This is a genomic window from Micromonospora kangleipakensis (assembly GCF_004217615.1).
GTDB classification, from domain to species: domain Bacteria; phylum Actinomycetota; class Actinomycetes; order Mycobacteriales; family Micromonosporaceae; genus Micromonospora; species Micromonospora kangleipakensis.
Genome location: NZ_SHLD01000001.1, coordinates 3,334,576 through 3,391,441, shown reverse-complemented (window position 1 = coordinate 3,391,441; position 56,866 = coordinate 3,334,576). Strand labels below are relative to the sequence as shown.

At 73.4% G+C, this 56,866-nt stretch carries 53 protein-coding genes and 1 pseudogene (2 of these 54 running past the window's edge); 10 read left to right on the top strand and 44 right to left on the bottom strand.

The genetic code is table 11. The features are described from left to right. Positions 1-194, top strand: a pseudogene (locus tag EV384_RS35990) (CTP synthase); its annotated part reaches 82 nt to the left of the window's first position; the annotation flags it as partial. 190 nt (positions 195-384) lie between these two features. Further along, positions 385-645: a CTP synthase gene (locus tag EV384_RS35985; protein WP_242624084.1), complete on the top strand. Its 261-nt coding sequence runs from the start codon at positions 385-387 to the stop codon at positions 643-645. 9 nt (positions 646-654) lie between these two features. Here the strand turns inward: EV384_RS35985 and EV384_RS16230 are convergent, their stop codons facing one another. From EV384_RS16230 to pyrR, 15 genes are all read right to left on the bottom strand, one after another. Then, entirely contained in the window at positions 655-1,638 is a 984-nt protein-coding gene (locus EV384_RS16230; protein WP_130334342.1) for an AAA family ATPase, read from the bottom strand. Between the two features lie 256 nt (positions 1,639-1,894). Next, positions 1,895-3,910, bottom strand: coding sequence for a primosomal protein N' (locus EV384_RS16225; RefSeq protein WP_130334340.1), 2,016 nt, complete (start codon positions 3,908-3,910; stop codon positions 1,895-1,897). Positions 3,911-3,969: 59 nt separating this feature from the next. Beyond that, the gene (gene metK / locus EV384_RS16220; protein ID WP_130334338.1) at positions 3,970-5,160 is read right to left on the bottom strand and encodes a methionine adenosyltransferase; all 1,191 of its coding nucleotides are present in this window, start codon (positions 5,158-5,160) and stop codon (positions 3,970-3,972) included. A 99-nt stretch (positions 5,161-5,259) separates the two neighbouring features. Further along, positions 5,260-6,468: a bifunctional phosphopantothenoylcysteine decarboxylase/phosphopantothenate--cysteine ligase CoaBC gene (coaBC, locus tag EV384_RS16215; protein WP_130334336.1), complete on the bottom strand. Its 1,209-nt coding sequence runs from the start codon at positions 6,466-6,468 to the stop codon at positions 5,260-5,262. Between the two features lie 14 nt (positions 6,469-6,482). Continuing rightward, a complete protein-coding gene (rpoZ, locus tag EV384_RS16210; protein WP_130334334.1) occupies positions 6,483-6,746 on the bottom strand; it encodes a DNA-directed RNA polymerase subunit omega in 264 nt (87 codons plus the stop codon). Positions 6,747-6,790: 44 nt separating this feature from the next. Continuing rightward, the gene (locus EV384_RS16205; protein ID WP_130334332.1) at positions 6,791-7,324 is read right to left on the bottom strand and encodes a nucleoside/nucleotide kinase family protein; all 534 of its coding nucleotides are present in this window, start codon (positions 7,322-7,324) and stop codon (positions 6,791-6,793) included. Between the two features lie 25 nt (positions 7,325-7,349). Further along, positions 7,350-7,667: an integration host factor, actinobacterial type gene (gene mihF, locus EV384_RS16200; RefSeq protein WP_130334330.1), complete on the bottom strand. Its 318-nt coding sequence runs from the start codon at positions 7,665-7,667 to the stop codon at positions 7,350-7,352. Between the two features lie 179 nt (positions 7,668-7,846). Continuing rightward, positions 7,847-8,683 (bottom strand): orotidine-5'-phosphate decarboxylase, encoded by an 837-nt coding sequence (gene pyrF, locus EV384_RS16195; protein WP_130334328.1) that lies wholly within the window; start codon positions 8,681-8,683, stop codon positions 7,847-7,849. 121 nt (positions 8,684-8,804) lie between these two features. Then, positions 8,805-10,079 carry an adenosylmethionine--8-amino-7-oxononanoate transaminase gene (locus EV384_RS16190; RefSeq protein WP_130334326.1) on the bottom strand — a complete coding sequence of 425 codons (1,275 nt, stop codon included), beginning with the start codon at positions 10,077-10,079 and terminating at the stop codon, positions 8,805-8,807. A 216-nt stretch (positions 10,080-10,295) separates the two neighbouring features. Beyond that, positions 10,296-11,336 (bottom strand): quinone-dependent dihydroorotate dehydrogenase, encoded by a 1,041-nt coding sequence (locus tag EV384_RS16185; protein WP_130334324.1) that lies wholly within the window; start codon positions 11,334-11,336, stop codon positions 10,296-10,298. Between the two features lie 97 nt (positions 11,337-11,433). Then, on the bottom strand, positions 11,434-14,811 hold the full coding sequence (carB, locus tag EV384_RS16180; protein WP_130334322.1) for a carbamoyl-phosphate synthase large subunit: 3,378 nt from the start codon (positions 14,809-14,811) through the stop codon (positions 11,434-11,436). Continuing rightward, positions 14,804-16,009: a glutamine-hydrolyzing carbamoyl-phosphate synthase small subunit gene (gene carA / locus EV384_RS16175; protein WP_130334320.1), complete on the bottom strand. Its 1,206-nt coding sequence runs from the start codon at positions 16,007-16,009 to the stop codon at positions 14,804-14,806. Before carA ends, carB begins: the two co-directional genes overlap by 8 nt. Then, positions 16,006-17,283 (bottom strand): dihydroorotase, encoded by a 1,278-nt coding sequence (locus tag EV384_RS16170; protein ID WP_130334318.1) that lies wholly within the window; start codon positions 17,281-17,283, stop codon positions 16,006-16,008. Before EV384_RS16170 ends, carA begins: the two co-directional genes overlap by 4 nt. Then, on the bottom strand, positions 17,280-18,206 hold the full coding sequence (locus tag EV384_RS16165) for an aspartate carbamoyltransferase catalytic subunit (protein WP_130334316.1): 927 nt from the start codon (positions 18,204-18,206) through the stop codon (positions 17,280-17,282). The genes EV384_RS16170 and EV384_RS16165 overlap by 4 nt, the downstream gene beginning before the upstream one ends. Further along, positions 18,203-18,787 (bottom strand): bifunctional pyr operon transcriptional regulator/uracil phosphoribosyltransferase PyrR, encoded by a 585-nt coding sequence (gene pyrR / locus EV384_RS16160; RefSeq protein ID WP_130334314.1) that lies wholly within the window; start codon positions 18,785-18,787, stop codon positions 18,203-18,205. Before pyrR ends, EV384_RS16165 begins: the two co-directional genes overlap by 4 nt. 285 nt (positions 18,788-19,072) lie before the next feature. On the opposite strand from pyrR, the gene bldD reads away from it, so the two are divergent. After that, the gene (gene bldD / locus EV384_RS16155) at positions 19,073-19,561 is read left to right on the top strand and encodes a transcriptional regulator BldD (RefSeq protein ID WP_013285505.1); all 489 of its coding nucleotides are present in this window, start codon (positions 19,073-19,075) and stop codon (positions 19,559-19,561) included. An 88-nt stretch (positions 19,562-19,649) separates the two neighbouring features. Here the strand turns inward: bldD and nusB are convergent, their stop codons facing one another. The 4 genes from nusB to aroB all read right to left on the bottom strand — a co-directional run bounded on the left by nusB (position 19,650) and on the right by aroB (position 22,363). Beyond that, positions 19,650-20,060 carry a transcription antitermination factor NusB gene (nusB, locus tag EV384_RS16150; RefSeq protein ID WP_207232603.1) on the bottom strand — a complete coding sequence of 137 codons (411 nt, stop codon included), beginning with the start codon at positions 20,058-20,060 and terminating at the stop codon, positions 19,650-19,652. A gap of 23 nt (positions 20,061-20,083) precedes the next feature. Next, positions 20,084-20,641: an elongation factor P gene (gene efp / locus EV384_RS16145; RefSeq protein ID WP_130334310.1), complete on the bottom strand. Its 558-nt coding sequence runs from the start codon at positions 20,639-20,641 to the stop codon at positions 20,084-20,086. Between the two features lie 208 nt (positions 20,642-20,849). Further along, entirely contained in the window at positions 20,850-21,290 is a 441-nt protein-coding gene (gene aroQ / locus EV384_RS16140) for a type II 3-dehydroquinate dehydratase (RefSeq protein WP_130334308.1), read from the bottom strand. Next, positions 21,287-22,363 (bottom strand): 3-dehydroquinate synthase, encoded by a 1,077-nt coding sequence (aroB, locus tag EV384_RS16135; RefSeq protein WP_130334306.1) that lies wholly within the window; start codon positions 22,361-22,363, stop codon positions 21,287-21,289. The genes aroQ and aroB overlap by 4 nt, the downstream gene beginning before the upstream one ends. A gap of 138 nt (positions 22,364-22,501) precedes the next feature. On the opposite strand from aroB, the gene EV384_RS16130 reads away from it, so the two are divergent. After that, positions 22,502-23,026 (top strand): DUF2243 domain-containing protein, encoded by a 525-nt coding sequence (locus EV384_RS16130; RefSeq protein WP_130334304.1) that lies wholly within the window; start codon positions 22,502-22,504, stop codon positions 23,024-23,026. Beyond that, a complete protein-coding gene (locus EV384_RS16125; RefSeq protein WP_130334302.1) occupies positions 23,023-23,796 on the top strand; it encodes a cytochrome c oxidase assembly protein in 774 nt (257 codons plus the stop codon). Before EV384_RS16130 ends, EV384_RS16125 begins: the two co-directional genes overlap by 4 nt. On the opposite strand, the gene EV384_RS16120 is transcribed toward EV384_RS16125, so the two are convergent. The 12 genes from EV384_RS16120 to EV384_RS16065 all read right to left on the bottom strand — a co-directional run bounded on the left by EV384_RS16120 (position 23,786) and on the right by EV384_RS16065 (position 37,457). Further along, positions 23,786-24,292, bottom strand: a complete 507-nt coding sequence (locus EV384_RS16120; RefSeq protein ID WP_130334300.1) for a shikimate kinase — start codon at positions 24,290-24,292, stop codon at positions 23,786-23,788. The genes EV384_RS16125 and EV384_RS16120 overlap by 11 nt on opposite strands. 78 nt (positions 24,293-24,370) lie before the next feature. Further along, entirely contained in the window at positions 24,371-25,549 is a 1,179-nt protein-coding gene (gene aroC / locus EV384_RS16115) for a chorismate synthase (protein ID WP_130334298.1), read from the bottom strand. A 195-nt stretch (positions 25,550-25,744) separates the two neighbouring features. Then, on the bottom strand, positions 25,745-26,557 hold the full coding sequence (locus EV384_RS16110; protein WP_130334296.1) for a shikimate dehydrogenase: 813 nt from the start codon (positions 26,555-26,557) through the stop codon (positions 25,745-25,747). Beyond that, complete coding sequence (mltG, locus tag EV384_RS16105; protein ID WP_130334294.1) at positions 26,554-27,774, bottom strand: endolytic transglycosylase MltG; 1,221 nt, start codon at positions 27,772-27,774, stop codon at positions 26,554-26,556. Before mltG ends, EV384_RS16110 begins: the two co-directional genes overlap by 4 nt. Then, positions 27,771-28,232, bottom strand: coding sequence for a Holliday junction resolvase RuvX (ruvX, locus tag EV384_RS16100; RefSeq protein WP_130334292.1), 462 nt, complete (start codon positions 28,230-28,232; stop codon positions 27,771-27,773). Before ruvX ends, mltG begins: the two co-directional genes overlap by 4 nt. 70 nt (positions 28,233-28,302) lie before the next feature. Then, positions 28,303-30,981, bottom strand: a complete 2,679-nt coding sequence (gene alaS, locus EV384_RS16095) for an alanine--tRNA ligase (protein WP_130334290.1) — start codon at positions 30,979-30,981, stop codon at positions 28,303-28,305. After that, the gene (locus EV384_RS16090; RefSeq protein WP_130334288.1) at positions 30,978-31,283 is read right to left on the bottom strand and encodes a hypothetical protein; all 306 of its coding nucleotides are present in this window, start codon (positions 31,281-31,283) and stop codon (positions 30,978-30,980) included. Before EV384_RS16090 ends, alaS begins: the two co-directional genes overlap by 4 nt. 30 nt (positions 31,284-31,313) lie before the next feature. After that, positions 31,314-31,775: a DUF948 domain-containing protein gene (locus EV384_RS16085; protein WP_130334286.1), complete on the bottom strand. Its 462-nt coding sequence runs from the start codon at positions 31,773-31,775 to the stop codon at positions 31,314-31,316. 153 nt (positions 31,776-31,928) lie between these two features. Next, a complete protein-coding gene (locus EV384_RS37065; RefSeq protein ID WP_130340613.1) occupies positions 31,929-32,546 on the bottom strand; it encodes a hypothetical protein in 618 nt (205 codons plus the stop codon). 2,471 nt (positions 32,547-35,017) lie between these two features. Next, positions 35,018-36,520 (bottom strand): replication-associated recombination protein A, encoded by a 1,503-nt coding sequence (locus EV384_RS16075; protein ID WP_130334284.1) that lies wholly within the window; start codon positions 36,518-36,520, stop codon positions 35,018-35,020. 75 nt (positions 36,521-36,595) lie between these two features. Further along, positions 36,596-36,808, bottom strand: a complete 213-nt coding sequence (locus tag EV384_RS16070; RefSeq protein ID WP_130334282.1) for a hypothetical protein — start codon at positions 36,806-36,808, stop codon at positions 36,596-36,598. A gap of 94 nt (positions 36,809-36,902) precedes the next feature. Next, the gene (locus EV384_RS16065) at positions 36,903-37,457 is read right to left on the bottom strand and encodes a GNAT family N-acetyltransferase (protein WP_130334280.1); all 555 of its coding nucleotides are present in this window, start codon (positions 37,455-37,457) and stop codon (positions 36,903-36,905) included. Positions 37,458-37,483: 26 nt separating this feature from the next. Between EV384_RS16065 and EV384_RS16060 the strand changes: the two genes are divergently transcribed. Then, a complete protein-coding gene (locus EV384_RS16060) occupies positions 37,484-38,224 on the top strand; it encodes a GNAT family N-acetyltransferase (protein ID WP_130334278.1) in 741 nt (246 codons plus the stop codon). 47 nt (positions 38,225-38,271) lie between these two features. Here the strand turns inward: EV384_RS16060 and EV384_RS16055 are convergent, their stop codons facing one another. The 5 genes from EV384_RS16055 to EV384_RS16035 all read right to left on the bottom strand — a co-directional run bounded on the left by EV384_RS16055 (position 38,272) and on the right by EV384_RS16035 (position 44,344). Then, the gene (locus EV384_RS16055; protein ID WP_130334276.1) at positions 38,272-39,642 is read right to left on the bottom strand and encodes an MFS transporter; all 1,371 of its coding nucleotides are present in this window, start codon (positions 39,640-39,642) and stop codon (positions 38,272-38,274) included. Next, complete coding sequence (locus tag EV384_RS16050; RefSeq protein WP_130334274.1) at positions 39,639-40,238, bottom strand: ArsR/SmtB family transcription factor; 600 nt, start codon at positions 40,236-40,238, stop codon at positions 39,639-39,641. Before EV384_RS16050 ends, EV384_RS16055 begins: the two co-directional genes overlap by 4 nt. Before the next feature lie 86 nt (positions 40,239-40,324). Beyond that, positions 40,325-41,137, bottom strand: coding sequence for an SDR family oxidoreductase (locus EV384_RS16045; protein ID WP_130340611.1), 813 nt, complete (start codon positions 41,135-41,137; stop codon positions 40,325-40,327). Between the two features lie 76 nt (positions 41,138-41,213). Then, on the bottom strand, positions 41,214-43,019 hold the full coding sequence (aspS, locus tag EV384_RS16040) for an aspartate--tRNA ligase (protein ID WP_130334272.1): 1,806 nt from the start codon (positions 43,017-43,019) through the stop codon (positions 41,214-41,216). Between the two features lie 266 nt (positions 43,020-43,285). Then, positions 43,286-44,344, bottom strand: a complete 1,059-nt coding sequence (locus EV384_RS16035) for a S1 family peptidase (RefSeq protein WP_130334270.1) — start codon at positions 44,342-44,344, stop codon at positions 43,286-43,288. A gap of 247 nt (positions 44,345-44,591) precedes the next feature. On the opposite strand from EV384_RS16035, the gene EV384_RS16030 reads away from it, so the two are divergent. Further along, the gene (locus EV384_RS16030; RefSeq protein WP_130334268.1) at positions 44,592-45,422 is read left to right on the top strand and encodes an SGNH/GDSL hydrolase family protein; all 831 of its coding nucleotides are present in this window, start codon (positions 44,592-44,594) and stop codon (positions 45,420-45,422) included. A 70-nt stretch (positions 45,423-45,492) separates the two neighbouring features. On the opposite strand, the gene EV384_RS16025 is transcribed toward EV384_RS16030, so the two are convergent. After that, on the bottom strand, positions 45,493-45,969 hold the full coding sequence (locus EV384_RS16025) for a winged helix-turn-helix transcriptional regulator (protein WP_130334266.1): 477 nt from the start codon (positions 45,967-45,969) through the stop codon (positions 45,493-45,495). 56 nt (positions 45,970-46,025) lie between these two features. Between EV384_RS16025 and EV384_RS16020 the strand changes: the two genes are divergently transcribed. Continuing rightward, positions 46,026-46,541 carry a PaaI family thioesterase gene (locus tag EV384_RS16020; protein ID WP_130334265.1) on the top strand — a complete coding sequence of 172 codons (516 nt, stop codon included), beginning with the start codon at positions 46,026-46,028 and terminating at the stop codon, positions 46,539-46,541. Positions 46,542-46,666: 125 nt separating this feature from the next. On the opposite strand, the gene EV384_RS16015 is transcribed toward EV384_RS16020, so the two are convergent. The 3 genes from EV384_RS16015 to EV384_RS16005 all read right to left on the bottom strand — a co-directional run bounded on the left by EV384_RS16015 (position 46,667) and on the right by EV384_RS16005 (position 49,773). Beyond that, positions 46,667-47,605: an acyl-ACP desaturase gene (locus EV384_RS16015; protein ID WP_130334263.1), complete on the bottom strand. Its 939-nt coding sequence runs from the start codon at positions 47,603-47,605 to the stop codon at positions 46,667-46,669. Positions 47,606-47,675: 70 nt separating this feature from the next. Further along, positions 47,676-48,998, bottom strand: a complete 1,323-nt coding sequence (gene hisS / locus EV384_RS16010; protein ID WP_130334261.1) for a histidine--tRNA ligase — start codon at positions 48,996-48,998, stop codon at positions 47,676-47,678. 55 nt (positions 48,999-49,053) lie between these two features. Then, positions 49,054-49,773, bottom strand: a complete 720-nt coding sequence (locus EV384_RS16005) for an MBL fold metallo-hydrolase (protein ID WP_130334259.1) — start codon at positions 49,771-49,773, stop codon at positions 49,054-49,056. 261 nt (positions 49,774-50,034) lie between these two features. Here EV384_RS16005 and EV384_RS16000 point away from each other — a divergent pair, with 261 nt between their 5' ends. Then, positions 50,035-50,901, top strand: coding sequence for a peptidylprolyl isomerase (locus EV384_RS16000; protein WP_130334257.1), 867 nt, complete (start codon positions 50,035-50,037; stop codon positions 50,899-50,901). Positions 50,902-50,963: 62 nt separating this feature from the next. Then, positions 50,964-51,800 (top strand): peptidylprolyl isomerase, encoded by an 837-nt coding sequence (locus tag EV384_RS15995; RefSeq protein ID WP_130334255.1) that lies wholly within the window; start codon positions 50,964-50,966, stop codon positions 51,798-51,800. A gap of 64 nt (positions 51,801-51,864) precedes the next feature. Here the strand turns inward: EV384_RS15995 and EV384_RS15990 are convergent, their stop codons facing one another. The 4 genes from EV384_RS15990 to secD all read right to left on the bottom strand — a co-directional run. Next, positions 51,865-54,354 carry a RelA/SpoT family protein gene (locus tag EV384_RS15990; RefSeq protein WP_130334253.1) on the bottom strand — a complete coding sequence of 830 codons (2,490 nt, stop codon included), beginning with the start codon at positions 54,352-54,354 and terminating at the stop codon, positions 51,865-51,867. A 219-nt stretch (positions 54,355-54,573) separates the two neighbouring features. Then, complete coding sequence (locus EV384_RS15985) at positions 54,574-55,140, bottom strand: adenine phosphoribosyltransferase (RefSeq protein ID WP_130334251.1); 567 nt, start codon at positions 55,138-55,140, stop codon at positions 54,574-54,576. A 101-nt stretch (positions 55,141-55,241) separates the two neighbouring features. Then, positions 55,242-56,423, bottom strand: a complete 1,182-nt coding sequence (gene secF, locus EV384_RS15980) for a protein translocase subunit SecF (RefSeq protein ID WP_130334249.1) — start codon at positions 56,421-56,423, stop codon at positions 55,242-55,244. A 1-nt stretch (position 56,424) separates the two neighbouring features. After that, positions 56,425-56,866, bottom strand: the final stretch of a protein-coding gene (secD, locus tag EV384_RS15975) for a protein translocase subunit SecD (protein WP_207232337.1). 1,508 nt of this gene lie beyond the right edge of the window; only the last 442 of its 1,950 coding nucleotides appear in the window; its start codon lies off the right edge, out of view; it ends in the stop codon at positions 56,425-56,427.

Genomic DNA, 56,866 nt, shown 5'->3' with positions numbered 1-56,866 from the left:
CGCTGCGCGAGCGCCACGGCATCGACCTCGACGCCTACTGGATCCCCACGGAGGAGGTGGCGGCGAGCCGGCTGGACGAGTTCGACGGGATCTGGCTGCTGCCGGGCAGCCCGTACCGCAGCGAGCAGGGCGCCCTCCGCGCGGTGCGCACCGCCCGCACCGGCGCCCTTCCCTTCCTGGCCACCTGCGGCGGCTTCCAGCACACCCTGCTGGAGTACGCCCGGGCGGTGTGCGGCCTGACCGGCGTCGCGCACGCCGAGAACACGCCCGGGGCGGAGGACCTGCTCATCGAGCCGCTCTCCTGCGCCCTGCGCGGACACGAGGGGGCGGTGCGCTTCACCGCCGGCTCACTGGCGCAGCGGGCGACCGGCGTCGAAACGCAGCGTGGAGCGGTACCAGTGCGGCTACGGCCTCAACCACCGCCACCTGGAGACTCTCGTCGCGCACGGCCTGCGTTTCACCGGGCGCGACGACGACGGCCAGGTACGGGTGGCCGAGCTGCCCGGACACCCGTTCTTTCTGGCCACCCTCTTCCAGCCCGAGCTGGCTGGCGACGGCGACGAGCCGCACCCGATGGTGCGGGCGTTCGCGTCGGCTGCCGCGGCCCGGGCGGACCGCCGCCACCCGGCCGCGCCGGTCCGGTAGGTCGCGCGCTCAGGCGCCGGTGCCCGGCTCCCCGGCCAGCACCGCGTCCCCGCCGAGCAGGGCGTGCTCGGGCAGCGGCAGCGCGATGCCGTGGGCGGCCTCCCAGTCGTGGATCATGCTGGGGCGGACCTGGGCGGCGAAGTAGTCGACCGCGCTCATCCCGCCGACCACCGGCTCCTCCACCTCGGCGACCAGCCGGGCCGGGACGAGGGGGAAGCCGCTCTGGACGGCGGCGCTGAGCCGGCGGTGCCCGTCGACGACGAAGAAGTACTCGCCGGTGTAGCCGATCCGCAGCGGTTCGAGGGCCTCGTCGCCGGCCCCGGCCACCTCGCCGACGAACTCGGAGTCCCAGAGCCCGCGCAGGGTGGTGATGTCCTCGGTCGGGTAGACCCGGGCCGGGTCGAGCAGCAGCAGCGGCGGGGCGTCGGCCAGCACGTCGGCGCCGAACCGGCCCTCGTACGCGTCGATGATGTGCGCGATCACCTGCTCCGGGGTGGCCCGGGTGGTGTCGCAGATCAGGTCGTAGTTGCGCAGCCGGGCCTTGTCGACGCCGTACCGGACGATGAACCGGCCGCGCTCGCTCTCGCTGCGCTCCCGGAGCTTGGCCTTCGCCTCCTCCAGCGAGGCGTAGCTCTCGGCCGGGCCGGACGGGCGGGCGAGCACCCGCCGGGCCGCCTCGGTCGGCTCGGTGATCATGTGCACCTTGAGCGCGTCGGTGAAGAAGTGCCAGGCCAGCCGGGAGTCCATCACCAGCGACTCGCCGGAGGCCGCGATGTCCCGCTGGAGCTGGTCGACGTAGCCGTCGACCGCCTGGTCCAGCTCGGCGTGCAGGTTGAGCTGGAGCGCGGTCATCTGCCGCTCCTGCGCCATCTGCCGGTAGAGGTCGCCGACGCTGACCCGGCGCAGCCCCAGCCGCTTGGCGATCTCGACGGAGACGGTGCTCTTGCCGCTGCCGAGGTCGCCGTTGAAGACGATCGATTGACGAACGGTCACGACTGGTCCACCCCTGCTCACCGGCTGATTGACATCATCGATTTGGCGTCGGATCGACGCGTTCCCGCCTTCGTCGCGCCATCCGTGCGCCCGGGCATGACGGGCGATGCTATCACGCAGCTACCACCCGTTTGCCGCACGCGTGGTCCGACGACCGGCCACAGGAGCCGCGCAGATTCACGGCAAGAGTAGCCATTCGACCCGGGATGGCCACTCGTTCCGTGAATATGGCTACTTGCCGGGCGTACGGCGGCGGTCAGAACAGGCTCAGCGGGTCTACCTGGAGGCGGACCGGATCGGCGGCCTTGCGGGCGCTGCGCTGCCCGGCGGCCGTGTGCAGCGCCTCGGCGAGGGCGGCGGCCCGGGCGCGCGGCACCCGCACCAGCATCCGCTCCCGGCCCTCGTCGGCGGGGACCGGGCCGAGCACCTCGGCGTCGTCCGGCAGCCGGGCCCCGGCGAGCAGGTCGGCCACCGCCTCGGCCGGGCCGGTGACGCTGGCCATCTTCACCGCCGGCGGGAAGCCCAGCTCCCGCCGCTCGGCCAGCTCCCGGGCGGCGAACCAGGCCGCGTCCCAGCGCAGCAGCGCCTGCACCGGCGCGAGGGCGCCGTCGGCGACCACCACCACCCGGCCGCCGGCCGCGCCCGGCCGGGCCAGGGCTGCGGCGGCCAGCCAGCGACGCAGCGCCTCCTCGCCGGCCCGCAGGTCGGCCCGGGTGAGCAGCGCCCACGAGTCGAGCAGCAGCACCGCCCCGTAGCCGCCCTCGGCGACCGGCTCCGCGCCGGGGGTGGCGATCACCAGGCCGGCCCCGGCGGGCACGGTGGTGAGCACCTCCTCCCGGCCCGAGGTGCGGACGGGCACCCCGGGGAAGGCGCGGCCCAGCTCCTCGGCGGTGCGCCGGGCGCCGGTGACGGAGGCGCGCAGCCGCCGCCCGCCGCACTCCGGGCAGGCGTACGCGGCGGCGACCCGGCCGCACCAGCGACAGGCGGGCGTCCCGGCGGCGGAGGGCAGCGCGAGCGGGCCGGCGCAGTGCGGGCAGCGGGCCGGGGTCCGGCAGTCGGCGCAGGCGACCGAGGGCAGGTAGCCGCGGCGGGGCACCTGCACCAGCACCGGGGCGTCGGCGCGCAGGGTGTCCCGGGCGGTGGTCCAGGCCAGGCTGGGCAGCCGGGCCGTCGCCGCGCCGGGGTCGCGGGCCAGCTGCGGGTCGTCGCCGGTCGGCGCGATCGCCGGGGTACGCGCCCGCACGGTCGTCCGGTCGGCGACCACCTCTCGGGCCCAGCCGGTCTCCACCAGCAGCTGCGCCTCGGCGGTCCGGGCGTACCCGCCGACCAGGGCCGCCGCCCCGCCGAGCTGGGCCCGGGTGAGCAGCACCTCCCGCGCGTGCGGGTACGGCGCCCGTTGCTCGGCGTGCAGGTCGTCGCCGTCGTCCCAGATCGCCACCAGGCCGAGCCGGTCCACCGGGGCGAACATCGCCGCGCGGGTGCCGATCACCACGGGCGCCTCGGCCCGCCGGGCGGCGAGGAAGGCGCGGTAGCGCCGGGCCGGTCCGAGCGCGGCGGAGAGACAGACGTGCCGGTCGGGCCCGAGCGTGCCGGTCAGCGCGGCGTCGAGCCGGTCCAGGTCCCGGGCGTCGGCCACCACGATCAGCGCGCCCCGGCCGCCGGCCACGGTGGCGGCGACGGCGTCGGCGTGCCGGGCGGCCCAGTCTTCCCCCGGCAGGGCCGACCAGACCGCGCGGGGCGCCCGCCCGTCGGTGAGCGCGCGGAGGAACGCCGGCCCGGCCGGGTAGTCCCGCCAGCCGCGCGGGTCGAGCGGTACCGCCTCGGCGGTCGGGCCGGCCGAGGCGGTGCCGGCGGGGACGACGGTTGCGCCGACCGGAGGGGTGCCGGTGCCGCCGGCGGTGCCGGCGGCCGGGCCGGCCGGGGCGGTGTCGGCCGGGGGCGGCGCGGCGCCGACGAGCTCCTTCTCGGCGCGGGCGTGCCGGGGCGGCACGGCGAGGCGGAGCACGTCGGCGAGACTGCCGGCGTACCGGTCGGCCACCGCCCGGGCCAGCCGGGCGATCTCCGGCGCGAGCACCGGCACCGGCGAGACGACCTTCTCCAGGTACGCCAGCCGGGGGTGGTCGGACTGCTCGACCCGCTCCAGCAGCCAGCCGTCGACCAGCTGGCCGGCGAAGCGCACCTTGACCCGGACGCCGGGGACCGCCTCGGCGTCCAGCTCGGCGGGGACCAGGTAGTCGAAGGGGCGGTCCAGGTGGGCCAGGGGCATGTCCACGCAGACACGAGCGACCGGCGACCCGGGTGCGGGTCGCCGGTCGCTGCGCCTGGTGCCGGTCAGGCTCCCGCAGCCGACTTGAGGTCGGCGGCCCGGTCGGTGCTCTCCCAGGTCAGGTCCGGCAGCTCACGGCCGAAGTGGCCGTACGCGGCGGTCTGCTGGTAGATCGGGCGGAGCAGGTTGAGGTCCCGGATGATCGCGGCCGGGCGCAGGTCGAAGACCTCGACGACGGCCTTCTCGATCGAGGCGACCGGCACGGTCTCGGTGCCGAAGGTCTCGATGAAGAGGCTGACCGGGTGGGCCTTGCCGATCGCGTACGCGACCTGCGCCTCGCAGCGCTCGGCCAGGCCGGCGGCGACCACGTTCTTGGCCACCCAGCGCATCGCGTACGCGGCGGAGCGGTCGACCTTGGACGGGTCCTTGCCGGAGAAGGCGCCGCCGCCGTGCCGGGCGTACCCGCCGTAGGTGTCGACGATGATCTTGCGGCCGGTCAGGCCGGCGTCACCCATCGGGCCGCCGATCTCGAACCGCCCGGTCGGATTCACCAGCAGCCGGTAGCCCTCGGTGTCCAGCTCGAGGCTCTCCAGCTCGGGGGCGATGACGTGCTCGCGCACGTCGGGGGTGAGCAGCGACTCCAGCGAGATGTCGGCGGCGTGCTGGCTGGAGACCACCACCGTGTCCAGCCGGACGGGGCGCAGCCCGTCGTACTCGATGGTGACCTGGGTCTTGCCGTCCGGGCGCAGGTAGGGGATGGTGCCGTCCTTGCGGACCGCGGAAAGCCGCCGGGCCAGCCGGTGCGCGAGCGCGATCGGCAACGGCATCAGCTCGGGCGTCTCCGAGCAGGCGAAGCCGAACATCATGCCCTGGTCACCGGCGCCCTGCGCGTCCAGCGCGCTCTCCGACGAGCCGGTACGCAGCTCGAAGGCGTTGTCGACGCCCTGGGCGATGTCCGGCGACTGGGCGCCGATGGAGACGCTGACGCCGCAGGAGGCGCCGTCGAAGCCCTTCTTCGACGAGTCGTAGCCGATCCCCAGGATGGTGTCCCGGACGATCGTCGGGATGTCGGCGTACGCCTTCGTGGTGACCTCACCCGCGACGTGCACCTGGCCGGTGGTGATCAGGGTCTCGACCGCGACCCGGCTGTGCGGGTCCTTGGCGAGCAGCGCGTCCAGGATGCCGTCGCTGATCTGGTCGGCGATCTTGTCCGGATGGCCTTCCGTGACCGATTCGGACGTGAAGAGACGTGTCACGGCACTCCTAAGCACTTGAAAACTCTTATACGGTCGCTCCGCGGCAGTTTAGTCACCGTGCCTCGAGGGTGACTCAGGGAATGCGGTGGTGACCAGTGTTCAGGACCGGTCGGCCAGCCGGGCCACGACGAGATCCCAGACGTCGTCGGCGAGGTCCTCCTTGGACCGCTCGGCAAGCCGGGCGACCGAGCCGTCCGCACCGATGACGGTCGCCGCGTTGGTCTCGGCGCCGAAGACCTTGTCCGGGCCGACCTCGTTGATGACGATGAGGTCCGCCCGCTTGCGGGCCAGCTTGGCCCGGCCGTTGGCCTCGGCGTCGCCGGTCTCGGCGGCGAACACCACCAGCACCTGTTCGGGTCGACGGCGACGGCCCAGCTCGGCGGCGATGTCCGGGTTCGTGACCAGGTCGATCGTCGGCGCGCTGCCGTCGTCCGCCTTCTTGATTTTGCCAGGCGCGTACGTCGCCGGACGGAAATCGGCGGGAGCGGCGGCCATCACCACGGCGTCCGCGCCGGCCGCGGCCTCCAGGGTCGCCTTGCGCAGCTCCTCGGTGGTGCCCACCCGGACCAGGTCGACGCCGGCCGGGTCGGCGAGCGAGACGTTCGCCGACACCAGGGTGACCCGGGCGCCCCGGGCGACCGCCGCGCGGGCGAAGGCGTACCCCTGCTTGCCGGAGGAGCGGTTGCCGAGGAACCGGACCGGGTCGAGTGGCTCGCGGGTGCCGCCGGCGGTGACCACCACGTGCCGGCCGGCCAGGTCGGCCGGGGCGGTGACGCCCCGGGCGAGGGCACGGCGGGCGACGGCGAAGATCTCCGCCGGGTCGGGCAGTCGGCCCTTGCCGGTGTCGGCGCCGGTGAGCCGGCCGACCGCGGGCTCGATCACCCGGACGCCCCGGGACCGCAGGGTCGCGACGTTCGCGACGGTGGCGGGGTGCTCCCACATCTCGGTGTGCATGGCCGGGGCGAGCAGGACCGGGCAGCGGGCGGTCAGCAGGGTGTTGCTCAGCAGGTCGTCGGCGAGCCCGTGGGCGGCCTTGGCGAGCAGGTCGGCCGTGGTCGGCGCGACCACCACCAGGTCGGCGTGCTGACCGAGGCGGACGTGCGGCACCTCGTGCACGTCGGACCAGACGTCGTCGGCGACCGGCCGCCCGGAGAGCGCGGCCCAGGTCGGCGCCCCGACGAAGCGGAGCGCCGACGCGGTCGGCACGACCCGGACGTGATGACCCGACTCGGTGAAGAGCCGGAGCAGCTCACACGCCTTGTAGGCGGCGATGCCACCGCCGACCCCGAGGACGATCTCGGCGGACATCGACGCGGGCGGGCTTACGGCTGGTCGGTCGGCTCGGCGGTGAGCAGGCCCGCGTTGATCTCGCGCATGGCGATCGAGAGCGGCTTCTCCTGCGGGGTGGTCTCCACGAGCGGACCGACGTACTCCAGCAGGCCCTCACCGAGCTGGCTGTAGTAGGCGTTGATCTGACGCGCGCGCTTGGCGGCGAAGATCACCAGCGCGTACTTCGAGGTCGTCTTCTCGAGGAGCTCGTCGATCGGCGGGTTGGTGATGCCTTCGGGGTTGGCGATGGATCCCACGAATTAACCTCTGCGTCTCTGCACCGCGCGAAAGCGGTGGTCTCTCAACCGCTCGGGCGCGGTTGGGCCGGAGCCAGGAAGGAAGAACCGAGCAAGCCTACCAGCTCGTCGGCCGCGCGCTCGGCACGGTCGTGCGTCACGGCATGGGAGAAGGTCGCCGCCAGGGCCGGGTCCGGCCGGTAGCCGGGCGGGGCGAGGAGCACCAGCTGCGCGTCCGGCGCCACGGCCCGGACAGCGAGCGCGCCGGGCAGGTCCAGCGGGAGCAGCACCGGCCGGCCGGCGGCCAGCCGGGAGCGGATCCCCGCGCGCGGGATACCGCGCCGGTACGGCCCGATCCGGCTCCACTCCAGCAGCTCGTCGCCGGCGATCATCCGCTCGAACGCGGCCGGGGCGAGGAAGAGCCGGTCCACGCCGTCCACCTCGCCCGCACCGGGCGGCCGGGTGGTGGCCGCCACGGGAACCCAGGCGGACGGGAAACGCGCCCGGACCAGCTCGACGACACTCTCCGTGCCGGCCCCGGAAGGTCCGGCCAGGACAGTGAGCCGAGCCGCCGGGCGCGCCTCGTCATCCGTGCTCACCGCTTGTTTCTACACGTTGCGGCGTTCAGTTGGCGGCGAACTCTCCAAGCAGAGCCTTGCGCTGCTGCTCGCCCAGGCCACGCAGTCGGCGGCTGTCGGCGATCTTGAGCTTCTCCATGATCTGGGTGGCCCGGATCTTGCCGATGCCCGGCATGGCCTGCAGGACGGCCGACACCTTCAGCTTGCCGACGACGTCGTTGGACTCGGCCTGCTCGAGGACCGTGGCGAGGTTGGTCTTGCCCTGCTTCAGGTCCTCCTTCAGCTTTGCACGGGCCTTGCGGATCTCCGCGGCCTTCTCCAGCGCGGCAGCGCGCTGCTCGGGGGTCAGTGACGGGAGCGGCACCAGTTCTCCTCAGGTCCCTATCGCGGCGGGCGGGGCGCACCGCCGCATCTGTGAAACGTGGTGTCGCTGGCAACCAAAGGGGTCCGTGGTTCCCAGCGCGGGGAAAACTAGCGGTCATCGGAGATTTCGGCAACGTGGACGCGCGAGGATCAGCGCAAAGTGACCGAGCCGTCAGTCAGTCAGGAGGTGGCCAGCGCGGCCCGGCAGTCGCCCAGAACCCGGTCCGCCGCAGCCCGCAGGCCGGCGATGTCCGGTCCCGCGTGCAGGACCTCGCGGGAGTACGAGGGCAGCACCGAGGGCAGGCTGGAGCCGAAGACGTTCCGCAGGTCGGCCGCCGTGCCACCCTGGGCGCCGAGCCCCGGCGCGAGCAGCGGACCGTTCACCGCCGAGAGGTCGTGACCGGTGTCGCCGATCGTCGCGCCGACCACCAGACCGAAGCTGCCGAGCGGCTCGGCACCCCTGTTGAGCTGGGAAATCTCGTCGATCACGGTCTGCGCGACGGTCCGCCCGTCGGCCGTGACGGCGCGCTGCACCGAGGTGCCCTCCGGGTTCGAGGTGAGCGCCAGGACGAAGACGCCACCGCCGTGCGCGGCGGCCAGCTCGAACATCGGCGCGAGGGATCCGACCCCGAGATAGGGGCTGGCCGTGATCGCGTCGACATACAGCGGGCTGGATGGATCAAGGTAGGCCGAGGCGTACGCGCTGACCGTCGAACCGATGTCGCCGCGCTTGACGTCGAGCAGAACGAGCGAGCCCGAATCCCGTAACTGTCGGATAGTTGACTCAAGAATTCCGACACCCCGGGCGCCGAACCGCTCAAAACAAGCCGACTGGGGCTTGACCACCGCAATCCGGTCACCCAACGCCTCGACCACAGTCCGGGCGAACCGGTCGAGCCCGGCGACGTCGTCGGACAGCCCCCAACGCGCCAGCAGGCCCGGATGCGGGTCGATCCCCACGCAGAGCGGTCCCCGTTCGGCCACGGCCCGGTGCAGGCGGACCCCGAAGCTCTCCATCGCGACTCTCCCTCTCCTCCGCGCGGCGCCGCGCCGCGGTGTCCTACGGCGGTGAACGCCGCCGCTCGTCGTGTTCGGGCGGCGTGGCGGACCATCGGCCCGCTCCCCCGGTACGCCTGCCTCAGCCGGCCTTGACCGCCGCCTCGACGCCGCTCACGATCCGCGCCACGTCGGCATCGTCGGTGACGTACGGCGGCATGGTGTAGACCAGGTCGCGGAACGGGCGCAGCCAGACGCCCTGCGCCACCGCGGCCGCGGTGGCCCGGGCCAGGTCCACCTCGTGGTCGAGCTGGACCACGCCGATCGCGCCCAGGATTCGCACGTCCGCCACCCCGGGCGCGTCGCGCAGCGGCTCCAGCCCGGCCCGCAGCCCGTCCTGGATCCTCGCCACCTGCCCGGCCCAGTCCCCGGCCCGCAGCAGGTCCAGCGAGGCGTTGGCGACCGCGCAGGCGAGCGGGTTGCCCATGAACGTGGGACCGTGCGCCAGCACCCCGCCCGCCGAGATGCCGCGGGCGATCTCGGGCGTGCAGAGCGCGGCGGCCAGGGTCAGGTAACCGCCGGTGAGCGCCTTGCCGACGCAGAGCACGTCCGGGGTGACGCCGGCGTGCTCGGCGGCGAACATCGTGCCGGTACGGCCGAGGCCGGTGGCGATCTCGTCGAAGATGAGCAGGACGCCGTGCGCCCGGGTCACCTCGCGCAGCAGCCGCAGGTAGTGCGGGTGGTGGAAGCGCATCCCGCCGGCGCCCTGGACCACCGGCTCCACGATCACCGCCGCCAGCTCGTCGGCGTGCCGCTCCACCGCGTCGACCAGGGCCTGCTCGTACGCCGGGTCCGGCGGGGTGTCGAAACCGCCCGGCGGCACCGGCGCGAAGACCTGCCGGGGCAGCACGTCCCCCCAGAGGTGGTGCATCCCGCCCTCCGGGTCGCACACGCTCATCGGATGGAAGGTGTCCCCGTGGTAGCCGCCCCGCCAGGTGCCCAGCCGGCGGCGTTCCGGCCGGCCGGTGGCCCGCTGGTACTGCAGGCACATCTTCACCGCCACCTCGACGCTGACCGAGCCGGAGTCGGCGAGGAAGACGTGTTCCAGGCCGTCGGGGGCCAGCTCGACCAGGGTGCTGGCCAGCCGGACCGCGGGCTCGTGGGTGAGCCCGCCGAACATCACGTGGCTCATCCGGCCGAGCTGGTCGGTGACCGCCGCGTCGAGCACGGGGTGGCGGTAGCCGTGGATCGCCGCCCACCACGACGACATCCCGTCGACGAGCTCCCGGCCGTCGGCCAGCCGCAGCCGTACGCCCTCCGCGCTCGCCACCACGTGGGGCGGGTTGGCCGGCGGCAGCGCCGCGTACGGGTGCCAGACGTGCCGGCGGTCGGCGGCCAGGATCTCCTCAGGCGTCACGGGCCCTCCTTCGTGTCCTCGCGCGGACTGGTGCGCACCCCGATGGCCGGCACGGGCGGACCGAGCCGCACGCCGGCGGGGCCGGACGGTGCTCCCGCGATCCCTTTGCTCTGCTGCAGCGACGGCAACACCGGGTGTCCGGATACCGGACGGCGGCCGTTGCGCCGGGGGCAGCAGAGCAAAGGGAGCGCCGAGGGGGCCTCTCCCGGCTCTGGTTCACCGGTGGCCGGCCGGGACCGCCGCCGCCCCGGCCGCCGCGCGGGCGGCCGCGCGGACCAGGGCCGGGCCACGGTAGATGAATCCGGTGTAGAGCTGGACGAGGCTCGCTCCGGCGTCGAACATCCGGGCCGCGTCGTCCGGGTCCAGGATGCCGCCGACGCCGATCACCGGCAGCCGGCCGCCGGTCTCCCGGTGCACGAAGGCGACCACCTCGCGGGCGCGTCCGGCCAGCGGACGGCCGGAGAGGCCGCCGCTCTCCGCGCCGCGCTCCCGGTCGGCCGGGGCGAGCCCGTCGCGGGCCAGCGTCGTGTTGGTGGCGATCACCCCGGCCGCGCCCCGGTCCAGGCAGACCTCCAGCAGCTCGGCGATCGCCGGCTCGGTGAGGTCCGGGGCGATCTTCACCAGCACCGGCTTCTCCCCCACCAGCGCCGCGAGCAGCGCGTCCAGGTGGGACTTGTCCTGGAGGGACCGTAGCCCCGGGGTGTTCGGCGAGGAGACGTTGACGGCGAAGTAGTCGCCGTGCCCCTGCAGCGCCCGGTAGGAGGCCAGGTAGTCCTCGACGGCCTCGTCCAGCGGGGTCACCTTGGACTTGCCGAGGGAGATGCCCAGCGGTACGCCGATCGGGCGGGGCAGCGCCGCCAGCCGGTCGGCCAGGGCCGCGGCGCCGGCGTTGTTGAACCCCATCCGGTTCACCACGGCCTCGCTGTCCCGCAGCCGGAACAGCCGGGGCCGGGGGTTGCCCGGCTGGGCGTGCGCGGTGACCGTGCCGACCTCGACGAAGCCGAAGCCGAGCGCCGGCCAGGCCGGCAGCGCCACCCCGTTCTTGTCCATCCCCGCGGCCAACCCGACCGGGTTCGGGAACTCCACCCCGAACAACGTCCGCGGCGCCCGCCGGAGGTAGCGGGCCCGCAGCGCGGCGAGCGCCGCCGGCCGCCGGGACACCGCGGCCAGTCGCCGCAACGTCCACTCGTGCGCCGCCTCGGCGTCCCCACCCCCCACCCGGAACAGCCCCGGCCGCACGACCTTCTCAAAGATCACGCGCGGCCTCCCCGGGAGTGATCGATCATGAAGTTGTTGCCCGCCGCCTCGGCGTGTCGAGGCAACAACTTCATGATCGACGCTGCGATCCGGGGGGTCACTGGGCGGCCCGCAGGGCGGCGTGGAGCTCCTGGAGGGGGCGGACGCGCATGTCGCCGCGGATCCTCGCCTCGATGCCCATGACCGCGGCGGCGGCACCGGGGACGGTGGTGATGCAGGGGATGTCCGCCGTCACCGCGGCGCTGCGGATCTCGTAGCCGTCGGAGCGGGCGCTGGCGCCGGAGCCCTGCGGCGTGTTGACCACCAGGGCCACGTCGCCGCCGAGGATCATCGAGACCGCGTCCTCGCCCTCACCGGCCTCATAGTGCTTGCGGATCTGCTCGCAGGCGATGCCGTGCCGGCGCAGCACCTCGGCGGTGCCGGTGGTGGCGACGATCTCGAAGCCCAGGTCCGCCAGGCGCTTGATCGGGAAGATCATGCCGCGCTTGTCCCGGTTGGCCACCGAGACGAAGATCTTCCCGGCGGTCGGCAGCGAGCCGTACGCGGCGGACTGCGACTTGGCGAAGGCGTGCCCGAAGTTGGTGTCGATGCCCATCACCTCGCCGGTGGACTTCATCTCCGGGCCCAGCAGGGAGTCGATCCCCTTGCCGGCCGGGGTGCGGAACCTCTTGAACGGCAGCACCGCCTCCTTCACCGCGATCGGGGCGTCGGCCGGCATCGTGCCGCCGTCCCCGCTCGGCGGGAGCAGGCCCTCGGCGCGCAGCTCGGCGATGGTGGCGCCGAGCGCGATCCGGGCCGCCGCCTTCGCCAGCGGCACGGCGGTCGCCTTGGAGACGAAGGGGACCGTCCGGGACGCCCGCGGGTTCGCCTCCAGCACGTAGAGCATGTCGTCCTTGAGGGCGTACTGCACGTTGAGCAGGCCGCGCACGCCCACGCCCTTGGCGATCGCCTCGGTGTAGCGGCGCACCTGGACCAGGTGCGAGCCGGCCAGGGTGATCGGCGGAAGCGCGCAGGACGAGTCGCCGGAGTGGATGCCGGCCTCCTCGATGTGCTCCATCACCCCGCCGAGGTAGACCTCGCCGTCGGCGTCGCAGAGCGCGTCCACGTCGATCTCGATGGCGTCGTCGAGGAAGCGGTCGACCAGGACCGGGTGGTCCGGGGAGATGTCGGTGGCCCGGCCGATGTAGTCGCGCAGCGTGGCGTCGTCGTAGACGATCTCCATGCCCCGCCCGCCGAGCACGTACGACGGGCGGACCAGCACCGGGTACCCGATCTCGTCGGCGATCGCCTTCGCCTCGTCGTACGAGGTGGCCATGCCGTGCGCGGGGGCGCGCAGCCCGGCCCGGGCGAGTACCGAGCCGAACGCGCCCCGCTCCTCGGCCAGATGGATCGACTCCGGGGAGGTGCCGACCACCGGCACCCCGGCGTCCTTGAGCCGCTGCGCCAGGCCCAGCGGGGTCTGCCCGCCGAGCTGCACGATCACCCCGACCACGCCCGGCCCGCCGGCCGCCCGGCCGGAGGAGTCCTCGGCGTGCCAGACCTCCAGGACGTCCTCGAAGGTCAGCGGCTCGAAGTAGAGCCGGTCGGCGGTGTCGTAGTCGGTGGAGACCGTCTCCGGGTTGCAGTTGACCATCACGGTCTCGTAGCCGACCTCCCGCAGCGCCATCACGGCGTGCACGCAGGAGTAGTCGAACTCGATGCCCTGGCCGATCCGGTTCGGCCCGGAGCCCAGGATGAGCACCTTGGGCCGGTCCGAGGGCGCGACCTCGGTCTCCTGGTCGTAGGTGGAGTAGTGGTACGGCGTGGTCGCCTCGAACTCGGCGGCGCAGGTGTCCACCGTCTTGTAGACCGGGCGGACGTCGAGCCGGTGCCGCAGGGTGCGGACGCCGTCCTCGGCGGCCAGCTCCGGGCGGAGCGCGGCGAGCTGCCGGTCGGAGAGCCCGGCCCGCTTGGCCCGGCGCAGCAGGTCCGCGTCGAGCACCGGGGCGTCCACGATCTCCGCGCGCAGCTCGACCAGCGCGGCAATCTGGTCCAGGAACCACGGGTCGATCCCGCCGGAGGCGGCGGCGACCTCGGCGATGGAGGCGCCGAGCCGCAGCGCCCGCTCGACGGTGTAGAGCCGGCCGTCGTGCGGCATCTTCAGCGCGGCGAGGGTGTTCTCCTTCGTCGCGCCGGCCGGGTCGGCGCCCGTCGCGGCAGCGACGACCGGATCCGGCACGGTCCAGAATCCGCCTGCTTTCGTCTCCATCGAGCGCATCGCCTTGTTCAGCGCCTCGGTGAAGTTGCGGCCCAGGCTCATCGCCTCGCCGACCGACTTCATCGTGGTGGTCAGCTCCGGGTCCGCGCCGGGGAACTTCTCGAACGCGAACCGGGGGATCTTCACCACCACGTAGTCCAGGGTCGGCTCGAAGGCCGCCGGGGTCTTCAGGGTGATGTCGTTGGGGATCTCGTCGAGGGTGTAGCCGATGGCCAGCTTCGCGGCGATCTTGGCGATCGGGAAGCCGGTGGCCTTCGAGGCCAGCGCCGAGGAGCGGGACACCCGGGGGTTCATCTCGATCACGACGATCCGGCCGTCGGCCGGGTTGACCGCGAACTGGATGTTGCAGCCGCCGGTGTCCACCCCGACCTCGCGCAGCACCGCGATGCCGAGGTCGCGCAGGCGCTGGTACTCCCGGTCGGTCAGCGTCATGGCCGGGGCCACGGTGACGCTGTCGCCGGTGTGCACGCCCATCGGGTCGACGTTCTCGATCGAGCAGACGACGACCACGTTGTCGTGGCGGTCGCGCATCAGCTCGAGCTCGTACTCCTTCCAGCCGAGCACGCTCTCCTCGATGAGCACCTCGTGCACCGGGCTGGCGGCCAGGCCGGCGCCGGCGATCCGGGCCAGGTCCTCGGGCGTGTGCGCCATGCCGGAGCCCAGGCCGCCCATGGTGAACGACGGCCGGATCACCACCGGCAGGCCCAGCTCGGTGACGGTCGCCTCGACCTCGGCCATCGAGTGGCAGACCCGCGACCGGGGCACCAGGCCGGTCGGGTCGTCCAGACCGAGGCGTACGCCGGCCTTGGCGACGATGTCCTTGAACAGCTGCCGGTCCTCGCCGCGGTTGATCGCCTCGATGTTGGCGCCGATCAGCTCCACGCCGTACTTCTCCAGCACGCCCGCCTCGTGCAGGGCGACCGCGGTGTTCAGCGCGGTCTGCCCGCCCAGGGTGGGCAGCAGGGCGTCAGGGCGCTCCTTGGCGATGACCAGCTCGACGAACTCCGGAGTGATCGGCTCGACGTACGTGGCGTCGGCGAACTCCGGGTCGGTCATGATCGTCGCCGGGTTGGAGTTGACCAGGCTGACCCGGATCCCCTCGCTGCGCAGCACCCGGCAGGCCTGGGTGCCGGAGTAGTCGAACTCGCAGGCCTGCCCGATCACGATCGGCCCGGAGCCGATCACCAGGATGTGCTTGAGATCGGTCCGCTTAGGCATTCTTGCCGCCTTCACTCTGCTGTCGGTCGAGGCCGCGGCCCTCGCTGCGCATCCGGTCGAGGCCGCGGCCCTCGATCAGTTCGGCGAAACGGTCGAAGAGGTAGTCCGCGTCGTGCGGGCCGGCCGCCGCCTCGGGGTGGTACTGGACGGTGAAGGCGGGCACGTCCTTCGCCCGCAGCCCCTCGACCACGTTGTCATTGAGGCAGACGTGCGACACCTGAACGCCGCCGAACTCGGTCTCGATCACCTGGTCGGGGACCACCGCCCCCGCCCCAGCGCCCGGGACCTGGACGGCGAAGCCGTGGTTGTGGCTGGTCACCTCGACCTTGCCGGTGGCCCGGTCGAGCACCGGCTGGTTGATGCCGCGGTGGCCGTAGCCGAGCTTGTAGGTGCCGAAGCCGAGCGCCCGGCCGAGGATCTGGCTGCCGAAGCAGATGCCGAACAGCGGGACCCGCCGGCGCAGCACCTCCTGGGCGAGCGTGACCGGGCCGTGGGCGGTGGCCGGGTCGCCCGGGCCGGGCGAGAAGAAGACCGCGTCCGCGCCGGTGGCGAGCAGGTCCTCGATGCTCGAACCGGCGGGCAGCACGTGGGTGGTGACCCCCCGGGCGGCGAGCCGGCGCGGCACGTTGCGCTTGATGCCCAGGTCCAGCGCGGCGACCGTGAACCGGTGCTCGCCCTGCGCCTCGACCACGTACGGCTTCTCTGTGGTCACCTCGGCGGAGAGGTCCGCGCCGACCATCTGCGGCGACTGGCGGACCCGGGCCAGCAGGGCGCGCGGGTCGTCGTCGATGCTGGAGATGCCGACCCGCATGGCGCCCCGCTCGCGCAGGTGCCGGGTCAGCGCCCGGGTGTCGACGCCGCTGATGCCGACCACGCCCTCGGCGGCGAGCCGGTCCTCCAGCCCGCCGGTGGCCCGCCAGTTGGAGCCGATCCGGGCCGGGTCGCGGACCACGTACCCGGCGACCCAGATCCGGCCGGACTCGTCGTCCTCGTCGTTCACGCCGGTGTTGCCGATGTGCGGGGCGGTCTGCACCACCACCTGGCGGTGGTAGGACGGGTCGGTCAGGGTCTCCTGGTAGCCGGTCATGCCGGTGTTGAAGACCGCCTCGCCGAAGGTCTCCCCGACGCTGCCGTACGCCTCGCCGTGGAACGTGCGCCCGTCCTCGAGAACGAGGATCGCGGAACGTCTGCGGGTCACTTGACTGCCTTTCCGTCCAGGACCGTCGGCTCGCCGCGCAGGAAGGTCGCCACGATGCGACCCGGCAGCGTCATGCGGGCGTACGGGGTGTTGCGACTGCGACTGGCCAGCTCCGCCGGCTCGATGGTGCGGCGGGCGGCCGGGTCGACCAGGGTCAGGTTGGCCGGCACGCCGGGGGCCGGGTCGACGCCGTGCCCCTCCAGGCCGGCGATCCGGGCCGGGGCGCGGGACATCCGCTCGGCGATCAGGTCCCACTGCGGGCCGAGCACGTCGAGCGCGATGGAGAGCGCCGTCTCCAGGCCGAGCATGCCCGGCCGGGCGTACGCCCACTCGCACTCCTTGTCCTCCACGGCGTGCGGGGCGTGGTCGGTGGCGATGATGTCGATCACGCCCTCGGCCAGCGCGGCGCGGAGCGCGGCGACGTCGGTGCCGGTCCGTAGCGGCGGGTTCACCTTGTAGACCGGGTCGTACGTCTCGGCCTTGGAGTCGGTGAGCAGCAGGTGGTGCGGGGTCACCTCGGCGGTGACCTTCACGCCGCGCGCCTTCGCGTGCCGCAGCACCTCGACGCTGCCGGCGGTGGAGACGTGGCAGATGTGCAGCCGGCTGCCGACGTGCTCGGCCAGCAGCACGTCCCGGGCGATGATCGCCTCCTCGGCGACCGCCGGCCAGCCGGTCAGCCCGAGCCGGGTGGAGACCTCGCCCTCGTGCATCTGCGCGCCCTCGGTGAGCCGCGGCTCCTCGGCGTGCTGCGCGATCACCCCGTCGAACGCCTTGACGTACTCCAACGCCCGGCGCATCAGCTTCGGGTCGGCGACGCAGTGCCCGTCGTCGGAGAAGATCCGCACCCGGGCCGCCGAGTCGGCCATCGCGCCCAGCTCGGCGAGCTGCCCGCCGGCCAGCCCGACGGTGACCGCGCCGATGGGCTGCACGTCGACCAGCCCGGCCTCCCGGCCGAGCCGCCAGACCTGCTCGACCACGCCGGCGGTGTCGGCGACCGGGGAGGTGTTGGCCATCGCGCAGACCGCGGTGTAGCCGCCCAGCGCCGCCGCCCGGGAGCCCGATTCGACGGTCTCGGCGTCCTCCCGGCCGGGCTCGCGCAGGTGGGTGTGCAGGTCGACCAGGCCGGGCAGGGCGACCAGGCCGGCGCCGTCGATCACCGTGGCGTCCGGCGCGGTCAGCCCCGCGCCGACCTCCGCCACGACGCCGTCGCGGATCAGCAGGTCGGTCGGCGCGGCGCCGACGACGCTCACGCTCTTGATCAGGTACGCGGTCACCGGTTGTTCCCTCCGAGCAGCAGGTAGAGGACGGCCATCCGCACGGAGACCCCGTTGGCGACCTGTTCGACGATGGTGGAGCGGGGCGAGTCGGCGACCTCGGGCGTGATCTCCATGCCCCGGTTCATCGGGCCGGGGTGCATGACGATCGCGTGCTCGGGCAGCCGGCGCATCCGCGGGCCGTCCAGGCCGTAGCGGCGGGCGTACTCGCGGGCGGAGGGGAAGTAGGAGTCGTTCATCCGCTCCCGCTGCACCCGCAGCATCATCACCACGTCCGCGCCGGGCAGCACAGCGTCGAGGTCGTAGGAGACGTCGGTGCCCGGCGCGAGCGCCCCGGAGATGTCGACGGGGATCAGCGTGGGCGGGCCGACCAGGGTGACCTTGGCGCCGAGGGTGGAGAGCAGCAGCACGTTCGAGCGGGCCACCCGGGAGTGCAGCACGTCGCCGACGATCGCGACGTGCAGGCCGGCGAGCCGACCCAGCCGGGAGCGCATCGTGTATGCGTCGAGCAGCGCCTGGGTGGGGTGCTCGTGGGTGCCGTCGCCGGCGTTGACCACCGACCCCTCCACCCAGTTGGCCAGCCGGTGCGGGGCCCCGGAGGCGGGATGCCGGACGACCACCGCGTCGGCGCCCATCGCCTGGAGGGTGAGCGCGGTGTCCTTCAGGCTCTCGCCCTTGGTCACGCTGGAGCCCTTGGCGGAAAAGTTGATCACGTCGGCGCTGAGCCGCTTGGCGGCCGCCTCGAACGAGATCCGGGTGCGGGTGGAGTCCTCGTAGAAGAGGTTCACCACGGTCCGGCCGCGCAGCGCGGGGAGCTTCTTGACCTCGCGGCCGGCGACGGTGGCCATCTCGGCGGCGGTGTCCAGGATCAGGGTGGCGGTGGCCGCGTCGAGGTCGCCGCCGGAGAGCAGATGCCGGATCATGCGGGATTCCCCCCGTACAGCTTGACCTCGTCGGCGCCGTCCGTCTCGCCGAGGGTGACCTTCACGCTCTCGGCGAGCGCGGTCGGGATGTTCTTGCCGACGTAGTCGGCGCGGATCGGCAGCTCGCGGTGGCCGCGGTCGACCAGGACGGCGAGCTGCACGGAGGCGGGGCGGCCGACGTCGCTGAGCGCGTCCAGGGCGGCCCGCACGGTGCGGCCGGAGAAGAGCACGTCGTCGACGAGGATGACCCGCTTGCCGTCGATCCCGCCGGGCGGCAGCTCGGTCGGGCCGACCGCGCGGGTGGCGTGCCGGCGCAGGTCGTCGCGGTAGAGGGTGATGTCGAGCACGCCGACCGGGACGGCCACGTCCTCGAAGGTGCTGATCCGCGCGGCGAGCCGGCGGGCGAGCGGTACGCCCCGGGTGGGGATGCCGAGCAGCACGGTGTCGGCGGCGCCCTGGGTCTTCTCGAGGATCTGGTGGGCGATGCGGTCGACCACGCGCGACACGTCGGCGGCGGCGAGGATCACCTTCACCGAGGGTTGTCGCGGCGGCGACGACTGGGCAGCCGGTGGGTAGGCCACGGCGGACCTCCTTCCCCGCCTCACGGGACGGGTCGTTAAAGGACGTCTGGGTTGCCGGTCCGGCCGCGAACGGCCCGGACCGGGGCTTCACGCCACGTTACCAGCGGTCACCGGGCCGACCGCCGCCGGTACTGACCCCAGGATCAGGGTGGCGAAATGGGGATAACTCCCCCCGTGCCCCCCAACGGTGTTGTCACGACCACTTGACCAGGTGTCGCAATCCCCGTACCGTCACGCTCCGTAGCGATAGCTGGGAGAACCCCGAGCAGCACTGGGAGTGTCCGAATGCCCTCTGAATACGCCAAGTCGCTGGGCGCCCGCCTGCGCTCCATCCGCCAGCAGCAGGGCCTGTCCCTGCAGGGTGTGGAGGAGAAGTCGAACGGGCGGTGGAAGGCCGTGGTGGTCGGCTCGTACGAGCGCGGCGACCGGGCCGTCACCGTGTCCCGCCTGGCGGAGCTGGCCGACTTCTACCGCGTTCCCGTCTCGGAGCTGCTGCCCGACGGCAGCGGGGTGCGCCACGAGCCGACCAGCAAGATCGTCCTCGACCTGGAGCGGCTCTACGACGAGGCCTCCGAGGACCTCGCCTACGTCGCCCGGTACGCCCGTGCCATCCAGCAGCAGCGCGGTGACTACAACGGCCGGGTGCTCTCCATCCGCGCCGACGACCTGCGCGCGCTGGCGATCGTCTACGACGCCTCGCCGTCGGGCCTGATCGAGCGGCTCACCGAGCACGGTGTGCTGGTCGCCGACCCCCGGGCGTTCTTCGCGTCCTGACCCGTAGCAGCAACCGAAAGGGCCCGTGCCGTCCGGCACGGGCCCTTTCGTCGTACGGGTGCGGTCGCCGCGGCGCGTCGGCCGCGACTCAGCGGGTGGCGTACTCGGCGATCCGGCCGAGCACCCCGTTGAGGAAGCGCGGCGAGTCGTCGGTCGACATCTGCCGGGCCAGCTCCACGGCCTCGCTGATCGCCACCGCGTCGTCGATGTCGTCGACGTACAGCAGCTCGTAGACGGCGATCCGGGCGAGGTTACGGTCGACCACCGGCATCCGCTCGAGCGTCCAGCCCTCGGCGTAGCTGGCGATCAGCTCGTCGATCCGGTCGAGGTGCGCGGCGACGCCCTCGACCAGGCTGACCGCGTAGCCCAGGTGCTCCGGGCGGGGCTTCTCGATCCGCTCGATGTAGCCGGCGAGCACCTCGACCGGGGGCCGGTCGCGCAGATCCGCCTCGAAGAGCACGTCCAGCGCCCGCTTGCGCGCCTTGCGGCGCGCCGGCATCTGCTGCTTGGGACCCTCAGCCATCAGGCGCGGCCGAGGTAACGGCCGTCGCGGGTGTCGACCTTGATCTTCTCGCCGGTGGTGATGAAGAGCGGCACCTGCACGGTCGCGCCGGTCTCGACGGTGGCCGGCTTGTTGCCGCCGGTCGACCGGTCGCCCTGCAGACCCGGCTCGGTGTAGGTGACCTCCAGCACGACGGAGGTCGGCAGCTCGATGTAGAGCGGGACACCCTCGTGCGTGGCGACGGTCGCCTCCGCCTCCGGCAGGAGGTAGTTGGCGGCCTCGCCGACGGTGCCGCCGGGGACGGTGATCTGGTCGAACGTCTCCAGATCCATGAAGACGTAGTCCTCGCCGTCGGCGTACAGGTACTGCATGGTGCGCTTGTCGACGGTCGCGGTCTCGACCTTGGTGCCCGCGTTGAAGGTCTTGTCAACGACCTTGCCGGACAGCACGTTCTTCAGCGTGGTGCGCACGAAGGCGCCACCCTTACCGGGCTTGACGTGCTGGAACTCGACGACGGCCCAGAGCTCCCCGTCGAGGTTGAGTACGAGGCCGTTTTTGAGCTCGTTGGTGGTGGCCATTTCCTGCCTTGATCATCAATTGGCGGACAGACCTGCAAAGTCTACTAGCTGTGTCGAACCGACAGGGCCGCCGCTGTCCCGCCGAGCCCGAGGGTCATCCCGGGTGCCGGCGCCGACCGCCCACCGGTCCCACCGCGCCCCCTCTGCTCTGCTGCAGTGGCGGCAACAGTCACACCGGGTATCGGCCCTGCGGCCCCGGGCGACCGGCTCAGTCGGTCGCGGCCAGCCGGGTGGCGATGTGCTGCAGGGCGAGGCGGTAGCCGTCCACGCCCAGCCCGCAGATCACCCCGGTGGCCACCGCGGAGACCACCGAGTGGTGCCGGAACTCCTCCCGGGCGTGGATGTTGGAGATGTGCACCTCCACCAGCGGCCCCCGCAGCATCGCGCAGGCGTCCCGCACCGCGATCGAGTAGTGCGACCAGGCGGCGGGATTGAGCACCACCGGGGCGCCCTCGTCGGCCGCCGCGTGCAGCCAGCCGAGCAGCTCCTGCTCGGCGTCGGTCTGCCGGACCACCACGTCCAGCCCCAGCTCCCGGCCGACGTCCACGCACCTGGTGACCAGGTCGGCGTAGCTGGTCACCCCGTAGACGTCGACCTGCCGGGTGCCGAGCCGGCCCAGGTTGGGGCCGTTGAGCACGTACACCCTCACGAGGAGATCTCCCGGTAGGCGGCGTGCAGCAGGTCGTCGTCGGGGCCCTCCAGGATCGCCGGCCGGGCCAGGCCGTCGAGCACGACGAAACGCAGCGTGCTGCCCCGGGCCTTCTTGTCGACCCGCATCGCGGCGAGCAGTCGCGGCCACGCGTCGGCGGGGTAGCTGGTCGGCAGGTCGAGCGCGGCCACCACGGCCCGGTGCCGCTCGGCGGTCGCCGCGTCCAGTCGACCGGCGAGCCGGGCCAGCGCGGCGGCGTAGACGAGGCCCACGGAGACCGCGTGCCCGTGCCGCCACCGGTAGCCCTCCACCTTCTCGATCGCGTGGGCCAGGGTGTGCCCGTAGTTCAACACCTCCCGCACCCCGGACTCGCGCAGGTCGCCGGAGACCACGTCGGCCTTCACCCGGATCGCCCGCTCGATCAACTCCCGGGTCACCGGCCCGGTCGGGTCGAGCGCGGCAGCGGGATCCCGCTCGACCAGGTCGAGGATCACCGGGTCGGCGATGAAGCCGCACTTGACCACCTCGGCCATCCCGGCGGCCAGGTCGGCCGGCGGCAGGCTGTCCAGCGTGGCGAGGTCGCAGATCACCCCGGCCGGCGGGTGGAAGGCGCCGACCAGGTTCTTGCCGGCGGCGGTGTTGACCCCGGTCTTGCCGCCCACCGCCGCGTCGACCATGCCGAGCAGCGAGGTCGCGATCGGCACCCAGCGCACCCCACGCAGCCAACAGGCCGCCACGAAGCCGGCCAGGTCGGTTACCGCGCCGCCGCCGATCCCCACCACGGCGTCGGTACGGGTGAACCCGGCCTCGCCGAGCCGGTCCCAGCAGTCGGCGGCGACGTCGATCTGCTTGCCCGCCTCGGCGTCGGGCACCTCGATCAGCAGCGGTTCGACCCCGACCGCGCGGACCCGCTCACCGAACGTCTCCGCCAACTCCTTGAGCGGGGGCGCGTGCAGCACCGCCACCCGGTTCGCGCCGGGCAGCAGCCGGGGCGGCGGGTCGAGCAGGTCGCGCCCCACCAGCACGTCGTACGGCCGCTCGCCGCCGACCGGGATCCGGGTCACCTCGTCCATCGCCGGCAGCCTAGCCGAGCCGGCGGTCCCCGGGCGGCGAGTGTCCACTCCGTGACCCGGGCGGCGTCCGCGACGTTTGACCGGTACGGCCCGGGCACGGAGCCACGGACCGACCACCGACCGCCGGAGGAGCTGGCGATGACCCGACACACCCTCGACGGAGCGGACATCCTGGTCCCCGCGACGATCCTCGGAGTCGGGCTCGGTGGCTTCGTCGACGGCATCCTGCTGCACCAGGTCCTCCAGTGGCACCACATGCTGAGCAGCACCGACACCGACCACGTCGGGATCCGGGCGTACCCGGTGGACACCGTGCCGGGGCTGCGGATGAACACCCTGTGGGACGGACTGTTCCACGTGGTGACCTGGGTCGCGGTGCTGGCCGGGTTGGCGCTGCTCTATTCCCGGGTGACCCGGTCCCGGGGCCGGCTCTGGCGCTCCCCCGTGCTCTGGGGCTGGGCGCTGGTGGGCTGGGGACTGTTCAACCTGGTCGAGGGGATCGTCGACCACCAGCTGCTCGGCATCCACCACGTCCGCGGCGGACCGCACCAGACCGCCTGGGACCTCGGCTTCCTCGCCCTCGGGGCGGCCCTCGTCGCGGTCGGCTGGCTGATCCAGCGGAGCGCCGGCACGGTCGACGTCTGCGCGCCGGACCGGCGGTGATCCTCGCCCACGCCGGGCACCCCGCCGGGGGCGTCCCGCCCGTCGCTCTCGTACCGCTGGGGATGTTCTGGGTCTACCTGGCCGCCGCGCTGCGACAGCGCGACCCCGGCCGGCCCGGGTGGAGCCACCGGCGGACGGCGAGCTTCGGTCTCGGCACGGCGCTGCTCGCCGCCGGGCTGGCCTGGCCCGCGGGCGGCCTACCCGGGCACATGTGGCAGCATCTGCTGCTCGGCATGCTGGCGCCGCTGGCCCTGGTGCTCGGCGCGCCCGGCACCCTCGCGCTGCGCACGGTGGACCAGCGCACCGGCCGGGCGGCGGTACGACTGCTGCGTCACCCGGTGGCCCGGGCGCTCGCCCACCCGGTCACCGGCCTGCTGCTCACCACCGGCGGCCTGTACCTGCTGTACCTGACGCCGCTCTACCGGGCCACGCTGACGAGCCCCGCCCTGCACGGCCTGGTGCGCCTGCACCTGGTGCTCGCCGGCTACCTCTTCGCCTGGTCCGTCGCCGGCCCCGATCCCGGTCCGCACCGCCCCCGCGTCCCGGTCCGCCTGCTCGTGCTCGGCGTCGCCGTGGCCGCGCACGCCACAATGGCCCAGCTCCTCTACGCCGGCGTCCTCGTCGACGTCCCCGCCACCGGGGACGAGCTACGGGCCGCCGCCACCGTCATGTACTACGGCGGCGACCTCGCCGAGATCCTGCTCGCCCTGGCACTCCTGGTCACCTGGCGTCCCGAGCGTCGCCCCGCGCCGACGCCGGTCAGGGCTTGAGCAGGGCGGCAACCTCCGCCGCGATCTCCTCCGGGGTGCGCCCGTCGGTCAGCACGGTCGCGGTGGCCACCTCGGCGTAGAGCGGACGGCGCTGCTCCATCAGGTGCTTGAGGGTGGCCCGCGGATTGATCGCCAGCAGCGGTCGCCCGGCGCCGAGACCGATCCGCTTCACCGCGTCGGGCAGCTCCACCGAGAGGTGCACCACGGTGTGCCCGATCAGCGCCGCGCGGTTCTCCTCGGCGAGGATCGCGCCGCCGCCGAGGGCGAGCACCCCGCCGTGCGAGGCCAGCGCCGCCGCCACCGCCGCCCGTTCGAGGGTACGGAAGTGGTCCTCCCCCTCGTCGACGAAGATCTCCGGGATCGGCTTGCCGGCGAGCTGCTCGATGTCGAGGTCGGTGTCCCGGAACTCGACGCCCAACTCGGCGGCGAGCGCCTGGCCGACGGTGGTCTTGCCGGAGCCGGGCGCCCCGACCAGCACGCAGACCGGCCGGTTCACCGGGCCACGCTCCCCGCCGTCACCGGGTCCGTCTTTCGTTCGCGACTGCGGGGCTCCGCTCCGCTGCACTCCTCGCGCTCACCGGATCACCAGGGCGTCGAGGTAGCCGGCGAGGTTGCGGCGCATCTCGGCGATCGAGTCGCCGCCGAACTTCTCCACCGCCGCCTCGGCGAGCACCAGGGCGACCATCGCCTCGGCGACCACCGCCGCGGCGGGCACCGCGCAGACGTCCGAGCGCTGGTTGATCGCGGTGGCCGGCTCACCGGTGGTGACGTCGACGGTGGCCAGGGCCCGGTTCAGCGAGGAGATCGGCTTCATCGCCGCCTTCACCCGCAGCGGCTCGCCGGTGGTGATGCCACCCTCCAGGCCGCCGGCCCGGTCGGTGATCCGGCGCACCCCGGTGGCGGTCGGCAGGATCTCGTCGTGCGCCTCGGAACCGCGGGAGCGGGCCTGCTGCCAGCCGTCGCCGATCTCCACGCCCTTGATCGCCTGAATGGACATCAGCGCGGTGGCCAGCCGGGCGTCGAGCTTGCGGTCCCACTGCACGTGGCTGCCCAGGCCCGGCGGGACCCCGTACGCGAGCACCTCGACCACGCCGCCGAGCGTGTCGGCGGCCTTCTTCGCGGCGTCGACCTCGGCGACCATCCGGGCGCTCGCCTCCGGGTCGAGGCAGCGCAGCGGGTCCGCGTCGATCCGCTCCGCGTCGGAGGGGGTGGGGCGCAGCCCGGGCTTGGCGGCGACCGGGCCCAGCTCCACCACGTGGGAGACGATCTCGACGCCGAGCGCCTGCTTGACGAGGGCCTTGGCGACGGTGCCCACGGCGACCCGGGCGGCGGTCTCGCGGGCGCTGGCCCGCTCAAGGATCGGCCGGGCGTCGGTGTGGCCGTACTTCTGCATGCCGGCCAGGTCGGCGTGGCCCGGCCGGGGGCGGGTGAGCGGCGCGTTGCGGGCCTGCCCGGCCAGCTCCTCCGGGTCGACCGGGTCGGCCGCCATCACGGCGCGCCACTTGGGCCACTCCGAGTTGCCCACCCGAATCGCCACCGGGCTGCCGATGGTGACCCCGTGCCGGAACCCACCGATGATCTCGATCTCGTCCTGCTCGAACGACATCCGGGCGCCCCGGCCGTAGCCGAGCCGGCGCCGGGCCAGCTCACCGGCGATCTCCCCGGTGGTCACCTCGATCCCGGCGGGCACCCCCTCCAGCATCGCGACGAGGGCGGGTCCGTGCGATTCACCTGCAGTCAGCCAGCGCAACACAGCGGTCAGTCTGTCACGCCCGGTGGCCGCCACGACGCCGTGCCCACCGCGTCCCGCCCTGCGGACGTGGCGTCCCGCCCTGGCCGCGCCCAGGCGGCGGGCATGGCCGGGTCGGCTGGCGGTCGGGTCGGCACCCGCCGCAGTCGCATTGGCGCCCGGCGCGGGTGATTCGGCGCCCGGCACGGCCGGGCCGGCTCAGCCGGCGCGAGCGGCGGCCAGAGCGGCGGCCATCGCCTCGCGGGGCGCGGGGACGCCGGTGAACTGCTCGAACTGGCCGACCGCCTGGGCCAGCAGCAGGTCCAGCCCGGAGACCACCCGGCAGCCGGCGGCGAGCGCGGCGGCGGCGAGCGGGGTGGGCCAGGGATCGTAGAGAGCGTCGAAGAAGACCGTCCCCGGCCGCCAGTCGAAGTTCTCGGCGAGGGGGTCGGCCACGCCCTTCGGCACGGTGGAGATCACCACGTCGGCCCGGGCGTGGCTCGGCGCCCCGTCCCAGGCCGCGCCGGTCAGCGGCACGCCCACCGCGCCGGCCACCGGGCGCAGTTCGTGGACGGCCTCCGGGCGCCGGGCCACCACGGTCACCTCGGCCGCGCCGAGCCGGGCTGCCGCGGCGAGGGCGGCCCGGGCGGTGCCGCCCGCGCCGAGCACGGTTACGACGACGCCCGACGCGCACCCGGCGGCCGCGAGCACCTCGACCATTCCGGTCACGTCAGTGTTGTCGGCGTACCAGGAGCCGTCGGGTCGGCGTACCAGCGTGTTGGCGGCGCCGACGGCGGCGGCGACCGGCGAGACCTGGTCGGCCAGCGCGAGCGCCGCCTCCTTGCCCGGCATGGTCACCGACAGCCCGGCCCACTCCGGGCCGAGCCCGGCGACCAGGTCGGGCAGTTCCTCGGCCCCGCACTCCAACCGGGTGTACGACCACCCGGTCAACCCGGCCGCCGCGTACCCCGCCTCGTGGATCACCGGGGAGAGCGAGTGGGCGATCGGCTTGCCGACGACAGCGGCCCTCACGACGTGCAGTTCGATCCGGTCAGCACCTTGTTGTCGCACATCGTCCGGATCAGCTTGCGGTAGTCCGCGTCGTTGGAGCCGTACCCCATCGTGCCCTTCTGGTCGATGGTCATGAAGAAGATCCAGTCCCCGGTCGGCGGGGTCAGCGCCCCCTTGAGCGCGTCCTCGCCGGGGTTGCTGATCGGCGTAATGGGCAACCCCGCCACGTCGTGCGTGTTGTACGGGTTCTTCAGGTTGTGGATCTCGCTCTGCAGCAGGTCGTCGGAGTCCTTCGGCTCCTTGCCCTGCAACCGCAGCCAGTAGTTGATGCCGCTGTCGATCCCCAGGCAGTTACAGCCGATCTTGCCGGCGTAGACCCGGTTGTAGATCACCCGGGAGACCTTCGGCAGGTCCACGTGGTTGACCGACTCGGCCTGCGCGATGGACGCGGTGATCAGCGCCTCGTACGGGGAGATCTTCCGCTCCTGCTGCGCCTTCTCGACGAAGTTCAACTCCTTGGTGACGGTGAGGAACTGGTCCACCATCATCGACAGGATCTGCTCGGCGGTCGCCTTCGGCGGGATCTCGTAGGTCGCCGGGAAGAGGAAGCCCTCGATGCTCTTCGGGCCCTTCTTGCCGTCGCCACGCGTGAACCAGTAGGCCGGCACGCCCAGCTTGACCGGATCCTTCGCGGCAGCCTTGAAGTCGGCGACCGGGATCTTGGTCTGCTTGGAGAGAATGTCGTAGATCGCCAGGCTGATGGTGCCCTCGGGGATGGTCACCCCGTTCACCACCCGGCTCTTCGGGTCGAGCAGCAGGGTCACCGCGTCGGCGGCCTTCATCTGCTTCCGGACCTTGTACCGGCCGACCTGGATGTTCTTGCTGCGGGAGTTGGCCTCCGCGGCCTCGATGAACGCCTTGGTGCTCTTCACCACCCCGGCGTCGTAGAGGGAGTCCCCGATGTCGGTGAGGGTGTCGCCGGCCTTCACCTCGACCAGCGCCTCGCCCGAGCCGGGGCCGTCGTAGTCCGGGGTGACGAAGTGGTTGCGGATCCGGTCGAAGCCGACGTACGCGCCCCCGCCGATGCCGCCCAGCAGCACGAGGGCCATCAGCAGGGCGAAGATCGTCTTGCCCCGGCCGCCCGACTTGCCGTTGCGCTTGGCCACGGCGCCGCGCCGGTGCCGGCCCTTCTCCCCCCTCTCCGACTCGTCGAGAACCAGATCCAGATCGTCGATCATTGCGTCCGCCTCCGCTGCGCGTCCAGCCAGCTCTGCAGAATCTCCACCGCGGCGGCCTGGTCGACCACCGCCCGTTGGCGCTTTCCCCGGACGCCACGTTCGGCCAGCCTACGACTAGCCACGACGGTCGACATCCTCTCGTCCGTCAGCGCCACCGGAACCGGCGCTATTACATCGGCCAGACGGGCAGCGTACGCCGAGACGTTCGTCGCCGCCGGGCCGTGTTTGCCGGCAAGATTGACCGGAAGGCCCACCACGACCTCGACGGCCTCGTGCTCCGCGATGAGGTCGACCAGCGCCGCCATGTCGGCGGGCACCGCGTCGGCCGCGGCGGTCAGGTCCCGGGCGAGGGTGACCAGCGGGGTGGCCAGGATGCCGTGCGGGTCGGAGCGGGAGACGCCGACCCGGACCTGCCCGACGTCCACCCCCAACCGGACCCCACGGGACAGCTCAGCCATTATCGGACACCGCCCTGTGACAGGCCAGGGCGGACCGGTGTGGTCCGCCCTGGCCGCAGTCGGTGCGCCATCACGCGTCGGCGATCGCCTTCTCCACGGTGGCCAGCAGGTTCGGCGCCTCGGCCGCCGGCAGGCCACCACCCTGGGCGAGGTCGTCGCTGCCGCCACCGCGGCCGGAGAAGGCCGTCTTGACCAGCTCCTTGGCGGTCAGGCCGCGACCGCGCGCGGCCTGGTTGACCGCCACCACCAGGGACGCCTTGCCTCCTGCCCGGGCCGCCACGGCGACCACCGCCGGCCGGGCCGGGTCGATCCGACCCCGGATCTCCTGGGCCAGGGTCCGCACGTCGTTGCCGGCCGCCCCCTCGGGCGCCTCGGTGCCGACGTACGCCACCCCGCGCACGTCCTTCGCCTGCCCGGCGAGCGCCGCCGCGCCGCCGAGGACCAGCTGGGCGCGGAGCTTCTCGAGCTCCTTCTCCGCGTCGCGCAGCTGGGTGACGGTCTGCTCCACCCGGTCGGCGACCTGGTCGCCGGGGACCCGGAACAGCTCGGCCAGCCGGGAGACCAGCAGGTGCTCGCGGGCCAGGAAACCGAAGGCGTCCATGCCGACGAGGGCCTCGATCCGGCGCACGCCCGAGCCGACCGAGGCCTCGGAGAGGATCTTCACCAGGCCGAGCTGCGCCGACCGGGCCACGTGCGTGCCACCGCACAGCTCCCGGGCGTAGTCGCCGACCTCGACGACCCGGACCCGCTCGCCGTACTTCTCGCCGAAGAGCGCCATCGCGCCGATCCGGCGGGCCTCCTCCTGGGTGGTGATGAAGGCGTGCACCTCCATGTCGGCCAGGAGCACCTCGTTGACCTGCTGCTCCACGTCGTGCAGCACGCTCGGCGCCACCCCGGTCGGGGTGTTGAAGTCGAACCGCAGCCGGCCCGGCGCGTTCAGCGAACCCGCCTGGGTGGCCGACTCGCCGAGGAAGTTGCGCATGGTCTGGTGCACCAGGTGGGTCGCGGTGTGCGAGCGGGAGATCGCCCGCCGCCGGGACACGTCGATCTCGGCGTACCCGGTCTCCCCGGCGCGCACCTCGCCCCGGACCACCCGCGCCCGGTGCACGATCAGGCCCGGCACCGGCTGCTGCACGTCGAAGACCTCGAGCTGGCCGCCGCCGACCGTGATCAGACCCTGGTCCGGCTGCTGGCCGCCGCCCTCGGCATAGAACGGGGTGGTGTCGAGCACCAGCTCGATCGTGTCGCCCTCGACCGCCGCGCCGACCTCGGCGCCGCCGGCGAGCAGCGCCCGCACCCGCGACTCCCGGTTCAGCTCGGTGTAGCCGGTGAACTCCACCGGACCACCGCCGTCGAGCACCGACCGGTACGCCGACACGTCGGTGTGCCCGGTCTTGCGCGCCTGCGCGTCCGCCTTCGCCCGGCTCCGCTGGTCGGCCATCAGCCGGCGGAAGCCCTCCGCGTCGACCTGGAGCCCCTGCTCGGCCGCGATCTCCAGGGTCAGGTCGATCGGGAAGCCGTACGTGTCGTGGAGCTGGAACGCCTTGTCGCCGGAGATCGCCGCCTTGCCGGCCGACTTGGTCTCCGCGATCGCGGTGTCCAGGATGGTGGTACCCGACCGCAGCGTGGCGAGGAACGCGTCCTCCTCGGCGTACGCGTACTGGGAGATCCGGCCGAACTCGGCGGACAGCTCCGGGTACGACGGCGACATGCAGTCCCGGGCCACCGGCAGCAGCTCGGGCAGCGCCCGGTCCTGATAGCCGAGCAGCCGGACCGCGCGGATCGCCCGGCGCATGATCCGGCGCAGCACGTAGCCACGGCCCTCGTTCGACGGGGTGACGCCGTCGCCGATCAGCATCAGCGCGGTGCGCACGTGGTCGGCGATCACCCGCAGCCGGACGTCGTCCGGGTGCGACTGGCTGGCCACGTGGCCGGAGCGCGCGCCGTACCGCTTGCCGGTCAGCTCGGCGGCCCGGTCGAGGATCGGCCGGACCTCGTCGATCTCGTAGAGGTTGTCGACGCCTTGGAGGATGGAGGCCATCCGCTCCAGGCCCATGCCGGTGTCGATGTTCTTCGCCGGCAGCTCGCCGAGGATCGGGTAGTCCTCCTTGCTGGTGCCCGGACCCCGCTCGAACTGCATGAAGACGAGGTTCCAGAACTCCATGTAGCGGTCCTCGTCGACCGCCGGGCCGCCCTCGCGGCCGTACTCCGGGCCACGGTCGTAGAACAGCTCGGAGCACGGGCCGCAGGGGCCGGGGATGCCCATCGACCAGAAGTTGTCCGCCTTGCCCCGGCGGACGATCCGCTCGGCGGGCACCCCGACGGAGCGCCAGATCTGGTACGCCTCGTCGTCGTCCAGGTAGACCGTCGGCCAGATCCGCTCCGGGTCCAGCCCGAAACCGCCCTGGTCCAGCGGCTTGGTGACCAGGTCCCAGGCGAGCGGGATGGCCCCGTCCTTGAAGTAGTCGCCGAAGGAGAAGTTGCCGTTCATCTGGAAGAACGTGCCGTGCCGGCTGGTCTTGCCGACCTCGTCGATGTCCGGCGTCCGGATGCACTTCTGGACGCTGACCGCGCGGGAGTACGGCGGGGTCTGCTGGCCCAGGAAGTAGGGGACGAACTGCACCATGCCGGCGTTGACGAACAGCAGGTTCGGGTCGCTGATGGCGGGCAGCGGAGCGGACGGCACCACGGCATGGCCGTTCGCCTCGAAGTGCGCGAGGTACCGCCGCTTGATCTCCGCCGTCTTCATCGCTGGTGCTCCTCCGGGAAAATCTCTCGGTCGCCGATGCGCGGGTCCTCGCGCAGCTCGGCGAACTGGTCGTCGAACGTCTCGCCGCGGGCGAACGCCTCGTGGATCTCCTGCTCGCGCTCGGCCATCCCGACCCGGACGTCCTCCACGAAGCTACGCAGCGACTCGACCAGGCCGCCAGCGGATTCCGACAGGCCGCTGGCGATGCCGGCTGGCGTGTACGCCTGCGCCGTTTTGGTCGCCTTGCGCACCACCAGCACGCCCACTGCCAGCCCGATGCCCAGCCAGAACAACCGCCTCATGTTCTCATCCTCCTGGTCAGCGCCGGCCGGTCAGCGGTTGCCGCGCTTGGCGGCCCGACGCTGCTGCTTGATGGTGTCGCGCACCTCGCGCTCGGTCTCCGCGTGCCGGCGGGCCGAGGCGGCCCGGCGCACGCCATAGCCGAACGCGGCCACCTTCACCAGGGGGTTCGCCGCGGCGGCGGAGACCACGGTGGCCAGGTTCGCCACGTTGGCGGTGACGTTCTGCGCGTGAGTGGTCATGGTGTCCACCTTGGCGAGCTGGAGGTTGACCCCGTCGAGAGAGGTCTGCACCTGCTCCAGGGCGACGTTGACGTTCTTCACGGTGGCGTTGACGTCGCCGAGCAGCGGCGTGGTGCGCTCATTCAGGTCGTTGATCATGCGGGTCGTCGCGTCCACGGTGTGCCGCAGCCGCAGGATCGGCACCGCCAGCACGAGCACCAGCATCAGGAACGCGCCGGCCGCGATCAGCGCAGCGATCTGTCCACCATCCACGCGCATGTCCTCCTCAAGCAGGCGTTCCGGGATCCGACGTCCCGGAACGCGCGACCGTCCTGCCCACTCGCCCCGCGCCGACCCACCACCGCGGTCGACGGGCGCACGCGGGCCCGCCAGCCCCAGACCCTACCGTCCGTGATGGAAACCGGCTCAGGACGGTGAGCGTGTCTGTTCGCCCAGTGGATCGTCGGTGAGGGTGGGGAACGGATCCTCACCGGTGAGTGACGGGTCAGTGCTCGGTTGTGGTCCGGTCCGCTCGTCGTCGATCGCGTTGCGCACCTTCACCGACACCAACGAGCCGGCGCACTCCCCCGCTGCGGGCGAGGGCGCCGGAGACGGCGCCGGTTGCCCGTTGACCGGCGGCAGGGCGCAGGTGGGCTCGCGTACCCACAGGTCGAGGGTGAGTTCGTCCCGGCGCCAGCAGGTGTAGCTGCCCTTGACCGGCTGCTCCGGGCAGCGGGTCACCTTCCACTGCCGCCAGCCGTCCCGGGTCAGCGCCTGCTCGTACACCTGGGCGGTTTCCTTCCACGCCTGCTGGGACTCCACGGTCCGCTCCCGCAGCCGACAGTCCTGCAGGCACCAGCGGCTGCCGCTGACGTTGTCGACGGTCTTCACCGTCGCCCAGCTCGGCACGTCGAGCGCGTCGAGGGAGTCGAAGACCGGGTCCCGGCTGAGCGTCCGGAGGCCGAAGTAGAGCGGCACCGCGCCGAGCAGCAGCAGGCTGACCAGCGCGAGGACGCCCATCCGCAGGCGGCGCCGCTCGCGCATCTGCCGGCGCAGCTCGGACCTGGCGCCACGCAGGCCAGCGGCCGGCGTCCGGTCGTCGTCCGCCGACTCCGACCCGGCCCGCCGCAGCGCCGGTCCGGAATGGTCCGCCGGTTGCGGCCGCGGACCGATCGGCTCCGGCTGCGGTACGACCGCGGCGGCGCGCGCCACCGCGGGAACGTCGCCGGGACGCCCGGGCGGCGGTACGGCCGCCGCGCCGCGCGCTTCCGGGCGGCCCGGCTCCCGCTGCGGCGGGGCCGACCGGCCGACCGGTGGCTCGTCGGGTCCGGCGGGCCGGGACACGGGGGCGGCCGCGCGGGCCACCGCGGGCTGCCCGCCCGTGGTGCGGGCGCCGACGTCGCCGGGCTGGGGGCCGACCCGGTCGGCCCCGGGCGACCGGGGTGGGACGGAACCGTCGGGCGCGACGCCCGGCCGGGCCGCGCCGCGTGCCGGCCCGGCCGGCCGGCCGTCGCCGGCGGCCGAGGGCGGAGCGGAACGACCGGCGGGGGCCGGACCGGGGCCGCCGAGGGTTGGCGCTCCCGGCGGGCCGGCCGGGGCGGGACCGGGGCGCGCCGCCCCGCGGGCGCCGGCGGGTTGATCGGGTACGGCAGCCGGTCCCGGCGGCACGGCGGCGCCGGTCCGGCCGGTCGCGGCCCGACCGGGGCCGGCGGGGCTGCCCCGTCGTCCGGCGGGCGGCTCCTCGACCGCAGGCCCGGCCGGCGCCGTCGGGTCGACCACCGGCAGGGCCGGGTCGCTGTGGTGTCCGCGGCCGGCCTGGCGCAGCCAGTCGGCCGGCCGCTCGGGGCGGTCGCCGCGCGGCCCGTCGCCGCCGTCCCGCCCGGCGCGGCGCGGGCTGGGCGGCGCGGACGCGTCGGCCCCGCCACGACGGCCCGACAGTCTCTCACCGTCCTCGCCGGCGGCCCGACGGCCGGCCGGCAGTTCGGTACCGCCGGCGGCCGCGCGACGGCCGGTCGGCGGCCCGGTGACCTCCGGCGCCGCCGGGCGGCCACCGGTCGACGGGGTGTCGGGCGCGGCGCGACGACCGGGCGCGGCCGGGCCGGCCGGCTCCGGTCGGGGACGCCGACGGTCAGCCGCACGTCCGGGGTCGGTGCCGGGCGCGGAGCGGGCGGTCCCGGGCGACGTGACGTCCCCCGGCACCGACGGTGCGTTGCCGCTCCTCGGCAGGACCGGCTCCTCGGGCTCGCTGGCGCGGCGACGACCGCCCGCGCGCGGTGCACCGGGCCCGGTCGGGCCGTCGGTCACTGGCGGCACACCGGCCGTGGCCCGGTCCGCGGGGCCCGACTGGGCCGGCGCGCGACGGCGCCGCCCCTCGGCTCCACCCGGGCCGGGGCGCGGCGCGCCGGTGGCCGGGTCGACGGTCGGGTAGGGCGCGCCGGGCGGAGTCGCCGCCCCCCGGGGCGGATCCCCGGCCGGTGCGCCACGACGGCCGGGCTCGGCGCCCGCCGGAGCGGAGCGACGACCCGCGCCGGAGACCGGGCGGACACCGGGATCGGCGCCGTCGGGCATCCCCCGCCGGCCCGCGCCCGAGACCGGGCGGACACCGGGATCGCCACCGTCGGGCAACCCCCGCCGGCCGGCGCCCGAGACGGGGCGAAGTCCAGGATCGGTGCCGCCGGGGACCGGGCGCGGGCCCGCGCCCGAGACCGGACGGCCACCCGGTTCGGCGTCTTCGGGCACGGCCCGCCGGCCCGCCCTCGAGGTGGGCGGGGCGGACGTCGGGGCGCCAGGGCCCTCGGGGCCGCGCCGGCCGGTGCCGGGCGGCGCGGAGCGGGGGCCGTCGGAGGGGACGCCCGACCCGGGCGCCGGCCAGCCGGTCGCGGGCGGCTGCCCGCCCCGGGCGGGTCCGCCGCCGGCCGGGCCAGGGTGCGGCCGACCGGTCGGAGCCTGCGGGCCGCCGGCGGTCGGCGGGACCGTGCCGTGCGCGCCGGTGGACCCGGCCACGCCGCGGCGCGGGGGGCGGGACGGCTCGGCCGGGCGGCGGACGGGCCCGGCCGGCTCGGGCGACCCGGGCCAGGGCCCGTCGGCCGGGCGCGACCGGCCGGCGGCCGGATCGGGCCCGGCGGGACGGACCGGGGGTGCCGCCGGCCCGGCCTCGGCCGGGTTGCGCCGCACGGGCGGCCCGTCGGGAGCGGGGCGGCCCGCGCCGGGCGAGGGCACGGTTCCCGGCCGGGCGCCCCGGCCGGGCCCTGGTGAGGGGGGCGCGGAGCGCGGCGGCGGGCCGGCGGGCGGCATCGGGCCGCGCGGCGACGCCGGGCCCGGGCCGCCACCTTCCGGGCCGAGCTCCGTGCGCTGCTCCTTGGCCGTACGCAGGTCGTCGATCCAGCCGAACTCCTCGCCGGCGACCCCGCCGTCCGGCTCGGCGTCGGCCTTGCCGCGCCCCCACCGGCGGCCCTTGGCACGAGGGTCCCGCCGCTCGTCGGGGCCGTCCTCCGGCCGCTCCGGACCACGCGCCATCACTGCTGACCCTCCCCGACGGCGTCGCTGCCGCCCTCATCCGCCGCGCTGGCCCGCTCCGGGCTCGCCGGGTGGCGACCGTTCACGGCGGCCGGTGCGGGCTGCTCCGCCCGCGCCGCCGGTGCGGCCAGCCCGCGGACGATCCGGCGCAGCAGCGGCAGCCGGGTGGCCACCGACCGCTCGGCGCCGTGCCCGCTGGGCTGGTAGTAGTCGGTCCCGACGAGGTCGTCCGGAGCGTACTGCTGGGTGACCACACCGCGGTGGTCGTCGTGCGGGTAGCGGTAGCCGGCGCCGTGCCCGAGGCCCCGCGCGCCGGAGTAGTGCGAGTCGCGCAGCGCGCGCGGCACGGCGCCGCCGCGACCGGCCCGCACGTCGGCGATGGCGGCGCCGAGGGCGGTGGTGGCCGAGTTCGACTTCGGGGCGGTCGCCAGGTGGATCACCGCCTGGGCGAGGTTGAGCTGCGCCTCGGGCAGGCCCACGTACTCCACGGCGTGCGCGGCGGCGGTGGCGACGCTCAGCGCGGTCGGGTCGGCCATCCCGACGTCCTCGCTGGCGAAGATCACCAGGCGGCGGGCGATGAACCGGGCGTCCTCACCGGCGACCAGCATCCGGGCCAGCCAGTGCAGCGCCGCGTCCACGTCCGAACCGCGCATGCTCTTGATGAACGCGCTGGTCACGTCGTAGTGGGCGTCGCCGTCCCGGTCGTAGCGGACGGCGGCGACGTCGACCGCCTGCTCGGCGGTGGCCAGCTCGATCCGACCGGCGCCGAGCGCCGTGGCGGTGGCGGCCGCCGCCTCCAGGGCGGTCAGCGCCTTGCGCACGTCCCCGCCGGCGAGGCGCACGAGGTGGTCCTCGGCGTCGGTCTCCAGGGTGAGCGCGCCGCGCAGGCCGCGCTCGTCGGCGACCGCGCGGCGCAGCAGGCCGCGGACGGCGTCGTCGTCCAGCGGCTGGAGGGTGAGCAGCACGCACCGCGACAACAGCGGCGAGATGACCGAGAAGTACGGGTTCTCGGTGGTCGCGGCCAGCAGGGTGACCGTCCGGTCCTCCACCGCGGCGAGCAGCGAGTCCTGCTGGGTCTTGCTGAACCGGTGCACCTCGTCGATGAAGAGCACGGTCTGCGGGCCGCCCGCACGACGCTGCCGGCGGGCGGTCTCGATCACCGCCCGGACGTCCTTCACCCCGGCGGAGAGGGCCGACATGGCGACGAAGCGACGGTCGGTGGCCCGGGCCACGAGGTGGGCGATGGTGGTCTTCCCGCTGCCCGGCGGGCCCCAGAGGATCACCGACATGGGCGCCGCGCCGCCGACCAGCTGCCGCAGCGGCGCGCCCGGGGCGAGCAGGTGGTCCTGCCCGACCAGCTCGTCGATGCTGGCCGGCCGCATCCGCACCGGCAGGGGCGAGTCCTCGCCAACGGCGGTGAACCCGTCGACGCCACCGGAACCCGCGGGGGCGCTGGGCGCTCCGGCGGGTTCGCCGAGGGTGAAGAGGGCTTCGGACTCCATCACGAAGACAGTACCGGGCCCGGCCGGCGACGCTGGAATCGCGCCGCGGACCAGGCCAGCGGTGATCCGTTCCGGTCAGCCACGACCCGGACGGCGACCCCGGTACCAGCGGCCGCCGCCACCGCCGCGCGGACCGGAGCCGACCCCGGCCAGGTAGAGCGAGAGCAGCAGGAAGCCGATCAGGGCCAGGGTCCAGTTGTTGAAGAGGTCGGGGGCGCCGAGGTTCGTGTTCAGGAAGTCGAGCAGCAGCGCGAAACCGAACACGATGGCCGCGAGAATGGCGAGCATGTCGTTCCTCCGGTGGGGGGTCCCAGTAGGTCGGCGCTTGATGTACCCAATCGGTCTGTTCGTCAATCTCCACCGTGGAACGGGGCCGGCCGGCTCACCGGTCCGTGACGAGCACCGCGTACCGCACCGAGTCCCACCAGCGGCCGCGGACGAACAGGTGCTCCCGGCTGACCCCCTCCGGCCGCAGGCCGGCCTTGTCCAGCATCCGCCGGGAGGCGGCATGGTCCGGACGGGTGGTGACCTCGATCCGGTGCAGGCCCACCTCCCCGAACCCGAGGCGCAGCAGCAGGCGGGCGACCTCGGTGCCGAGGCCGCGCCCCCAGTGGTCGGGATGGAGCACGTACCCGATCTCACCCCGGCGGTGGGCCGGGCTCTCCACCGTCAGGCTGCCCAGGCCCACCGGCCGGTCGCCCGTCACGACGGCCAGCCGGTAGTGCAGGCGCGGCTCGCCTGCCGCCTCGCGCCGCCACGCCGGCACGGCCGCCCGGATGTCGTCGAGCGAGGGCGGCGCCTCGTCCAGCACCCACTCGGTGACGCGGGGGTCATTGGTGAGCGCGTGCAGGGCCTCGGCGTCGTCGTCCCGCCACTCCCGCAGGGCGCACCGGCCGCCGGCCAGTTCGACCGGACGGACGGAGCTCAACTCGGTCATCGGTACTCCTCTCGTAGGCTGGCGGCATGATCACTGCCGACCAGGCGCTGACGGGTCGGGACGCCCTCCTGGCCGCCACCGGACACCACCCGTACGCCCGGCACGCGCTCTGGCGCGACCGCGAGGCCCGCGGCTGGCGACGGGACGGGACGGTGGGCTGGCTGCTGCCGCCGGAGCAGGGGCCGGCCGGCGGCGCGCTCGGTGCCCCCGGCCCGGCGCTGGACGTCTTCGCCGGCCTGGTGGCCGACGGGGTGCTGCGTCCGGGTCAGTGGCTGCACCTGCCGCGGGCCGACCGGGACGAGGTGACGGCTCGGCTGACCGTGGCCCGGCTGGACGAGTGGGACTTCCTCTGGACCACCGCTGCACCGCCGCGCCAGCCGGAGGAGGAGCGGGTGGTCCGCCTCACCGAGGCCGACCACCCGGCCCTCGCGGCGCTGATCGAGGAGTCCTTCCCGACCACCACCTCCCGTCCGGGCGACCCGCGGATCGTCGACTGGTACGGCATCCGGGACGGGGACCGCCTGGTGGCGTGCGGGGCGGACCGCAGCCGGGGCGACGTCGGCTTCCTGGCCGGGTTGACCGTGGCGACCGACCGGCGGGGCCGGGGGCTCGGGGCGGCGCTGACCGCCGGGATGACCCGGGCCCTGGCCGCGCGATACGGCCTCGTCGCGCTCGGCGTCTACACGGACAACGTCGGCGCGATCCGGCTCTACCGCCGGCTCGGCTACACCGGCACCGAGCCGCGCAGCTCGGTCCACCTGGGTTGAGGGCGGGACAAGCGGCGGGCCCGGCCGTCAGGGCCCGCCGTGGTCGTTCACCGGGCCCGGGCCGGGGTGCCCTCGGGATCCACGGCGTCGCCCGCCAGCGGCGGCACGACGGGAGCGGGACCGGCGAGGGTGTCGTCGGGACCGGTCGGCACGCGGGTGACCGGTCCGTCGGCCGCCGCCGCGCCGGCCCGCCCGGCGCGCCAAGCCGGCAGGTAGAGCGGGGCGGCCAGGGCGAGCACCACCGCGCCGACGAACATGGCGGTGCTGACGCTGCTGCGGTCCGCCAGGGCGGTCAGGACGAGCCCGCCGAGCGCTCCGGCCGGCTGGGCCATCATCGAGTTCAGCGAGATCACGCTGGTCCGGTACGGCCCGTCGACCTGGCGGTGCAGCAGCCCCATGTGCAGCGGGTTGGACGCGCCGTGCACGGTGTAGCAGGCCAGGTAGGCGATGAGCACCCCGACCGGGCCGGCGAAGACACCCATCCCGACCACCGTCACGCCCTGCAGGATCCGCAGCAGCGCGGCGCTGGGCGCGGCGCCCAGCCGGCGCAGCAGCAGCGGGGTCAGCGCGGCACCGGCCGCGTTGGCGAGCCAGGCCACGGAGCTGGCCGGGCCGAGCAGCGCCGCCGCCCGATCGGCGTCCCCGACCACCTCGGCGAGGCGGACCGGCAGCAGCGACTCGAAGGTCACCATCCCGAAGCCCCAGAACAGCTCGACGCAGACCAGGGCGAGCAGCACCCGGGAGCGGCGCAGCAGTCCGACCGCCTGCCCGACCATCCGGGGCGCCTCGACCATCGAGGCCCGCAGCGCGCCGGCGCCCTTGGCCGGTCGGATCTCGACCAGCAGCATCAGCAGGACGATCAGGGCGACCGTCTGGAGGGCGATGGCCACCAGCACGGGCAGGGTCAGCGCGCTGACCGGGCCGACCGGACCCAGCGCGACCAGGCCGCCGCTGAGCAGAGCGCCGGCGCCGATGGCGATGCCGATGACGGTGCCGGCGTAGCCGAGGCCGGGCTCGTACTCGGCCTTCGGGTCGGCGGCGAGGGTGGCGTCGACGTACCAGGACTCCAGCGGTCCGCTGTCCAGCGCCCGGTAGACGCCCTGCAGAGCCCAGGACAGGAAGAAGAGCCAGAACGAGTCGGCCACCGCGAAGATGGCCAGCGAGGCCAGGCAGACCACCCAGGCGGCAACGAGCACCGGCTTGCGGCCGAGTGCGTCGGCGAGCCCGCCGGTCGGCAGCTCCAGCGCGAGCACGATCAGCCCCTGTGCGGTGCCGACCAGGCCGATCTGGGTGAGCGTCAGGCCGCGTTCCTGCATCAGCAGGATCATGACCGGGATCATCAGGCCGGTGGGCAGCCAGCGCAGGCCGTAGAGGGTGAGGTAGCGGAACCGGACCTGGCGTACGGACAGCGCGCTCATCGCATCTCCTGGATCAACGGGTAGGCGGCGAGGAAGACCTGCACCTGCTCGGCGTCCGGCTCAGCCGGATCCGCTTCGGTGCGGTAGCGCTCGAGGACCTGCCACAGGTCCGCCTTGAGGGCCTCCAGGCGGGCCGGCGGGATGGTCATGAAGCTGTCGCCCATGCCGAAGGCGTCCCGCCAGGCGGGCGACCACTCGTGCTGAGCGGCGAACCACCGCTCGGCGTGCTCCACCAGGAGGCGCACCTGGTCGCCCTGGATCCACTCGATGGCCGCCCGGGCGTCGGGGTCGTCGTCGAAGTCGGTGGGCTCCCAGTTGGTGACGTCGTGCGCGGCCCGCCACCAGCGCTGCCGGCCGGTGCCCCGGTCGGGGTCCTCGACGACCAGCCCGACCTCGGCGAGCTGCCGGAGGTGGTAGCTGGTGGCGCCGGTGTTCGTGCCGAGCAGCTCGGCGAGGGCGGTGGCGGTGGCCGGACCCTTCACGCGCAGGGCGCCGACGAGGCGCATGCGCAGCGGGTGAGCGAGCACCCGCACCTGGCGGTGGTCGATCCGCACCGCGCGGGGCTCGGGTCGGGTCCCCGGGTCGTCGTTCTCCATGCCTTGCACAATATCCGTGCACACTTTCTATGCACAATAATTGTGCATAGAAAGTGTGCGTGATCTGACGACGGCGGCGAGGCGGGTCAGGAGGCGAGGAGTTCCCGGATCCCGCGCAGGCGGGTCCGCAGCAGGTTGGCGGCGCGGGCGGAGTCGAGGCGTACGTCGGTGGGGCGGTGCAGGCCGGAGGCGGCGCTGGTGGTGGTCTTCATCCCGGCCGGGTCGATCCCCTCCTGGCGGGCCACCAGCAGGCCCAGCTCGGCGCGGCTGACCGCGTCCGGGCCGGCCACGTTGAGCGGGCCGGCGTGGTCGGCGGGCACCAGTTCGAGGACGGCGGCGGCCAGGTCGACCACGTCGACCGGGCAGCGGAGCTCGTCGGTGAAGAGGGCGGCCCGGCCGGCGAGCGCGTCGCGGCAGAGCTGGATCTGCTTGCTCCCCTCCCCCACGATCAGCGAGGTGCGCACCAGCGTCGCCCGCGGGTCGATCGCCCGGACCGCGGTCTCCGCCGCCGCCTTCGCCGCCCCGTACGGGAAGACCGGGCTGGGCGGGTCGTCGTCCAGATAGGGCGACGGGCGCCCGGCGTGCAGCGCGTCGCTGGAGAGGTGGACGAGGCGGGCGCCCACCTCGGCGGCGGCGACGGCGATGTTCGCCGCCCCGTCGGCGGTGACCGCCCAGTCGTCGTACCGGTAGGGGGTGCCGATGAGGGCGTCGGGGCGTACCGCGGTGACCAGCGCGCGCACGGCGGCCCGGTCGGTGACGTCGAGCCGGTGGGCCTCGACGCCCGGCACCGCGACGGCGGCCGAGTGGTACGTGCCGACCACCCGCTCCCCCGCGGCCACCGCCTGCCGGCAGATCTCCGCGCCGAGGAAGCCGCTGGCCCCCACCACGAGCAGTGTCATTCGCATCCCCGTTCCCTGAAACGATCGAGAGGTCCGCGTCATCATGACGCAGACCTCTCGATCAGGTGGGGACGGCTCAGGTGGGGTCGGCGACCGGCGCCACCGGGCCGGCGGTGCCGGCGTGCACCCCGGTCGGGGCCTTCGGCTTGGCGTCGATGCCCGCCTCGGTGCGCTGCTGCGCGGTGATCGGCGTCGGCGCGCCGGTCAGCGGGTCGAAGCCGCCCCGGGTCTTCGGGAAGGCGATGACCTCGCGGATCGAGTCCGCGCCGGCGAGCAGCATGCAGACCCGGTCCCAGCCCAAGGCGATGCCGCCATGCGGCGGGGCGCCGTACTTGAACGCCTCCAGCAGGAAGCCGAACTTGTCCTGCGCCTCCTCCGGGGTGATGCCGAGCAGGTCGAAGACCCGCTTCTGCACGTCGCCCCGGTGGATACGGATGGAGCCGCCGCCGATCTCGTTGCCGTTGCAGACGATGTCGTACGCGTACGCCAGGGCCCGGTCCGGGGCCTCCTCGAACTTGTCGACCCACTCGGCGTTCGGCGAGGTGAACGGGTGGTGCACGGCCGTCCAGCCGCCCTCGTCGGTGCGCTCGAACATGGGCGCGTCGACCACCCAGCAGAACGCCCAGGCGCTCTCGTCGATCAGGCCGGCCCGCTTGGCGATCTCGACCCGGGCCGCGCCGAGCAGCTCCTGCGCCTCGCGGGTGTTCGTGCTGGCGGCGAAGAAGACCGCGTCGCCCGGCTTGGCGCCGACCGCGTCGGCGAGCCCGCCCAGGTGCTCGGCGGAGAGGTTCTTCGCCACCGGGCCGCGCGCCTCGCCGGTCTCCGCGTCGAGCACCACGTACGCCAGGCCGCGCGCGCCACGCGCCTTGGCCCAGTCCTGCCAGCCGTCCAGCTCCTTGCGGCTCTGGCCGGCGCCGCCCGGCATGACCACCGCGCCGACGTAGCCGCCCGCGTCGATCGCGCCGGCGAAGACCCGGAACTCGGTGTCGCGCAGGTAGTCGGTCAGCTCGGTCAGCTCGACGCCGTAACGCAGGTCCGGCTTGTCCGAGCCGTACCGGGCCATCGCGTCGTGCCAGGTGATCCGCGGGATCGGCCGGGAGATCTCGAAACCGGCCAGGTCCTTCCAGAGCGCCGAGACGATCGCCTCGCCGAGGTCGATCACGTCGTCCTCGGTGACGAAGGACATCTCGATGTCGAGCTGGGTGAACTCCGGCTGCCGGTCGGCCCGGAAGTCCTCGTCCCGGTAGCAGCGGGCGATCTGGTAGTACCGCTCCATGCCGCCGACCATGAGCAGCTGCTTGAACAGCTGCGGCGACTGCGGCAGGGCGTACCAGCTGCCCGGCTGGAGGCGGACCGGGACCAGGAAGTCGCGGGCGCCCTCCGGGGTGGAGCGGGTCAGCGTCGGGGTCTCGATCTCGAGAAAGTCGCGCTCGTGCAGCACGCCCCGGGCGAGCTGGTTGGCCCGCGAGCGCAGCCGCATCGCGTTCGCCGGGCCGCTGCGGCGCAGGTCCAGGTAGCGGTACTTGAGCCGGATGTCGTCGCCGGCCTCGATCTGGTCGTCCACCGGCAGCGGCAGCGGGGCCGCCTCGGAGAGCACCTCCAGCTCGGTGGCGGTCACCTCGACCTCGCCGGTGGGCAGGTCCGGGTTCTCGTTGCCGGCGGGGCGGCGGGTCACCTCGCCGGTGACCTTCACGCAGAACTCGTTGCGCAGCGCGTGCGCGTCCTCCTCGCGGAAGACCACCTGGACCACGCCGGAGCCGTCGCGCAGGTCGACGAAGATGACACCGCCGTGGTCGCGCCGGCGGGCCACCCACCCGGCGAGCGTCACCGTGGTGCCGGCGTCCGTCGCGCGCAGGCTGCCGGCGTCATGGGTACGGATCACGACTTGCGTCTCCTCATCTGCGGTACACCTCTGCCCCTCGCATTCTGTCAGGGGCACCGGACACCGGTCGCGCCACCTGGCGATCTCGCGTTCACATCAGCGGACGTTGACGCCGCCCTCCCGCCGTGGAGGCAGAATCCGTCAGCCTGGGATGTTCCACGCGGACGCGCTGATCGTCACGGCATTGTCGTTGCTCACCGGAACCCCGGCCCAGACGCACCGGAGCGGGCCGCCGGTCACCCGGCGACCCGCTCGCGGCTGATCGGTCAGTAGACGCTGACGCCGTAGACGCTCAGCGCCTCGGTCACCGGCTGGAAGTAGGTGGTGCCGCCGGAGGAGCAGTTGCCGCTGCCGCCGGAGGTCAGACCGAGCGCGGTGTTGCCGGCGAAGAGCGAGCCGCCGCTGTCACCCGGCTCGGCGCAGACGGTGGTGCGGATCAGGCCGGAGACGCTGCCCTCGGCGTAGTTGACGGTGGCGTTGAGCGCGGTGACGGAGCCGCCGTGGACGCCGGTGGTGCTGCCGGAGCGCGACACCGACTGGCCGACGTAGGCGTTGCCGGCGCCGGTGATGTCACGCGAGGTGCCGTTGTAGAGGTAGACGGTGCCGGGGTGCGACAGGCTGGTGTTGCTGTACCGGACGATGCCGTAGTCGTTGCCCGGGAAGCTGGTGCCGGCGCGCGGGCCGATGTAGGTCGTCTGGCTGGAGTTGGTGTACCAGCTCGCCGAGATGTTGGTGCAGTGCCCGGCGGTCAGGAAGTAGTAGGTGCCGGCGCTGTTACGCACGTTGAAGCCGAGCGAGCAACGCCCGCCGCCGCCGGCGTAGATCGCCTGGCCGCCGTTGATCCGGGTGCTCAGCACGCCGGCCTCGGCCTCGATCCGGACGGCGCCTCCGGTGCGGGCTGCCGCGGCCTTGACCTTGTCGAGCTTGGCGCCGGTGACGGTGCTGTCGACGGAGACCACGACCTGGTTGGTGGCCGGGTCGATCCACCAGGCGGTGCCCGGGATTCTCGCCGAACGCTCCAGCTCGGCGGTGGCCCGGTTCAGCACGGCGGCGCCCCGGGTGACGAGCTTCGGGGTGGCGCCGGCGGCGCGGACCTGGCGGGCGGCGGCGTCGTCGGTGACCGCGACGACCATCTTGCCGCTGGCGTCGGCGTAGGCGCCGGCGGCGCGGTCACCGAGGCTGGTGGCCAGGCTGGTCGCGGCGTCGGGGGACAGGGGCGAGGAGGGTGCCGCCTGGGCGGGCGCGCCGAGCAGCGAGCCGGCAACCAGGGTTCCGGCGACGGCGACGGTGACGGCGCGACGGAGCGATGACCTCGTGGGTCGCATGAACAGCCTCCCGGATGGGGGATGGGGGCCCAACTCGTGGCGAGGGCCCTGGACCAACCCGGCGAGCTGGGGGAACCGGCCGGGCTGAATGAAGTATTCACATATTTAAGATCCTAGGCAAGGCCATGGTTTGCCCGAATTCACCGGGCGGCCACATGTAGCTGCTCCGCAACATTGTGGACACAGATTGTCATCTATACCATCCGGTCACCGTCGCATTCCCGGCACTCGTGATCCGGAGGCCACGATGACCGTCCCCCGCCGCGTGCTGGCCGCCCTCGCCAGCCTGACCGCCCTCGTCCTGCTCACCGCCAGCCCGGCCATCGCCGCCACCACCCCACCGCCGGCCTCGATGGCCAGCCTCGGCGACTCCATCACCCGCGGCTTCAACGCCTGCGGCTGGTACGTCGACTGCACCTCGCGGTCGTTCAGCACCGGTGACTACTCCACCGTGAACAGTCACTACCTGCGCATCCGCGCCGTCAACCCGAACATCCAGGGCCGCAACTACAACGACGCCCGCAGCGGCGCGAAGTCCGCCGACATGTACAGCCAGGCCGGCACCGCGGTCAGCCAGGGCGTCGAGTACGTCACCATGCTCATCGGCGCCAACGACGCCTGCACCAGCTCGGAATCGACCATGACCTCGGTGACCACGTTCCGGGCCAACGTCGACAGCGCGCTCAACCGCCTCAAGGCCGGGCTGCCCAACGCCCGGGTGGCGGTGATCAGCGTGCCCGACATCCACCGGCTCTGGTACATCGGCAAGAGCAACTTCAGCGCGCTCAGCGCCTGGTCGACCTTCGGCATCTGCCAGTCGATGCTGGCCAACGCCACCTCCACCGCCCAGGCCGACGTCGACCGCCGGGCCCGGGTCCGGCAGCGGGTGATCGACTACAACACCCAGCTCGCCCAGGCCTGCACCGCGTACGGCGCGAACTGCGACTTCGACGGCAACGCGGTGTTCAACTACCCGTTCGTGCTCAGCCAGGTCTCCGGCTGGGACTACTTCCACCCCAACACCAGCGGCCAGGCGGTGCTCGCCAGCATTTCGTACGCCAACGGCTTCGGCTGGTAGGCGCTCCCGCGGCGCGCGGACGGACCCGCCGTCCGCGCGCCGGCCCGCGTACCCGAGAAGACGCCGCCGGTCAGTCGACCCGGCGGCGCGCCCCGGGGCCCGGCCGGGGCAGCACGTCCCGGGGGTCCGCCACCTGGTGCCCCTCGGCGCAGCGCAGCTCGGCGTGGACCTCGGCGCCGCAGTCCCGGTGGGTCACCCGCAGCGGCGAGCCCTCGGGGTCGGCGAGGTGGCGGTCGCCCCAGCCGAGCACGGCCACCAGCACCGGCCAGAGGTCGAGGCCCTTCTCGGTCAGCCGGTACTCGTGGCGCACCCGGCTGCCCGGCTCCTGGTACGGCTCCCGGCGCAGCACCCCCTGCTCGACCAGGGTGGCGAGCCGGTTGGTGAGCACCTGTCGGGGCATGCCGGTCCGCACCCGCATGTCGTCGAAGCGGCGGATGCCGTTGAAGACCTCGCGGAGCACGACCAGCGTCCAGCGCTCGCCGAGGATCGCCATCGCCCGGGCGATGGTGCAGTTCTCCACCGACCAGTCCAGTGCCGCGGGTCTCATGCCGACCAGGCTAGGTCTGATTGACAGACTCAGCAACGCGCTGCCAGGCTGAGTCCATGACTCAGACGCAGGACCCGACGCGCAGCCGCACCTTCTCCTGGTCCGACCCGGTGGCGGGCGCGGCGCACATCGGCCGGCGCAGCGGCCTGGAGCTGCTCCGGGCGATGATCGACGGCGAACTGGCCGCCCCGCCGGTGATGCACCTGATCGACATGGCCCGGTTGGAGGCCGAGGAGGGCCGGGTCGCGGTGGAGCTGGTACCGCAGGAGTTCCACTACAACCCGCTCGGCACCGTCCACGGCGGGGTCATCTCCACCCTGCTGGACACCGCCGCCGGCTGCGCGGTGCACACCACGCTGCCGGCCGGCGTCGGCTACACCTCGCTCGACCTGAACGTGAAGTTCCTCCGCCCAGTGACGGTCGCCAGCGGCACCCTCCGCTGCGAGGGCACCGTCCTCCAGCGCGGCCGCCGCACCGCCCTCGCCGAGGCGCGCCTGACCGACGCGCAGGCCCGCCTCATCGCCCACGCCACCTCAAGCTGCCTCCTCTTCCCCCTCGACACCCCCGCCTGACCCTCCCCTCCCCCTCCCCCGGTGATCTTGCACTTGGGGCCCTCGGTACGGGCAGGATGCGGCTTTGCCGGGGCACCAAGTGCAAGATCGCCGGGGCGGGGGCGGGGGCGGGGGTGGGACGGGGGTCAGCGGAGGGTGGCGAGGCGGGCGGCGCGGGCGGCGCGCTTCTCCTCGAAGCGGGACGCGGCCTGCTCCAGGTCGTCGAGGTGGCGGGCGATCTGGTCGCGGGCGGCCTCCCCGTCGGGGTCCAGGCCGGTCACCGTGAAGACGTCCCACTGGCGCAGCACGGGGACGACCACCTCGTCGCGGTGCTGGCGCAGGTCGTAGATGCCGGCCAGGGCGATCGCCACGGACTTCCGGGCGAAGCCGTCGATGCCCACGCCGGGCATCTGGAAGTCGGCCAGCACGTCGGCCACGGCCCGCATCGCCTGGCTCGGGGCCAGCTCGAAGGCCGCGTCGAGCAGGTTGCGGTAGAAGACCATGTGCAGGTTCTCGTCGGCGGCGACCCGGGCCAGCAGCGCCTCGCAGGCCGGGTCGCCGGTCGCCCGGCCGGTGTTGCGGTGCGAGATCCGGGTGGCCAGCTCCTGGAACGAGACGTACGCCAGGGAGTGCAGCACCTCGTCGCCGTGCGCGTTGACGTAACCGGCGGACATGTGGGTCATCCGGGCGCGCTCCAGGGCCACCGGGTCGACCGCCCGGGTCACCGTCAGGTAGTCCCGGATCGCGGTGCCGTGCCGCCCCTCCTCGGCGGTCCACCGGTGCACCCAGTTCCCCCACGCGCCGTCCCGGCCGAAGAGGGTGGCGATCTCGTGGTGGTAGGAGGGCAGGTTGTCCTCGGTGAGCAGGTTGACGATCAGCGCCGTGCGGGCCACGTCGGGGATGGTGGAGTCGCTCTCCGCCCAGGCCTCCCCGCCGAGCGGGCCGTCGAAGGTGCGTCCCTCGCTCCACGGGACGTACTCGTGGGGGAACCACTCCTTCGCCATCGACAGGTGCCGGTCGAGGTTCTTCTCCACCACGGCTTCGAGTTCGAGGAGCAGGGCGGTCTGGCTCATCGGGCCGGTCATACGAATCTCCCTACGGTGGCGTAACTTACGCTACCGTAGGTCCTCTACCCCGTACGCGCCAGTAAGGAACTCAGCCGACCAGTGGTTTCAGGTCCACCCGGGGCGGCGTCCACTCCCCAGCCGCCGCGGCGACCTGCTCGCCCGAGCGGATGTCCTTCACCTCGTCGCCCTCGGCGCCCGGGAACCAGACGTACGGGATGCCCCGCCGCTCGGCATACCGGATCTGCTTGCCGAACTTGGCCGCGCTCGGCGACACCTCGGTGGGGATGCCCCGGGAGCGCAGCGCCTCGGCGACCTTGTTGCTGGCCGGCCGGTCGTCCTCGGTGGTGACCGCGACCAGCACGCAGGTCGGCACGCTCCGCGAGACCGACAGCTCCTCGACGCCGAAGAGCAGGCCGAGCAGCCGGGTCACCCCGATCGAGATGCCCACGCCCGGGAAGCGGACGGCGCCGGAGCTGGCCAGGTTGTCGTACCGACCGCCGGAGCAGATCGAGCCGAAGCGCTCGTAGCCGACCATCTGGGTCTCGTAGACGGTGCCGGTGTAGTAGTCCAGGCCGCGGGCGATGCGCAGGTCGGCCACGCAGAGCCCCGGGGAGTGCGCAGCGGCGGTCTCCACCACCGCGGTCAGCTCGGCGATACCCTCGTCGAGCAGCGGGTCGGTCACCCCGAGGGCGCGGACGGCGTCGGCGAAGGAGGCATCCGGCGCGGAGATCTCGGCCAGCGCGAGGCACGCCTTGGCCTGCGCCTCGCTCGCCCCGGCGGTCTCGGCGAGCAGTTCGGCCACCTTCGCCGGGCCGATCTTGTCGAGCTTGTCCACCGCGCGCAGCGCCGCCTCCGGGTCGGTCAGCCCGATGCCCCGGTAGAAGCCCTCGCAGATCTTGCGGTTGTTGACCTGGATCTTGACCGGCGGGATGGGCAGCGACCGCAGCGCGTCGCCGATCACCAGCGGCATCTCCGCCTCGTAGTGCGCCGGCAGGGTGTCCCGGTCGACGATGTCGATGTCGGCCTGGAGGAACTCCCGGTAACGCCCCTCCTGCGGCCGCTCGCCCCGCCACACCTTCTGGATCTGGTAACGGCGGAACGGGAACTGCAGCTTGCCGGCGTTCTCCAGCACATAGCGGGCGAACGGCACGGTCAGGTCGAAGTGCAGGCCGAGCGAGTCGTCGCCGGCCGGGCCGTCGGTGTCGGCCTGAAGCCGACGCAGCACGTAGACCTCCTTCGAGGTCTCCCCCTTGCGCAGGAGCTGGTCCAGCGGCTCCACCGAGCGCGTCTCGAGCGGGGCGAAGCCGTACAGCTCGAAGGTGCCGCGGATCCGGTCGAGGACGAACTGCTCGATCATCCGCTGCGCGGGCGTCCACTCCGGGAAGCCGGAGATGGGCGTGGGCTTGCTCATGGCGTACTCCTTGCGTCCCGCGCGGGCCGCGCGGGGAGGTCGTGGGTGCGGTGAGTCAGAGACCGCGGGTGGGCGCCGCCGGGCGCGCGCCGCCGGTGCCCGCCACCTCGAGGAGGTACGGGTTGCTCGCGCGCTCGCGGCCGATGGTGGTCGCGGGGCCGTGGCCGGGCAGGACGACGGTGTCGTCGGCCAGTGGGAGGACCTTCTCCCGCAGGCTGGACAGCATCCGGGGCATGCTGCCGCCCGGCAGGTCGGTGCGGCCGATCGAGCCGGCGAAGAGCACGTCGCCGGAGAGGCAGATCTGCTCGGCCTCCCAGGGCGAGCCGGCGCCGGGCATCCGGAACAGCACCGACCCGCCGGTATGGCCGGGGGCGTGGTCGACGGTGATCTCCAGCCCGGCGAGGGCCAGGGTCGCGCCGTCGGTCAGCTCGGCCACGTCGTCCGGCTCGGTGTACGGCAGCCGGCCGCCGAAGAGCTGGGTGAGGTCCGCCGAGAGCGCCTTGGCCGGGTCGGCCAGCAGCTCCCGGTCGTCCGGGTGGACGTACGCGGGGATGCCGCGCGCGCCGCAGACCGGCGCCACGGAGAAGGTGTGGTCCAGGTGGCCGTGGGTGAGCAGCACGGCGACCGGGTGCAGGCGGTGCTCGGCGAGCAGGGCGTCGAGCCGGTCGAGCACCCCGATGCCGGGGTCGACCACCACGCACTGCTCCCCCGGCGCGGTCGCCACCACATAGCAGTTGGTGCCGAAGGCGTCCGCGGGAAAGCCGGCCACGAGCACGTCCGCTCCCCTTCCGTCGAGTCGTCGTCTCCGTCCAGCAGCCTAGTCGGACGGGCGAGCCCATTGTTCCGACCCAGCGGTCCCAGCCGTCCCGGTGGGCACAGTGACATACCCCGATAAACCCAGCCCGGACCTCGTACACCACTTTCACAGCGGCTACCCGTACACTCTGGCGGGCGTGTGGCGTGGCGCACTTGCCGCCCGACGGGCGGATGGCGCCCGGACGCCGGCGACGACCAGGGTAAAGGAAGGGGAGCACGGGTGGCTTCCAGCAGGGACCGGCAGCGCAAAATGGCGCGGGCCAAGCTCGACCGGCAGCTCGCCCGGCGGGCCGCGGCCGCGAAGCGCCGCCGGCAGATCCAGGCCGGCGTGGGCGCCGCCGTCGTGCTCGCGCTGATCGTGGTCGGGGCGGCCTGGGCGCTGGGCGCGTTCGACTCGAAGCCGGAGAAGAAGGCCGCCGAGGACGTCTGCGTGTGGACCCCGCAGGACGCCAGCGCGAACGCCAACCTCAAGGACGTGGGCACCCCGGCCACCACCGGGCTGCCGACCTCCGGCACCCGGCCGATGACGATCACCACGAACCAGGGCGCCCCGATCACCGCCCAGCTCGACCTGGCCGCCGCCCCGTGCGCCGGGGCGAGCATCGCCCACCTGGCCGGCAGGTCGTTCTACGACAACACCAAGTGCCACGAGATCACCGCCGAGGGCGCGCTGCGCTGCGGCGACCCGAGCGGCACCGGCATCGGCGGCCCCGCGTACTCGTTCTACGACGAGAACCTGCCCACCCCGGCGCCGAGCGCGTCCGGCAAGCCGGCCGCCGGGCAGCCCCCGGCGTACCCGAAGGGCACGGTCGCCATGATCGCGAACCCGCCGGGCAGCAACGGCAGCCAGTTCCTCGTCTTCTTCAAGGACTTCAACCCGGCCAAGCCGGCCTACCCGGTCATCGGGAAGGTCACCGCCGGGCTGGACGTGATCGAGAAGATCGGCGCCCTGCCGACCGTGGACAATGGGAGCGGGGCCAAGGTGAAGCCGAAGACCGACGTGGTGATCCAGAGCCTCACGGTCGGCGAGCCGACCACCGGACCGGCCGCCACCAGCGCGCCCACGGCCAGCCCCAGCGCCGGCTGACCCGGCCGCCCACCCACCGCAGCGGCACCGTCCGCGCCCGAGAAGTTTCGTAAGGAGTGACCGTGACGTCCACGAGAGAGCGGCAGCGCGCGGCGGCGCGGGCCCGACTCGAGCGGGAGATGGCCGAGCGCGCGGCCCGCGCCCGCAAGCGCCGGCAGACGCAGGCGATCGTCGGGGCCGGTGCGGTCCTGCTGCTGGTGGTCGCCGGCACCGTCTGGCTGGCCACCGCCCTCGGTGGCGACGACGACAAGAAGCAGACCGCCACGTCGGCGGGTGCCGCCCAGTGCGCCTACACCGAGGTCCCCAAGGAGGGGCGCACCAAGCAGATCAAGGACGTCGGCCTGCCCGGCGCCCAGCAGAAGAACACCGGCACCCAGACCATGACGATCGACACCAACCTGGGACCGATCACCGCGAAGATCGACCGGGCGGCCGTGCCCTGCACCGCGGGCAGCTTCACCCACCTGGCCAGCAAGGGCTTCTTCGACAACACCAAGTGCCACCGGCTGGTCTCCGAGGGCATCAAGGTGCTCCAGTGCGGCGACCCGAGCGCGACCGGCAAGGGCTGGCGCGAGACCGACGGCACCGGCGGCCCGAGCTACAACCTGGCCGAGGAGAACCTGCCGACCGACAAGCGCCCGCCGTACCCGGAGGGCGTCATCGCGATGGCCAACTCCGGCCAGCCGGGCAGCACCGGCAGCCAGTTCTTCATCGTGTACGGCGACTCGCAGCTCGACCCGAACTACACCGTGCTGGGTACCATCACCGGCGGCATGGACGTGGTCAAGCAGGTCGCGGCGGCCGGTGACGACAAGGCCTTCGCGCAGCAGGCCGGCGGCGGTCACCCCAAGAAGGAGATCGTCATCAACAAGCTGGCGATGAGCGACATCCAGGGCTGAGCCCGCCCGTACGACGACGAAGCGCCCGCCGGCTGGAGCCGGCGGGCGCTTTCGTGTGCGTGCCTCAGGCGCCCGAGGTGACCCGGTACGCGTCGAAGACGCCGTCGACCTTCCGCACCGCGGCCAGCAGGTGGCCCAGGTGCTTCGGGTCGGCCATCTCGAAGCTGAACCGGCTCACCGCCACCCGGTCCCGGGTGGTGGTGACGGTGGCGGAGAGGATGTTCACCCGCTCCTCCGACAGCACCCGGGTGACGTCGGCGAGCAGCTTGTGCCGGTCCAGCGCCTCGACCTGGATGGCGACGAGGAAGGTGGAGGCGGAGGTGAGCTTCCAGCTGACCTCGACCACCCGTTCGCTCTGCGCCCGCAGGTCCTCGGCGTTGGCGCAGTCGTCCCGGTGCACGCTCACCCCGCCGGAGCGGGTGACGAAGCCGAAGACCGCGTCCGGTGGCACCGGGGTGCAGCAGCGGGCCAGCTTGATCCAGACGTCACTGACGCCCCGGACCACGACGCCCGGGTCGCTGCTGTTCTGCCGGCTGCGCGGCGGCCGGGTGGCGACGGCGGTCTCGGCGATGTCCTCCGCCGCGCCCTCCTCGCCGCCGTACGTGGCCATCAGCTTCTGCACGACCGACTGGGCGGAGACCTGGCTGTCGCCGACCGCCGCGTAGAGCGAGGCGACGTCGGCGAGGTGCAGGTCCCGGGCGATCGCCATCAGCGCGTCCGAGGTGAGCATCCGCTGCAACGGCATGCCCTGCTTACGCATCGCCTTGACGATCGAGTCCTTGCCGGCCTCGATCGCCTCCTCGCGCCGCTCCTTGTTGAAGTACTGGCGGATCTTGGTGCGGGCGCGCGGGCTCTTGACGAAGCCCAACCAGTCCTGCGTCGGGCCGGCCGTGTCCGACTTCGAGGTGAAGATCTCGATCACGTCGCCGTTGGAGAGCGTCGACTCCAGCGGCACCAGCTTGCCGTTGACCCGGGCGCCGATGCACTTGTGCCCGACCTCGGTGTGCACCGCGTACGCGAAGTCCACCGGCGTCGACCCGGTCGGCAGCGGGATGACGTCACCCTTCGGGGTGAAGACGTACACCTCCTGGCTGGACAGGTCGAAGCGGAGCGCGTCGAGGAACTCGCTCGGGTCGGCCGCCTCCCGCTGCCAGTCCAGCAGCTGACGCAGCCAGGTCATCTCGTCGATGTGCGCCGGCGGGCCGACGATCTGGGTGCCCTTGTGCTCCTTGTACTTCCAGTGCGCGGCGATGCCGAACTCGGCGGTGCGGTGCATCGCGTACGTGCGGATCTGCATCTCCACCGGCTTGCCGGTGGGCCCGATGACCGTCGTGTGCAACGACTGGTACATGTTGAACTTGGGCATGGCGATGTAGTCCTTGAACCGGCCCGGCACCGGCTGCCAGTTGGCGTGGATGACACCCAGCGCCGCGTAGCAGTCCCGCACCGTGTCGACCAGGATCCGCACCCCGACCAGGTCGTAGATGTCGTTGAAGTCGCGACCCCGCACGATCATCTTCTGGTAGATCGAGTAGAGGTGCTTCGGCCGGCCGGTGGTCTCCGCCTTGATCTTGGCGGCCTTCAGGTCGGTCGACACCTTCTGGGTCACCTGACGCAGCAGCGCCTCGCGCTGCGGCTGGTGCTCCCCGATCAGCCGGTTGATCTCCTCGTACCGCTTCGGGAACAGGGTGCCGAAGGCGAGATCCTCCAGCTCCCACTTGATGGTGTTCATACCGAGGCGGTGCGCGAGGGGGGCCAGGATCTCCAGCGTCTCCTTCGCCTTCTGCTCCTGCTTGGGGCGGGGCAGGAAGGTGAGGGTACGCATGTTGTGCAGCCGGTCGGCCAGCTTGATCACCAGCACCCGCGGGTCCTTGGCCATCGCCACGACCATCTTGCGGATGGTCTCCGCCTTGGCCGCGTCACCCAGCTTGACCTTGTCCAGCTTCGTCACGCCGTCGACCAGGAGGGTCACCTCCGGGCCGAAGTCCGCCCGCATCTGGTCGAGGGTGTACTCGGTGTCCTCGATGGTGTCGTGCAGCAGCGCGGCGACCAGCGTGGTGGTGTCCATCCCCAGGTTGCCCAGGATGGTCGCGACCGCGAGCGGGTGGGTGATGTACGGGTCACCGGACTTGCGGTACTGGCCGGAGTGCCAGCGCGCCGCGGTGTCGAACGCGCGCTGGAGCAGCCGGGCGTCGGCCTTGGGGTGGTTCTCCCGGTGCGTAGCGATCAGCGGTTCGAGCACCTCGCTGACCTGCGAGGTCTGCCAGGGCGCGTTGAACCGGGCCAGCCGGGCGCGGACCCGCCGGCCGGTGGGCGCGTTGGACAGCGCGAAACCACCGCTCGGCGTGGGATCGACCGAGCCGTCGGTCGGGAACGGCACCACGACCGCGCCGCCGGGCGACGTGCCGTCGTCCGTGCCGGCGTCGGGGGCGACGCCGCTGCCAGAGCCCGTCACCCGGACCGGCGGGTTGCCGCTCCGCTCGGTCACCGAGCCGTCCGCGTCGCCTGTCGGGTGCACCGTGCCCTCCACCGGAGGGACGACATCGTGGGACACCGGCCTCCTCACCGCTCGCCGGGATGCGCCGACCGCACGGCCGACGTTCGTGTCAACCGGCTGTGGGGCCGGTGTTGTTCCACGCCGGCCCGCGGCCGGCGGTCTTCCCGCCGCCGGGCGGTCGCCCGCCCGGTCAGCAAAGGGCAATGCTACCCGCACGCAGGGTGCCCCGCCGCTCCGCCGGACGGTCCGCGCGGGCTCCGCCCGACGGCCGCGGCATCAAACGGTCAGCAGGGCATGGACCGGACGCGGGGCCAGTCGCTCCCGCCCCTTGAGGAAGGCCAGCTCCAGCAGGACGGTGAAGCCGGCGACGGTGCCGCCGGCCCGTTCGACCAGGTCGAGGGTGGCCTCGGCGGTGCCGCCGGTGGCGAGCACGTCGTCGACGACCAGCACCCGGTGGCCGGCGGTGAAGGCGTCCTGGTGCACCTCCAGGGTCGCCTCGCCGTACTCGAGGGCGTAGGAGGCCGAGTACGCCGGGCGGGGCAGCTTGCCGGCCTTGCGCACCGGCACCACGCCGATCCCGGTCGCGTACGCGATGGCGGCGGCGATCACGAAGCCGCGCGCCTCGATCCCGACCACCGCGTCGAACGAGTCACGCCCGTGGTACGTGACGATCCCGTCGATCACCTCGCGGAACACGTCACCGTCGGCGAAGAGCGGCATCAGGTCCTTGAACATGACGCCGGGCTTCGGGAAGTCCGGCACGTCCAGCACCCGGCTGGCCACCAGCCGGGCGACCTCCGGGCCGCTGTCTCCCCGTACCGCGGTGCTGTGGGTCTCCGTCACGGTTGTCCCGCTTTCCTTCCGACGACGACGGCGTCCGCCATGCTGCTCGCACAGCATGGCGGACGCCGTCAGGTCGATCGCTACCGGGTCCGGTGGAGCGGTCAGCGGCGCTTGGCGCCGCCCGGCCGGTTGCCCCCGGCGCCGGGACGACCGCCCCGCGCGCCGGTCGGGCGCTTGCCCACCGGTCGGGCGCCCACCTTCGGCGCCGAGCCGGCCAGCGCCGCCGTCTCCGGGTCGATGGCGGCCTCCTCGGCGGCCCGCGGCGCACCCTTCGGGGTCAGCTCGCCCCGGGCGATCGCGCCCCGGCGGGCCAGCACCCGCTTGTTGTGCGCGCTGATCCGCGGGTCCTGGTTCTTCAGGAGCACCAGCAGCGGGGTGGCCAGCAGGATCGAGGTCAGGAACGCCACCGCCATACCGACGAAGAGCACCAGACCGAGGTCCTTCAGCGTGCCCGCGCCGAGCAGGCCGGCGCCGATGAAGAGCAGACCGCCGACCGGGAGCAGGGCGACCACCGAGGTGTTCAGCGACCGCATCAGGCTCTGGTTCAGCGCCAGGTTGGACGCCTCGCCGTAGGTCAGGTTGTTGTTCGCGGTGATGCCCCGGGTGTTTTCCTGGACCTTGTCGAAGACCACCACCACGTCGTACAACGCGAAGCCGAGGATGGTGAGGAAGCCGATGATCGTCGACGGGGTGACCTCGAAGCCGACCAGCGAGTAGATGCCGGCGGTGAGGAACAGGTTCATGAACAGCGAGCTGATCGCGGCGACGGCCATCCGCCACTCGAAGCGCAGGATCAGGTAGATCGCCACCACCGCGATGAAGAGCAGCAGGCCGAGCAGCGCGCGCTCGGTGACCTGGCTGCCCCACGCCTCGGAGACCTGGTTGCCGCTGATCTGGCCGGGCTGGATGTCGAACCTCTCGGCGATCTCGCCCTTGACCGCGTTGGCCTGCTCCGGGCTGAGCTGCGTGGTCCGCATCTCGTAGTACTGGCCGCTGGTGCTGCCGACCTTCTGCGCGGTGACCACCTCGGCACCGCCACCCTCGGCCTTGAGGGCGGCGTTGACCTGCTCCTCGGCCCCGTCCAGCGTGCCGACGCTGGCCGGCACCTGGAACGAGTTGCCGCCGGCGAACTCGATGCCCAGGCTGAAGCCGCGCACGGCGAAGCTGAGCACCGCGAGCAGCACCAGCCCGGCGGCGACGCCGAACCACAGCTTGCGCCGGCCGACGATGTTGAGATCAGCCTCGCCCCGGTACAGCCGGGACGCCAGACCACTCTTAGCCATCTCAGGCCTCCTTGACGCGCGGGTTGCGGGCGGTGCCCTGCTCGGTCGACCGGGCCGGCAGGGCCCGGCCGAGGCCGCTGACCCGCGGGGACAGGAACGCCCGGGTCCGGGCGAACATCGTCATGATCGGGTGACGGAAGAGGAAGACGACCAGCAGGTCGAGCACGGTCGCCAGGCCGAGGGCGAAGGCGAAGCCCTTCACCGTGCCGACCGAGACGATGTAGAGCACCACGGCGGACATCAGGGTGATGGCGTTCGCCGAGATGATCGTCCGGCGGGCCCGGATCCAGGCACGTGGCACCGCGCTGCGCGGGCTGCGTCCCTCGCGGATCTCGTCCTTGAGGCGCTCGAAGTAGATGACGAACGAGTCCGCCGCCACGCCGAGCGAGACGATCATTCCGGCGATGCCGGCGAGGGTGAGGGTGAAGCCGATCGACCGGCCG

What these genes read in the sequence shown, in the direction of transcription:
- coaBC (WP_130334336.1), bottom strand. Translation starts at nt 6,468, where the DNA reads ATGTCCGCCGAGATCGTCCTCGGGGTCGGCGGTGGCATCGCCGCCTAC.
- pyrF (WP_130334328.1), bottom strand. Translation starts at nt 8,683, where the DNA reads ATGGAGAGCTTCGGGGTCCGCCTGCACCGGGCCGTGGCCGAACGGGGA.
- carB (WP_130334322.1), bottom strand. Translation starts at nt 14,811, where the DNA reads ATGCCTAAGCGGACCGATCTCAAGCACATCCTGGTGATCGGCTCCGGG.
- EV384_RS16165 (WP_130334316.1), bottom strand. Translation starts at nt 18,206, where the DNA reads ATGATCCGGCATCTGCTCTCCGGCGGCGACCTCGACGCGGCCACCGCC.
- bldD (WP_013285505.1), top strand. Translation starts at nt 19,073, where the DNA reads ATGCCCTCTGAATACGCCAAGTCGCTGGGCGCCCGCCTGCGCTCCATC.
- nusB (WP_207232603.1), bottom strand. Translation starts at nt 20,060, where the DNA reads ATGCCGGCGCGCCGCAAGGCGCGCAAGCGGGCGCTGGACGTGCTCTTC.
- efp (WP_130334310.1), bottom strand. Translation starts at nt 20,641, where the DNA reads ATGGCCACCACCAACGAGCTCAAAAACGGCCTCGTACTCAACCTCGAC.
- aroB (WP_130334306.1), bottom strand. Translation starts at nt 22,363, where the DNA reads ATGGACGAGGTGACCCGGATCCCGGTCGGCGGCGAGCGGCCGTACGAC.
- EV384_RS16130 (WP_130334304.1), top strand. Translation starts at nt 22,502, where the DNA reads ATGACCCGACACACCCTCGACGGAGCGGACATCCTGGTCCCCGCGACG.
- mltG (WP_130334294.1), bottom strand. Translation starts at nt 27,774, where the DNA reads ATGATCGACGATCTGGATCTGGTTCTCGACGAGTCGGAGAGGGGGGAG.
- ruvX (WP_130334292.1), bottom strand. Translation starts at nt 28,232, where the DNA reads ATGGCTGAGCTGTCCCGTGGGGTCCGGTTGGGGGTGGACGTCGGGCAG.
- alaS (WP_130334290.1), bottom strand. Translation starts at nt 30,981, where the DNA reads ATGAAGACGGCGGAGATCAAGCGGCGGTACCTCGCGCACTTCGAGGCG.
- EV384_RS16090 (WP_130334288.1), bottom strand. Translation starts at nt 31,283, where the DNA reads ATGAGGCGGTTGTTCTGGCTGGGCATCGGGCTGGCAGTGGGCGTGCTG.
- EV384_RS37065 (WP_130340613.1), bottom strand. Translation starts at nt 32,546, where the DNA reads ATGCGCGAGCGGCGCCGCCTGCGGATGGGCGTCCTCGCGCTGGTCAGC.
- EV384_RS16075 (WP_130334284.1), bottom strand. Translation starts at nt 36,520, where the DNA reads ATGGAGTCCGAAGCCCTCTTCACCCTCGGCGAACCCGCCGGAGCGCCC.
- EV384_RS16070 (WP_130334282.1), bottom strand. Translation starts at nt 36,808, where the DNA reads ATGCTCGCCATTCTCGCGGCCATCGTGTTCGGTTTCGCGCTGCTGCTC.
- EV384_RS16065 (WP_130334280.1), bottom strand. Translation starts at nt 37,457, where the DNA reads ATGACCGAGTTGAGCTCCGTCCGTCCGGTCGAACTGGCCGGCGGCCGG.
- EV384_RS16060 (WP_130334278.1), top strand. Translation starts at nt 37,484, where the DNA reads ATGATCACTGCCGACCAGGCGCTGACGGGTCGGGACGCCCTCCTGGCC.
- EV384_RS16055 (WP_130334276.1), bottom strand. Translation starts at nt 39,642, where the DNA reads ATGAGCGCGCTGTCCGTACGCCAGGTCCGGTTCCGCTACCTCACCCTC.
- EV384_RS16050 (WP_130334274.1), bottom strand. Translation starts at nt 40,238, where the DNA reads ATGGAGAACGACGACCCGGGGACCCGACCCGAGCCCCGCGCGGTGCGG.
- EV384_RS16045 (WP_130340611.1), bottom strand. Translation starts at nt 41,137, where the DNA reads ATGACACTGCTCGTGGTGGGGGCCAGCGGCTTCCTCGGCGCGGAGATC.
- EV384_RS16035 (WP_130334270.1), bottom strand. Translation starts at nt 44,344, where the DNA reads ATGCGACCCACGAGGTCATCGCTCCGTCGCGCCGTCACCGTCGCCGTC.
- EV384_RS16030 (WP_130334268.1), top strand. Translation starts at nt 44,592, where the DNA reads ATGACCGTCCCCCGCCGCGTGCTGGCCGCCCTCGCCAGCCTGACCGCC.
- EV384_RS16025 (WP_130334266.1), bottom strand. Translation starts at nt 45,969, where the DNA reads ATGAGACCCGCGGCACTGGACTGGTCGGTGGAGAACTGCACCATCGCC.
- EV384_RS16020 (WP_130334265.1), top strand. Translation starts at nt 46,026, where the DNA reads ATGACTCAGACGCAGGACCCGACGCGCAGCCGCACCTTCTCCTGGTCC.
- EV384_RS16015 (WP_130334263.1), bottom strand. Translation starts at nt 47,605, where the DNA reads ATGACCGGCCCGATGAGCCAGACCGCCCTGCTCCTCGAACTCGAAGCC.
- hisS (WP_130334261.1), bottom strand. Translation starts at nt 48,998, where the DNA reads ATGAGCAAGCCCACGCCCATCTCCGGCTTCCCGGAGTGGACGCCCGCG.
- secF (WP_130334249.1), bottom strand. Translation starts at nt 56,423, where the DNA reads ATGGCTAAGAGTGGTCTGGCGTCCCGGCTGTACCGGGGCGAGGCTGAT.